General features: G+C 72.1%; 39 protein-coding genes (1 of these 39 running past the window's edge). 19 read left to right on the top strand and 20 right to left on the bottom strand.

Features of this window, described 5'->3' with window-relative positions:
• Positions 1 to 223: helix-turn-helix domain-containing protein (locus BM339_RS16115; protein ID WP_143118341.1), on the bottom strand; the 223-nt coding region annotated here is incomplete at its 3' end.
• 108 nt (positions 224 to 331) lie between these two features.
• Positions 332 to 1099 (bottom strand): hypothetical protein, encoded by a 768-nt coding sequence (locus BM339_RS16110; protein ID WP_021593313.1) that lies wholly within the window; start codon positions 1097 to 1099, stop codon positions 332 to 334.
• Positions 1100 to 1324: 225 nt separating this feature from the next.
• Here BM339_RS16110 and BM339_RS16105 point away from each other — a divergent pair, with 225 nt between their 5' ends.
• The gene (locus BM339_RS16105; RefSeq protein WP_021593314.1) at positions 1325 to 2113 is read left to right on the top strand and encodes an ABC transporter ATP-binding protein; all 789 of its coding nucleotides are present in this window, start codon (positions 1325 to 1327) and stop codon (positions 2111 to 2113) included.
• Positions 2114 to 2198: 85 nt separating this feature from the next.
• Entirely contained in the window at positions 2199 to 2969 is a 771-nt protein-coding gene (locus BM339_RS16100; RefSeq protein WP_021593315.1) for a sulfite exporter TauE/SafE family protein, read from the top strand.
• Here the strand turns inward: BM339_RS16100 and BM339_RS16095 are convergent.
• From BM339_RS16095 to BM339_RS16085, 3 genes are all read right to left on the bottom strand, one after another.
• The gene (locus tag BM339_RS16095) at positions 2966 to 3202 is read right to left on the bottom strand and encodes a hypothetical protein (protein WP_075021316.1); all 237 of its coding nucleotides are present in this window, start codon (positions 3200 to 3202) and stop codon (positions 2966 to 2968) included. The two genes, BM339_RS16100 and BM339_RS16095, sit on opposite strands and share 4 nt — an antisense overlap.
• A 339-nt stretch (positions 3203 to 3541) precedes the next feature.
• Positions 3542 to 4456, bottom strand: coding sequence for a Rieske (2Fe-2S) protein (locus BM339_RS16090; protein ID WP_075021315.1), 915 nt, complete (start codon positions 4454 to 4456; stop codon positions 3542 to 3544).
• A 105-nt stretch (positions 4457 to 4561) separates the two neighbouring features.
• A complete protein-coding gene (locus tag BM339_RS16085) occupies positions 4562 to 6781 on the bottom strand; it encodes a molybdopterin dinucleotide binding domain-containing protein (RefSeq protein ID WP_075021314.1) in 2220 nt (739 codons plus the stop codon).
• A 138-nt stretch (positions 6782 to 6919) separates the two neighbouring features.
• Between BM339_RS16085 and BM339_RS16080 the strand changes: the two genes are divergently transcribed.
• Together BM339_RS16080 and BM339_RS16075 are read left to right on the top strand one after the other, a co-directional pair.
• Complete coding sequence (locus tag BM339_RS16080) at positions 6920 to 7375, top strand: NfeD family protein (RefSeq protein ID WP_021593319.1); 456 nt, start codon at positions 6920 to 6922, stop codon at positions 7373 to 7375.
• Complete coding sequence (locus tag BM339_RS16075; RefSeq protein WP_021593320.1) at positions 7372 to 8397, top strand: SPFH domain-containing protein; 1026 nt, start codon at positions 7372 to 7374, stop codon at positions 8395 to 8397. The genes BM339_RS16080 and BM339_RS16075 overlap by 4 nt, the downstream gene beginning before the upstream one ends.
• A 1-nt stretch (position 8398) precedes the next feature.
• Here BM339_RS16075 and BM339_RS16070 read toward each other — a convergent pair whose 3' ends face one another.
• Positions 8399 to 9013: a Uma2 family endonuclease gene (locus tag BM339_RS16070; RefSeq protein WP_075021313.1), complete on the bottom strand. Its 615-nt coding sequence runs from the start codon at positions 9011 to 9013 to the stop codon at positions 8399 to 8401.
• A gap of 66 nt (positions 9014 to 9079) precedes the next feature.
• Entirely contained in the window at positions 9080 to 9700 is a 621-nt protein-coding gene (locus BM339_RS16065; RefSeq protein ID WP_021593322.1) for a hypothetical protein, read from the bottom strand.
• A 115-nt stretch (positions 9701 to 9815) separates the two neighbouring features.
• Between BM339_RS16065 and BM339_RS16060 the strand changes: the two genes are divergently transcribed.
• From BM339_RS16060 to BM339_RS16045, 4 genes are all read left to right on the top strand, one after another.
• Entirely contained in the window at positions 9816 to 10901 is a 1086-nt protein-coding gene (locus BM339_RS16060; protein WP_075021370.1) for a CapA family protein, read from the top strand.
• Between the two features lie 40 nt (positions 10902 to 10941).
• Positions 10942 to 11706 carry a MerR family transcriptional regulator gene (locus BM339_RS16055; protein WP_021593324.1) on the top strand — a complete coding sequence of 255 codons (765 nt, stop codon included), beginning with the start codon at positions 10942 to 10944 and terminating at the stop codon, positions 11704 to 11706.
• A complete protein-coding gene (locus BM339_RS16050; protein ID WP_075021312.1) occupies positions 11693 to 12223 on the top strand; it encodes a GyrI-like domain-containing protein in 531 nt (176 codons plus the stop codon). Before BM339_RS16055 ends, BM339_RS16050 begins: the two co-directional genes overlap by 14 nt.
• Positions 12224 to 12292: 69 nt before the next feature.
• Positions 12293 to 14074, top strand: a complete 1782-nt coding sequence (locus BM339_RS16045; protein WP_075021311.1) for an SDR family oxidoreductase — start codon at positions 12293 to 12295, stop codon at positions 14072 to 14074.
• Between the two features lie 21 nt (positions 14075 to 14095).
• Here BM339_RS16045 and BM339_RS47655 read toward each other — a convergent pair whose 3' ends face one another.
• Both BM339_RS47655 and BM339_RS16035 read right to left on the bottom strand, forming a co-directional pair.
• Complete coding sequence (locus BM339_RS47655) at positions 14096 to 15085, bottom strand: AraC family transcriptional regulator (protein WP_083597650.1); 990 nt, start codon at positions 15083 to 15085, stop codon at positions 14096 to 14098.
• Positions 15082 to 16185 carry an LLM class flavin-dependent oxidoreductase gene (locus tag BM339_RS16035; RefSeq protein ID WP_083597649.1) on the bottom strand — a complete coding sequence of 368 codons (1104 nt, stop codon included), beginning with the start codon at positions 16183 to 16185 and terminating at the stop codon, positions 15082 to 15084. The genes BM339_RS47655 and BM339_RS16035 overlap by 4 nt, the downstream gene beginning before the upstream one ends.
• 726 nt (positions 16186 to 16911) lie before the next feature.
• Between BM339_RS16035 and BM339_RS16025 the strand changes: the two genes are divergently transcribed.
• On the top strand, positions 16912 to 17679 hold the full coding sequence (locus tag BM339_RS16025; protein ID WP_021593331.1) for an endonuclease/exonuclease/phosphatase family protein: 768 nt from the start codon (positions 16912 to 16914) through the stop codon (positions 17677 to 17679).
• Between the two features lie 3 nt (positions 17680 to 17682).
• Entirely contained in the window at positions 17683 to 17976 is a 294-nt protein-coding gene (locus tag BM339_RS16020; protein ID WP_075021309.1) for a hypothetical protein, read from the top strand.
• Between the two features lie 69 nt (positions 17977 to 18045).
• Here the strand turns inward: BM339_RS16020 and BM339_RS16015 are convergent, their stop codons facing one another.
• The 4 genes from BM339_RS16015 to BM339_RS16000 form a co-directional block, all read right to left on the bottom strand.
• Positions 18046 to 19455 carry an NAD-dependent succinate-semialdehyde dehydrogenase gene (locus BM339_RS16015; protein ID WP_075021308.1) on the bottom strand — a complete coding sequence of 470 codons (1410 nt, stop codon included), beginning with the start codon at positions 19453 to 19455 and terminating at the stop codon, positions 18046 to 18048.
• Between the two features lie 85 nt (positions 19456 to 19540).
• On the bottom strand, positions 19541 to 20281 hold the full coding sequence (locus BM339_RS16010) for a transglutaminase-like domain-containing protein (RefSeq protein ID WP_081842323.1): 741 nt from the start codon (positions 20279 to 20281) through the stop codon (positions 19541 to 19543).
• A gap of 34 nt (positions 20282 to 20315) precedes the next feature.
• Positions 20316 to 21374, bottom strand: coding sequence for a TIGR03619 family F420-dependent LLM class oxidoreductase (locus BM339_RS16005; protein ID WP_075021307.1), 1059 nt, complete (start codon positions 21372 to 21374; stop codon positions 20316 to 20318).
• The gene (locus BM339_RS16000; protein WP_021593336.1) at positions 21371 to 22201 is read right to left on the bottom strand and encodes an Rv0792c family HTH-type transcriptional regulator; all 831 of its coding nucleotides are present in this window, start codon (positions 22199 to 22201) and stop codon (positions 21371 to 21373) included. Before BM339_RS16000 ends, BM339_RS16005 begins: the two co-directional genes overlap by 4 nt.
• A 170-nt stretch (positions 22202 to 22371) precedes the next feature.
• Here BM339_RS16000 and BM339_RS15995 point away from each other — a divergent pair, with 170 nt between their 5' ends.
• Entirely contained in the window at positions 22372 to 22683 is a 312-nt protein-coding gene (locus BM339_RS15995; protein WP_024934473.1) for a putative quinol monooxygenase, read from the top strand.
• Positions 22684 to 22701: 18 nt separating this feature from the next.
• Positions 22702 to 24063, top strand: coding sequence for an MFS transporter (locus BM339_RS15990; RefSeq protein WP_075021306.1), 1362 nt, complete (start codon positions 22702 to 22704; stop codon positions 24061 to 24063).
• A 79-nt stretch (positions 24064 to 24142) separates the two neighbouring features.
• Here the strand turns inward: BM339_RS15990 and BM339_RS15985 are convergent, their stop codons facing one another.
• Positions 24143 to 25291, bottom strand: coding sequence for an FAD-dependent monooxygenase (locus BM339_RS15985; RefSeq protein ID WP_075021305.1), 1149 nt, complete (start codon positions 25289 to 25291; stop codon positions 24143 to 24145).
• A 56-nt stretch (positions 25292 to 25347) separates the two neighbouring features.
• On the opposite strand from BM339_RS15985, the gene BM339_RS15980 reads away from it, so the two are divergent.
• Positions 25348 to 25929: a TetR/AcrR family transcriptional regulator gene (locus BM339_RS15980; protein WP_021593340.1), complete on the top strand. Its 582-nt coding sequence runs from the start codon at positions 25348 to 25350 to the stop codon at positions 25927 to 25929.
• A 121-nt stretch (positions 25930 to 26050) separates the two neighbouring features.
• On the opposite strand, the gene BM339_RS15975 is transcribed toward BM339_RS15980, so the two are convergent.
• Positions 26051 to 26494 carry a pyridoxamine 5'-phosphate oxidase family protein gene (locus BM339_RS15975; protein ID WP_075021304.1) on the bottom strand — a complete coding sequence of 148 codons (444 nt, stop codon included), beginning with the start codon at positions 26492 to 26494 and terminating at the stop codon, positions 26051 to 26053.
• A gap of 98 nt (positions 26495 to 26592) precedes the next feature.
• Positions 26593 to 27153: a hypothetical protein gene (locus BM339_RS15970; protein ID WP_075021303.1), complete on the bottom strand. Its 561-nt coding sequence runs from the start codon at positions 27151 to 27153 to the stop codon at positions 26593 to 26595.
• A 163-nt stretch (positions 27154 to 27316) separates the two neighbouring features.
• Here BM339_RS15970 and BM339_RS15965 point away from each other — a divergent pair, with 163 nt between their 5' ends.
• The 3 genes from BM339_RS15965 to BM339_RS15955 all read left to right on the top strand — a co-directional run bounded on the left by BM339_RS15965 (position 27317) and on the right by BM339_RS15955 (position 29624).
• Positions 27317 to 27901 (top strand): TetR/AcrR family transcriptional regulator, encoded by a 585-nt coding sequence (locus BM339_RS15965; RefSeq protein WP_021593343.1) that lies wholly within the window; start codon positions 27317 to 27319, stop codon positions 27899 to 27901.
• 371 nt (positions 27902 to 28272) lie between these two features.
• The gene (locus tag BM339_RS15960) at positions 28273 to 28977 is read left to right on the top strand and encodes a hypothetical protein (protein WP_075021302.1); all 705 of its coding nucleotides are present in this window, start codon (positions 28273 to 28275) and stop codon (positions 28975 to 28977) included.
• A gap of 2 nt (positions 28978 to 28979) precedes the next feature.
• Positions 28980 to 29624, top strand: a complete 645-nt coding sequence (locus BM339_RS15955) for a class F sortase (protein WP_075021301.1) — start codon at positions 28980 to 28982, stop codon at positions 29622 to 29624.
• Positions 29625 to 29675: 51 nt separating this feature from the next.
• Here the strand turns inward: BM339_RS15955 and BM339_RS15950 are convergent, their stop codons facing one another.
• Entirely contained in the window at positions 29676 to 30284 is a 609-nt protein-coding gene (locus BM339_RS15950; protein WP_075021300.1) for a LysE family translocator, read from the bottom strand.
• A 108-nt stretch (positions 30285 to 30392) separates the two neighbouring features.
• Between BM339_RS15950 and BM339_RS15945 the strand changes: the two genes are divergently transcribed.
• Complete coding sequence (locus BM339_RS15945) at positions 30393 to 30845, top strand: Lrp/AsnC family transcriptional regulator (protein ID WP_021593347.1); 453 nt, start codon at positions 30393 to 30395, stop codon at positions 30843 to 30845.
• Positions 30846 to 30893: 48 nt separating this feature from the next.
• On the opposite strand, the gene ccrA is transcribed toward BM339_RS15945, so the two are convergent.
• The gene (ccrA, locus tag BM339_RS15940; protein ID WP_075021299.1) at positions 30894 to 32228 is read right to left on the bottom strand and encodes a crotonyl-CoA carboxylase/reductase; all 1335 of its coding nucleotides are present in this window, start codon (positions 32226 to 32228) and stop codon (positions 30894 to 30896) included.
• Positions 32229 to 32266: 38 nt separating this feature from the next.
• Positions 32267 to 38764, bottom strand: a complete 6498-nt coding sequence (locus BM339_RS15935) for a type I polyketide synthase (protein WP_075021298.1) — start codon at positions 38762 to 38764, stop codon at positions 32267 to 32269.
• Between the two features lie 296 nt (positions 38765 to 39060).
• On the opposite strand from BM339_RS15935, the gene BM339_RS47650 reads away from it, so the two are divergent.
• Together BM339_RS47650 and BM339_RS15920 are read left to right on the top strand one after the other, a co-directional pair.
• Complete coding sequence (locus tag BM339_RS47650) at positions 39061 to 41103, top strand: MFS transporter (RefSeq protein WP_177287701.1); 2043 nt, start codon at positions 39061 to 39063, stop codon at positions 41101 to 41103.
• Between the two features lie 8 nt (positions 41104 to 41111).
• Positions 41112 to 42344 carry a glycosyltransferase gene (locus BM339_RS15920; RefSeq protein WP_075021297.1) on the top strand — a complete coding sequence of 411 codons (1233 nt, stop codon included), beginning with the start codon at positions 41112 to 41114 and terminating at the stop codon, positions 42342 to 42344.
• Between the two features lie 52 nt (positions 42345 to 42396).
• Here the strand turns inward: BM339_RS15920 and BM339_RS15915 are convergent, their stop codons facing one another.
• Positions 42397 to 43446, bottom strand: the final stretch of a protein-coding gene (locus BM339_RS15915; protein ID WP_075021296.1) for an MMPL family transporter. It continues 1635 nt past the right edge of the window; 1050 of the gene's 2685 nt are visible here — the last part of the coding sequence; its start codon lies off the right edge, out of view; its stop codon occupies positions 42397 to 42399.

The raw sequence follows: 43446 nt of genomic DNA, 5'->3' as shown, positions 1-43446 counted from the left end.
CGGTCTGGGCCGGGGTCTTGGACGGGGACGCGCGGGGGCCGCTGCGCCGATCGGCCAGCCCGTCCCATCCCTGCCGCCGGTACCGGCCCACCCAGCGGTGCGCGCATTGCCGCGACACTCCCAGCTCGGCCGCGACGTGGGCGACCGGGCGGCCACCGAACACGACACGGCGAACCAGCAGGCATCTGCCGTGGAAAGTCAGACGGGCGTTAGCGTGGCTCACTGAGACCTCCGGGTGCTGGTGAAGCGTGCAACTCCACTACGCCCGGAGGTCTTCTTGCTGATCAAACACCTACCGGTCAGGTGTCACCAAGATCATGGCCAAGTACAGCTAGCGCTCCGCTCCAGGTACCGGGTCGAACGCGCTGTTGCAGGCCGCCACCAGCGCGCGGCGGACGGCGCCGTCCAGGAGGCGCAGGGCCTCGCCGCGGCGGCTCATCTGGTCGGCGCTGAGGCCGCGGTCGTCCATCTGGCGGGCCAGGTCGACCACCAGCGACAGCCGCCCGGCGAGGGCCGCGACGCGGTGGGCGCGGGGCGGGTAGCCGGGGGCGAGCGGATGGTCGCCGCGGTCGGGATCGCGCAGGTCGACGAGCGCGTCGGCGATCTCGGGCGGGACGCCGGCGAAGTCGTCCACCGTCAGCAGCGCCTCGGTCGCGTCCCGCATCGCGAGGGTGAGCCGGTGGTCGGCCTCGGCGAGGGACGGGACGTCCGGCGGCACCGGCGACGCGTCGTGCGTCGTCCAGCGGACGCCGACGTACGACGAGCCGCGCCTGTCCTCGGACGGGACGAGCCCCATCGCCCGTCCGTCGAGCACGGCGACGACGGCCGCCCCCGCCTCGACCGCCGCGGCGTTGAGGCCCGGCGGGCCGGTCAGCCCGAGCGGGTCGCCCGGCTCGGGCAGTGCCAGCCGCAGCGCCGCCATCCCGCCGACGCGCAGGTCACCGAGCCCGCGGCGCAGCGTCACCTCGGCGGGCTCGCCGCCGACGATCTGCGGGCCGCCGCTCTTCTCGATCTCGTCGACCGCCTCGTCCAGGCCGACGCTGCCCGTCAGCCACGCATTGCCCCAGGCGACCAGAGCGATCGCGACGCCCCTGCTCATTCGTTCGTGCTCATTCCCTGTCCCGGACACTTCGCAATGGGCATGCGAACCACGATAAGCGCTCGGATCGCCGGTGCCACCGGACGTAACAGACCTCTCGCGGTGCGGGAGCGTTCCCGGACCGCCGATTCCGACCGAACCGGGTGGCCCACGCCCGTCCCGGATCGCATAGGTTCTTTCCTGAACCGGACCACGGGACCACCGGATTGGGGACGAAGGCACGCGATGGCAGGCGAGGTACTTCAGCTCCGCGGAGTCGGGGTCAGGCGCGGCGGGGCCCACCTGCTGCGCGACGTCACATGGACCGTCAACGAGGGCGACCGCTGGGTGATCGTCGGCCCGAACGGGGCCGGCAAGACGACACTGCTCCAGGTCGCCGCCGCGATGCTGCATCCCACCGACGGCGCCGTCGAGATCCTGGAGGAGGAGCTCGGCCGCACCGACGTGTTCGAGCTGCGCCCCCGCATCGGCATCGCCAGCTCGTCGGTCGCGGAGAAGGTCCCGACCAACGAGACGGTCATCGACCTGGTGCTGACCGCCTCGTACGCGATCCTCGGCCGCTGGCAGGAGGAGTACGACTCGACCGACGTGGGCCGGGCCGTCGCGCTGCTGGAGGCCCTCGGCTGCGCCGACCTGATCCGCCGCACGTTCAGCACCCTGTCGGAGGGCGAGCGCAAGCGCGTCCAGATCGCCCGCGCCCTGATGCCCGACCCCGAGCTGCTGCTCCTGGACGAGCCCGCCGCCGGTCTCGACCTCGGCGGCCGCGAGGACCTCGTCGCCCGCCTCGCCGCCCTCGCCGACGACCCGTCCGCGCCCACCATGGCGATGGTGACGCACCACGTGGAGGAGGTTCCGGAGGGCTTCACCCACGCGCTGCTGCTCCGGGGCGGGCAGATCGTCGCGCAGGGCAAGGTGGACGAGGTCTTCACCCAGGAGCACCTGTCGGACACCTTCGGGATCCCGCTCACGATCGAGCGGCAGAACGGCCGCTGGTACGCCCGCTCCGCCCGCTGACCGACCCCAGTGCCCAGGTGGTCACCGCGCGGTCCCTACGATGTGTGCGCCGTTCAGTAACACATGACGCAGGGATGGGACTTACTTGGATCTGCTGGACGCGGTCGCCGTCTTCGCGGCCGGAGTGGCCGCCGGAGGCATCAACACGGTCGTCGGGTCCGGCTCCCTGATCACCTTCCCGACCCTGGTCGCGCTCGGCTACCCGCCGGTGGTCGCGAACGTGTCGAACAACATCGGCCTCGTCCCGGGCGGCGTGACGGGCGCCATCGGCTACCGCAAGGAGCTGGAGGGCCAGCGCGGGCGGCTGCTGCGGCTCGCCACCGCGTCCTGCGCCGGCTCGGTGATCGGCGCCCTGCTCCTGCTCGGCCTGCCCGAGAAGGCGTTCAACGTCATCGTCATCGCGCTGATCGCGATCGCGCTGGTCCTGGTCGTCGTGCAGCCCCGCCTCCAGAAGTGGATGGTGCGCCGCCGGGAGGGCGAGCGCCGTCCGCACGGCGGCGCGACGCTGTGGGTCGGGGTCCTGTTCGCGGGCATGTACGGCGGCTACTTCGGCGCCGCGCAGGGCATCATCCTCATCGCGCTGCTCGGCATCATGCTGGACGACGACCTGCAGCGCCTCAACGCGGGCAAGAACGTCCTGTCGGCCGTCGTCAACGGCACCGCCGCGATCCTGTTCACGCTGACGTGGCTGTTCGGCGACACCGGGATCGACTGGTGGGTCGTCCTGCTCATCGCGGCCGGCTCCACCTGCGGGGGCATGATCGGCGCCTCCGTCGGCCGGCGCATCCCGCCCATGGCGCTCCGCGGCGTGATCGTCGTCGTCGGCCTGGTCGCCATCGTGAACCTGGTGCTCTAGCCCTCGTCCTCGCGGCCGTCCCCGGTGGGGTGCTCCACCAGGGCCAGGACCCGGCTGGCCATGAAGCGCGCCGTCCTGACGGCGGTGCCCGTGCGGGTGACCTCGCTGACCTCCACGACGCCGCGCCGGGTCGCGACCTCCACCCGGCGCCCCGCGCGGCTCGCCGTGATCTCGTACGTCCGCGTCCCGTCGCCCCCGGCGTCCACCACGATCTCGACCCAGTCGCCCTTCATCCCCGCGACCCCTCACCTAGTCGAACATATATTCGACTTATACCCCGAACCCCTCTCGCTGAATCCCCCAGAACCCCACAAAACACCAGGTCCCCCGCCCCCCGAAAACCCTCTCGAACGAGCCCCCGACCCCTCTTGGACGAGCACGATTCACACCCTCTTGGGGCTTGAAGCTCGGCTGAGGCCACGGGCAGGCGAGCGGAGCGCGCGTGCCCGTCGAGCCGGGCGACCGCAGCGACACGACACAAACCCGCACGGTCACGACAAGCCGCACGTGGCGTGAGGATCGACCGGCTCGTAACGGGGGTTCCAGGGGGTCGCCCCCCTGGGCCAACAGGGCTAAACCGGCTTCACCTGGAGGACGCCCTCTTCTGTCACGCGGGTCTCGAAGGTGGGTTGGCGGGCGGTGGCGGGGCCGTGGAGGACGGAGCCGTCGGCCACGCGGAAGGTGCTGCCGTGCCAGGGGCAGACGACGCAGGTGTCGGCGTTGTCGTCGGTGATGATTCGGCCCTGGTGGAGGGGGCCGGCGAGGTGGCTGCAGCGGTCGGCGAGGACGTGGACGTCGTCGCCGCGGCGCAGGACGAAGAGGCTGATGTAGCCGAGGCGGCGGGCGACGGGCCAGCCGTCGGGGAGTTCGTCGGCGGCGCACAGGTCGTGCCAGCCGAGCGGGACGAGGTGGGCGAGCTGGTCGGCGTGGCTGGCGCCCGCGGCCTGCCGGAAGGCGAGGTGGCCGCCGAGGTAGGTGCCGGCGAACAGAGCGCCGAGGCCGGCGAAGCCGAAGGCGCGTCCGGCGGCGTCCCGGCCCTGGTAGCGGGCGAGGAGGGACGCCGAGTACAGCATGCCGGCGGTGGCCGTCCCGGCGGCGTGGATCAGCCCGACGCGCTGCTGTTCGCGGTGCAGGGCGGACCAGTCGGCGATGCCGGTGAGGACGGTCGGGACGGCGCCGGCGAGGCCGGCGGCGACGAGGGCCTGGGAGGCGCGGCGCGTCCCGGGCATGAGGTCCAGCACGGCGGCGGACAGCCACATGCCGATGGGCACGTCGGTGAGCGGCGGGTGGGCGGGGTGCCCGAACGGGACGCCGTGCAGGGTGTCCTTCACGGGCCCGGGACGCAGCGTGCGCCGCACGGCCGTGGAGAGCACGCGGATGGTGCGGTCGAGGCCGCGGGCGTGTTCGAGGTTCTCGGTGACGTCGGCCAGGCGCGCGGACGCCGGTGGGCGGGACCCGCGCCGGAATATGTTGACCCGTCGGTTCATGTCCCTCCTCCGCGGCCCCGTGAGACGCCTGTTGCGACACTAGTCTTCGGTGTTCACCTGCGGCCAGTCATACCTACCTGTAGCCGGGAGGGGCTAAACAAGGGGTCAGCGCGCCGCCTCCAGGGTGACGGGGACGCCGTTGAACACGGCGTTGCCGGAGAGGGGGTCGATCTCCTGCTCGTCGGTGACGGCGTTGACGTTCACGCCGGCGTGGCGGGCGGCGACCTCGGTGCGGGTTCCGGGGCGGTCGTGGCCCCAGCCGTGCGGCAGGCTGACCACGCCCTGCATGATCGTCTCGGTGGGTTCGGCGACGGCGTCGACGGTGCCGGTGCGGGAGGTGACGCGGACCGTGTCGCCTGCGGTGACGCCGATCGCGTCCGCGTCGGCGGGGTTCAGCTGGAGGGTGCAGGTGTTGGAGCCGCGCACCAGTTCGGGGACGTTGTGCAGCCAGCTGTTGTTGGACCGGAGGTGGCGGCGTCCGATCAGCACCGTCCCGCCGGACGTGCCCGGGTCGCGCAGGGCGGAGTGGAGGCGGTCGACGTCGGCGGCGAACGTGGACGGGCACAGTTCGATGCGCCCTGACGTGGTGCAGATCACCTCGTCCAGCCGCGGCTTGAGGGGGCCGAGGTCGAGGCCGTGCGGGTGCTCGGTGCGCAGCCTGGAGAGGGTGAGGCCGCCGGGTTCGGCGCCGAAGCCGTCACCGTAGGGGCCGAGGCGCAGCATCATGTCGAGCCGCTGCTCGGTCAGGGTGCCGGAGTCGAGCATCTTGCGCAGCTCGTCCGGTTCGCGGCCGTGCACCGGGGAGCCGTCGAGCGTGACGGCCTTCCGCAGCGTCGCCGTGATGACCATCTCGTCCAGCGTGGCGGGGTCGCCGTCCGTGCCGGAGGCGATCAGGGCGAGCCGGGCGAGGACGGCGGCCTCGCCCGGGCGCCCGTCCGGCAGCGGCACGGCGGGCGGCGAGTAGCGGGCGTAGTCGCGGACGGCGAGGCCGGTCAGCGCGATGTCGTAGTGCGGCGTCTGCGCGGGGCGGGGCGGCGGCAGGATCACGCTCGCGTGCCGGGTCGTCTCGTTCAGGTACGGGTCGACGCTGACCATGAACTCCAGGCCGGCGAGGGCGCGGTCGAGCCGGGCGGCGTTCGGGGCCGACAGCGCCGGGTTGCCGCCGATCGTGATCAGCGCCCTGATCTGCCCCTCGCCGGGCGTCTCGATCTCGTCCGCGAGCGTCGCGACCGGCAGTTCCCCGTTGACCTCCGGCAGCCCGCGGACGCGGCTGCGCCAGCGTCCGGTCGTGAACGGCCTCTTGCGGCGGTACACGGGCGCGTGCGCGGGGCGCGGGAACATCGCGCCGCCCTCCCGGTCGAGGTTCCCGGTGAGGACGTTCAGGACGTCCACGAGCCAGCTGTTCAGCGTCCCGTACGCCTGGGTGCACGTCCCGATGCGGCCGTAGACGGCGGCGCGGTCGGCGGCGGCGAGGTCGCGGGCGGTGCGGCGGATCGTCCCGGCGGGGATGCCCGTGACGGGCGCGACGCGCTCGGGGGCGAAGTCGACGGCGAGGGCGCGCAGGTCGTCCAGGCCGTTGACGCGTCCCGCGAGGTGCTCGGCGGACGCGACGAGGTCCTCGGCGAACAGGGTGTGGACGAGCGCCATGAGGAAGAACGCGTCCGTCCCGGGCCGGATGAACAGGTGCTCGTCGGCGAGGGCGGCCGTCCTGGTCCGGCGCGGGTCGACGACCGTGACCTTGCCCCCGCGCGCCCGGATCGCCTTGAGCCGTCCGGGGAAGTCCGGCGCGGACGCCAGGCTGCCGTTCGATTCGAGCGGGTTGGCGCCCAGCATGAGCAGGTGGCCGGTGCGGTCCAGATCGGGCACCGGGATCGCCAGGGGGTCGCCGAACATGTGCCCGCACGACACGTGCTTCGGCATCTGGTCGGCCGTGCTCGCCGTGTAGAGGTTCCGGGTGCCGAGCGCCTTGACGATCGCGCCGCCGTACAGCGGCCCGGCGATCGAGTGGGCGGTCGGGTTGCCGATGTAGACGGCGACGGCGTCCCGCCCGTGCCGCGCGATGACGTCGGCCAGACCCCGCCGGACCTCCTCGAACGCCTCGTCCCATCCGGCCGCCCCGCCCCCGACGAGCGGTTCCGCGAGCCGGTCGGGGTCGCCGTCGAGGCTTCCGAGCGTGGCGCCCTTGGGGCAGATGAAGCCCCGGCTGAACGGGTCCTTCTCGTCGCCGCGGACGCGGGTCACCGTCCCCGCGTCGTCCAGGGTCAGTTCGAGCCCGCACAGGGCTTCGCAGAGCGGACAGGTGCGGAAGGCCGTGCGGTCGCCCATCGGGACACTCCTTGTGAACGGAACCGTCTTCCATCATGGCAATTCCGCCCAGGTGGCGCCATCGCCGGGCATGGCCGCGAGGGCGATTTCGGAGTTACTTTGAGATAGAGGACTTTCGGCAGCCACTAGGGAGCTGCTATGGAGCCGTGGGTCGCCTGGTTGCTGGTCGCCGCGCTGCTCGGGATCGCGGAACTGCTCACGCTCACGTTCGCGCTCGGCATCCTCGCCGTCGCCGCGCTGGCCGCCGGGCTGACCGGGGCGCTGGGCCTGCCCTTCGCCGTCCAGGCCGCCGTCTTCGCGATCGGCTCGATCGCCGGGATCGCCGTCGTGCGCCCCATCGCCAAGCGCCACGTCAGGCAGCCGCCGCCGCTGCGCTCCGGCACGGCCGCGCTGGTCGGCCGCGAGGCGTTCACCCTCACCGAGGTCAGCCGCCGCGGCGGGCGCGCCCGGATCGGCGGCGAGGAGTGGACGGCCCGCCCCTACGACCCGGACCTGGTCATCCCGGCCGGCGCCACCGCCGACGTCCTCGCCATCGAAGGGGCCACGGCCCTGCTCTACCCGGTCTCGTCCGGACGGGATGAGGAGCCACCATGACCGACATCGCCATCGCCGTCATCATCGTGCTGATCGCCGGGGTGGTGGTCCTGGCCACCGCGGTGATGCGGGCGGTATGGATCATCCCGCAGGCGCGGGCCCGCAACGTCGAGCGCCTCGGCCGCTACCACCGCACCCTCGAACCCGGCATCAGCTTCGTCGTCCCGTTCGTGGACCGCGTGAAGTCCCTCATCGACCTGCGCGAGCAGGTGGTGTCGTTCAAGAAGCAGCCCGTCATCACCGAGGACAACGTCGTCGTCCACATCGACACCGTGCTGTTCTTCCAGGTCACCGACCCGCGCGCCGCCGACTACGAGATCGTGAACTACATCAAGGCGATCGAGCAGCTCACCGCGACGACCCTGCGCAACGTCATCGGCACCCTCGACCTGGAGGCCACCCTGACGTCGCGCGACCGGATCAACACGGCGCTGCGCGGCGTGCTGGACGACGCGTCCGGCAAGTGGGGCATCCGCGTCACCCGCGTGGAGATCAAGGCGATCGAGCCGCCGCCGTCCATCAAGGACGCCATGGAGAAGCAGATGCGCGCCGAGCGGGAGAAGCGCGCCGCGATCCTGACCGCCGAGGGCGCCCGCGCGTCCAAGATCCTCACCGCGGAGGGCGAGAAGGCGTCCGCGATCCTGAAGGCGGAGGGCGGCAAGCGCGCCGCCATCCTGGAGGCCGAGGGCCAGTCCGCGGCGATCGAGCAGGTCTTTAGCGCCATCCACGCCGCCGACCCGGACCCGAAGCTCCTCGCCTACCAGTACCTCCAGACCCTCCCGAAGCTCGCCGAGGGCCAGGGCAGCACGTTCTGGGTCATCCCGAGCGAGGTCACCACGGCCCTCCAGGCGGTCAGCAAGGCCTTCGGCGGCTCCCTGGACGAAGCCAAGTCAGCCCTGGAGAACGCCGCCCGCAAACCCGAACAATCCGACCAGCAAGAACTCTCCGGCCCCGAAGGCCCCTTCGAACTGACCCCGGGCCTCAAACCCAACGGCAAGGAAGAAAACGCCGACCGCCCCTGACTCAGACGCTCTCCAACTCGGAGAACGACACGTTGAGCTTCATGCCCTCGGGCAACTCGGTCTCCAGCGATCCGCGGTGAACGGCCACCAACTGGTAGTTCCGCCCGCTCCAATCGAGCCGGTGCTCCTCAATGGCTCCGATCCGCCCATCGTCCATGACGACGATCAGGTAGGCGGGGATGCGCTGAAGGGCGTACTCGGCACGCTTGTCGGTGAAGTCACTGTCGTCGTCGGAGGACGTGATCTCCACGGCGGTGATGACGTCGTCCGACCAGAGCTTCGCGCCGCGATCGATGCAGTGCAGGACGCTGATATCGGGGCGCCGCACGGTGAACCGCTTCCTGTCCCGTCGCTGGCTTGCGTGGGGGTTGGAATACCGGTACCGCATGTCCAGGTCTTGGACCACGTTGATGCAGGGACTCGGCGGGCGGGCGGCCAGCAGTGCGAACGTCAGGTTGCGGGACACCACCTGGTGCTCCAGGCTCGGGGACTCGCAGAAGACAACGCTGCCGTTCACGACCTCGATCGACTTGCACACCTCTGACGGCAGGGCTTCGTACTCCTCCTCAGTGATGGAGAGGCTGGATGGGTCCGTCGCCCACACAGGGAGGGGCATGCTCAGGCTCCTGGAATTCGATCCTCTACCTGGCCAGAGCCTATCTACGGTACGCGTCTGGCGTGGTCAGGGGTTGAAGGGTGGGGCCGCTTTGAAGTCGGGGTGGAGTTCGATGGTGGCGGGCAGGGTGGCCAGGATGCGGCGGGCCCGGGAGAGGGGGTGCTGGGGGAAGTGGGGGTCCCAGCCCGGGTCGTCGGAGAGGTTGCGCGGTAGGCCGCCCTGGACTTCGGGGGTGTAGGGGTGCTGCGCCCACCAGCGCATCATCTCCTGCATGTCCCGGCCCTGGCCGTATTCGGTCATGAAGTGGTTGAAGGCCACGCTGTCGCGCATGCCGGTGACGCCCTGCTCCAGGCACTGGAGCTTCAGGACGAGGCTGCGGTCGGCGCGCGGGACGGTGAACGAGGCCAGGTAGGCGACGCCGGCCGGGCGGTCCGGGAGGGGGAGCTTGACGATCTGCCGGACGGCGGGGAGCCCGTCCAGCGTGATCACGTCGAGTTCGACCACGCCGCCGCCGGACTCGGCCGTCTTCGCGACGATGCGGGCGCGGAGGAGGTCGAGCCGCTCCAGCGGGGCGGGGAGGTCCGGCGGGAGGTCGAACCCGTAGAGGGCGAGGGTGTCGCCGTCGGCGTTGCGGAACGCCCCCGGCTGGAGCGGTTCCCAGCCGGTCTGGTCGAAGCGCAGGGTCATGGCGGTGCACAGTAGCGGTCATGGGCGTGGTACCTGGTGGGGCGGCCGGGGAGGACATGGCATGCTGGGCCGATCCGACCAGCAGGTCCATGGGGGGCCGGACGGAGGCGAGACGATGGTCAGACGGGGGAGGACGGCCGCGGTCGTGGCCGGAGTGGCGCTGGCCGCCGCGGCGTGCGGCGGCTCCGGCGGCTCGGACGCGAAGGGCGCGACGTCGTCGCCGTCGGCGTCGAAGTCTCCGGGCGGGACGCGGCCGACGCAGGCCGCCAAGCAGCCGATCCTGCTCGCGTTCGGCGGCGACACGCACTTCGAGGGGCAGTTGCGCGGCCGGCTGGGGAACCCGTCCACGGCGCTCGGCCCGGTCGCCAGGCAGCTGCGCGCGGCGGATCTCGCCATGGTCAACCTGGAGACGGCCATCACGACGGGCGGCACCAAGGCGCCCGGGAAGGAGTTCGCGTTCCGGGCGCCGCCGTCCGCGCTGAAGGCGCTGAAGGCCTCCGGGGTGGACGTGACGTCCATGGCCAACAACCACGGCATGGACTTCATGGAGGGCGGCCTGCGCGACTCCCTGGCCGCCATCAAGCGCTCCAGGTTCCCGGTTGTGGGGATCGGCAAGAACGCCGATGAGGCCTACAAGCCGTACCGCGTCACCGTGAAGGGCAACAAGCTCGCCATCGTCGGCGCCACGCAGGTGATGGACGACAACCTGATCCAGGCGTGGACGGCCACCGACGGCAAGGGCGGTCTCGCGTCGGCGAAGAACGTCCCTCGGATGGTCCAGGCGGTGAAGGAGGCGCGCCAGGGCTCGGACGTCGTGATCGTGCATCTGCACTGGGGCGCCGAGCTGGAGTCGTGCCCGCTGCCCCGGCAGAAGGAACTGGCCAAGGCGCTCGTCGACGCCGGAGCCGACATCATCGTCGGCGGTCACGCGCACATCCCGCTGGGCGGCGGCTACATGGAGGGCAAGTACGTCCACTACGGCTTGGGCAACTTCGTCTTCTACTCCGCCAACGGGCAGACGGCGAAGTCGGGTGTGCTGTTCCTGAAGGTGGAGAACGGCAAGGTCACCAAGGACAAGTGGAGCCCCGCGCAGATCTCCGGGGGCCTTCCCATCCCGATGAAGGGCGCCGCCGCCAAGTCCGAGCTGAAGCGGTGGAACGGCCTGCGTTCATGCACCGGTCTGAGCGCGCGTCCCTCCTGAGCTGGACTCTCCCAGTGTGGGAGACATCAGGGTGGGGCCTGTGAGCAACGATCTCCTGCCGATCGGACGGTTCGCGCGGCTGAGCCGGCTGAGCGTCAAGCAGCTCCGGCACTACGCCGAGCTGGGCCTGCTGGTCCCGGCCTGGACCGACCCGGCGTCCGGCTACCGCTACTACCGGCCCGACCAGGCACGGGACGCGCTGCTGGTCGGCCTGCTGCGGGCGATGGACGTCCCGCTGCCGGACGTCGCGCGCGTCCTGTCCGGGGACGGCGGCGCGCTGCGGCAGGCGCGGGACAGGATCGAGGCGGACGTCGCCCGGCGGCGGCGCGCCCTCCGGCTCCTGGACCGCGTGGTCGCGGAGGGGCTGCCGGAGACCGGCGTGTCGGTCGTCCGGGAGCCGGCGCTGCGGGTGTTCGCCGAGCGCGCGGCGGCGACGCCGGCGACGATCCCGGACGCGACGTCGGCGTGCGTGGCGCGGCTGCTGCCCCGCATGTCGCCGGACGGACTGCTCGTCGGCCTGTTCCCGCTGGACATGGCGGACGAGTTCGACGTGCGGGTGGCCGTCCGGGCCGCGGACGGCGACGAGGTCCTGCCGGGCGGCGCGTTCGCCGCGGCCGTCCATGTCGGCCCGTACGAGGAGATACCGCTCACGGTCCATGGCGTGCTCGCGTGGTTCGGCGACTACGGGCACACGCCCGCCGGGCCCGTCCGCGAGGTGTACCTCAACGACCCCGCGACCACGCCGCCCGAACACCTGGAGACCCGGGTGATGGTCCGAGTGGAGGATCCTGATGAGCTGGTATGAGGCGGCGGACGAGCCGGAGCTGGTGGAGCACGAGGCCGTGTCCGGCCTGGCCGTCACCGGCCGCGGCGAGCCGGGAGGCGCCGCGTACAACGAGAGCGTGGGCGCGCTGTACGCGGTGATGGGCGCGCTGGGCGCGCCGATGGTCCCGCTGGAAGGACGTTGGTGGGTGGAGGACGAGCGCTCGCCGTTCGAGGTGCCCCGCGAGGAGTGGCGGTGGCACCTGTTCCTCCGTCTCCCGGACGGAAGTGCGCAGGTGGAAAGGGCACGTGAGGAAGTGCGTCCGGGGCTGCCCGCGGCGGCGCGCGTCCAGTACGTGACCTACGCGGACGGGCGGTGCGTGCAGATGATGCACCACGGCGCGTATTCGGACGAGCCCGCGTCGCTCGCGCGGATGACCGCGTTGATGGAGGCCGAGGGTCTCGTGGTGAACGGGCTTCACCATGAGATCTACCTGTCCGACCCGCGGGAGACCGACCCGGAGAAGATGCGCACGATTCTCCGCCAGCCCGTCCGGTAGGCGTTGGACGGCCCGTGCCGGGGGCGTAGTTTCGCGGGAGACGGCTCCTACGGAACGGCGGGCGGGCTGATGCGGGACCAGCGGGTGAGGTCGGGCGAGATCGAGCTGGCCGTGCGGGTGCGCGGCGAGGACGACCGGCCGGCGGTCGTCCTCGTCCACGGGTACCCCGACACGGCCGCGATGTGGGACGAGGTGGCCGAGCGGCTCGCCGGGCGGTTCCGCGTCATCGCCTATGACGTCCGGGGCGCCGGCGCGTCGAGCGATCCGTCCGACCCGATGGATTACGGGCTGGACGGGCTCATGGGTGACCTGGAGGCCGTCCTGGACGGTGCGGGCGCCCGCGCGCCCGTCCACCTGGTGGGGCACGACTGGGGGTCGGTGCAGGGCTGGGAGGCCGTCATCGGGGACCGGCTGCGCGGCCGGATCGCCTCGTTCACGTCGATCTCCGGACCGGACCGGCGGCACATGGCCCGCTGGGCGCGGGAGGCCGTCCGGTCCGGTCCGCGCGGCGTCGCTGAGGTCCTCGGGCAGGCGCGGCGCAGCGTCTACATGCCGGTGCTGATGGCGCCGCGGGTGGGCGAGGCGGCGGCCCGGGTGCTCGCCGCGGGGTTCGGGCGCACGATGCGGCTGCGTGAGGGCGCCGACCCGCGGTCCGGGCACCCGGCGGAGACGCTGCGGGCCGACGCCCGCAACGGGCTCGGCCTGTACCGGGCCAACATGCGGCGCGGCTCGGTCCCCGCGGGCGATGGGCGGACGGACGTCCCCGTGCAGCTCATCGTCCCGGTCAAGGACCGCTACGGCTCGCAGTCGCTCCTGCTCTCCGCGCGGGGTGCCGTGCCACGCCTTTACGTGCGGCGCGCCCCGGCCGGGCACTGGGTGGCCCGTAGCCACCCTGACCTCATCGCCCGTTGGATCAGCGAGTTCGTAGAGCACATCGAGGGCGGGCCGGAGACACCTGGGCTGGCCCACGCGCGCGCGGCGGGACAGCCCGGTAAGGACTTCGGTGGCGATCTCGTCGTCATCACAGGTGCGGGCAGCGGTATCGGACGAGCCACGGCCCATGCCTTCGCCGCCGCAGGGGCACGGGTGGTCGTCGCAGATATCGACGAAGGCACAGCCAAGCACACGGTGGACGAGATAGAGGCGGCGGGCGGCGAAGCCCACGTCTACGGGGTGGACGTCGCCGACGCCGACGGGATGGAACGGTTCGCCGAGTACGTGCGTGACACGTTCGGCGTCCCGGACATCGTGGTGAACAACGTGGGCGTCGCCGTCGCGGGTTCCCTGCTCGACACGTCCGAGGAGGAGTGGGCGCGCATCCGTTCCATCAACCTGGACGGCATGTACCGCGGCTCCCGCCTGTTCGGCCGCCAGATGGTGGAGCGCGGCGAGTGGGGCCACATCGTGAACATCGCGTCGATGGCGGCGTTCATGCCCAGCCCGGACCTGCCCGCCTACAGCGCGACCAAGGCCGCCGTACTCCAGCTGACCGAATGCCTCCGCCTCGACCTCGACCGCTACGGGATCGGTGCCTCGGCCGTCTGCCCCGGCGCGATAGACACACCAATGATCGGCCGGACCCGCTTCGCCGGTCTGCCGCCCAGCGTGGACAGCGAACTTCGTGACCGCCTGGGACGGGCGATCGAACGCCGAGGGTTCCCGCCGGAGAAGGTCGCGCAGGCCGTCCTGCGGGCCGTCCGGCAGGACACGCCGGTGGCTCTCGTCACCGTGGAAGCACGCTTCGCCCGCGCGCTCTCTCGCGTGTCGCCCACCGCGAACAGGGCGCTCGCAGGGCTCGCACGCCGGGCGGGAGACCGCCTCCGCACGAACGTGGAACGCCTCCACGGCTGACCCGGCGGCTCCCGAGCGGACTCAGCGTCTCCTGAGCGTCTCGGTGGGGGTCTCGCCGAAGCGCTGCCGGTAGTGGGCGGCGAAACGGCTCATGTGGAGGTACCCGGCCGCCTCGGCCACGTCCGAGACGGTGCGCGGCCCCGGCAGCGCCATGGTGAGCGCGGCGCGCGCGTGGTCCAGCCTGACGCCGCGTAAGAGCTGCGTGGGCGTCGTCCCCCACTGGTCCTGGCAGATCACCTGGAGCTGCCGGACGCCGACGCCCACGGCCGCCGCGATGTCGCTGACGCCGATCGGCCGGTGATGGTGCGCCTCGACCCATTCGCGGATCACCCCGGCCAGATGGTGGGGGGCCTTGCCGGGCTCCTCGGCGAGGGTCGCGGTGCCGGTGTGCGGCAGGCCGAGGAGGATCGCCGTGAGCAGCGCGTCCTCCAGGCTGCGGGCCGCGAGCGGATGGAGCCCGCCCCGCTCGGTGGCGGTGTCGAGGATGGCGCACACGTACCGCCAGGTGCTCTGGATGATCGAGGGCTCGGCGATGGCCGGCCCGGCCTTGTCGAAGCGCAGCGGCGCGGTGTGGTCGCGCCCGAGATGGCCGGCGAGGTGGTCGGCGAGCCGCCCGGTGCTCGTGGCGATGACCAGGCAGCCCAGCGTCGCATGGGGCTTCATCCGCATCGACTCGTCGTGGGACAGCACCAGGTGGTCGCCGGCCGTCTCGCTCGTCTTCGTCGCCCGGTACTCGACGCCCATCGGCGCCTGCGGGGCGCACAGGGCGAAATGCCCCTCGGTCGGCGGGGTGTCGACGATGACCCCGCCGCCGCCGTACCGCACCCAGACCAGGTTGACCGCGCCCAGCCCGAGCGCGTTGACCTGCCCGTCCAGCGGGACCTGCGGCTCGATCGCCTGGAGGTCGTGGCCGACGGCGAACGGTTCGACCGTGTCGTGCAGGAGGTCGATGTCCGTGCTGACGATCCGCTGGTGGGCGGACAGGGGCGGCGAGATGTCGAGAGAAGTCATGGTCCTGGAGGCGAATCCGTTCGGCGGTCGATGGACAGGACACCCCGGGCGCGGAGCCGCGGCATGACCTCCGCGGCGAAGTACCCCAGTTCTTCAGCGTAATTGAGGAACGACAGAGCGATACCGTCGAACCCGGCGCGCGCGAACTCCGCGATCCCCTCGGCCACGTCGTCGGGGTCGCCGATCAGCGGGCAGCTGCCGTGCCCGGCCGCGAACCGGTCCCGGTAGATCTGCAGCATCTCCGGGGTGAACGACTGCGCGTGCAGCCCCTGGAGCCGCATGACCTCGTCGACGGCGGGCCAGTCGGCGTGCTCGTCCGCGTAGTACCGCAGGAAGTCCTCGGCCTCGGTCCTCGTCGGGCGGCACACGACGTGGCCGAGCGTGAAGACGCCGACCGTCCGGCCGTGGGACGCCGCCTCGGCGCGGATGGCCTTGACGATCTCGGCGCCGTCCTCGGGGCCGGCGACGACGGTGAAGGCGCGGTCGGCGTTGCGCGCGGCGAACGAACGCCCCTGCGTGGACGATCCCGCGTTGATGACGGGCAGGCTGTGCCCGTTGTACGGCTTGGGCCGGCCCACGACGTTCTTCAACTGGAAGAACTGCCCCTCGTGGTCGAACGGCTCCTCGGTCGACCAGATGCGCTTGACGACGTCCCACCACTCCTGGGCCAGGGCGTAGCGCGTGTCGTGGTCGTCGGGCAGCGTGAGGCCGAACATCTCGTATTCGGGAGCGTGCCAGCCCGCGACGATGTTCAGGCCGATCCTCCCCCTGCTGAGGTGGTCCGCCGTCGCGAGCTGCTTCGCCGCGACGACCGGATGGTGGAACGCGGTGTGGACGGTGCTGAACACGCGGATCCGCTCGGTCTGGGCGAGGAGGCCGGACGCCCACACGAGCGGGTCGAGGGCGCTGCGGTGGAAGTCGGTGTCGGGGCCCCAGTCCGTCCAGCGGGCGACCGGGAGCAGGAAGTCGATGCCCGACTCGTCCGCGATCCGGGCGAGCCGGAGATTGTTGTCCCAGGTCGCGTGCCACCTTTCCGGTGCGGTCGTGATCGCGAGTCCCGATTCGGTGTTGGGGGAGAACAAGCCAAGCTGGAATCCCATGCCGACCCCTTTTCGTCCGGCCGCGTTCGGCATTGCCCGCCCAGTATCGGAACTGCCTGGAGTGCGGGGCAATGGCCGGAACCAGCCGGGTCACACTGGTATGGCGCCGAGTGCGAACCGGTCGAAAGGCCCCGGCCCATCCGGGCGCCGCCCGTCCACCGTCGCGTACACGATCGCCCGCGCGTGGTCCCGCCGCTGCCCACGGGCTCGCGTCGCCAATTCCTGCACGGTCTCGGCGAGATGGGCGCCGCAGGAATCGAGGCCTCCCTCCTCGGGGACACCGGCCGCCTCCAGCCGCACGTGAAAGGACGACGTGCGGCCACAGCGGGGCATCGAGCAGAGTTGTTCGCCGTTGCTCGGAGGGCTGGGCATCAACCGGCTTTCGATGGCGGGCGCTTTCGACGGTGGGGTGAAGGCGTCAATGATGCACCACCCCCTCCCACTCTTCAACGTGAACGGGCTAGCCCGCCGCGCTCACGGGCTAGCCCTGCGACCGGCGCGCGAGTCCCGGTGAGAGATCCGGCTTCACATCTGCTCCATCCCACATAAACACCGGGGCTTTTCGGCGGCGGTGAGATCCCGCGGAAACCGCAGGAAGAAACTCCTTTTGAGAGTCACAGAGTGCCGCGCCGGAAGCCGTGCTCGGCTCGCGGTGGCACGTAGAGTGGCGGCCATGGTCATGAAGGACGACGTCCGGCGCGGCGCGCGGGCACCGCGGGGCGAGTCGTGAAGGCGCGCGTTCTCACTTTCAACACGCTGTTCCGCGGGCAGGCCCGGGCGCGCATCGGCGTGCTCGCCGGGCTGATCGAGCAAATGGACTACGACGTCGTCTGCTTGCAGGAGGTCATCTCGCCGCGGGTCCTGGCGGTGCTGCGCCGCGCCGTCCCTTCCTACCCGCACGCGGCCTCGTTCCGAATGCTTCCGCTCCCGCTCGTCCGCGGCGGCCTGGTGACCCTCTCCCGCCATCCGATCACGCGGCGGCACTTCCAGCCGTTCGCGCTCGCGCGTCCGGCCCGTCCCGAATGGCTGCTGGGCAAGGGCGCCCTGTTCACCCGTGTCCGGTTGCCCACCGGTCACCTGACGGTCGTGAACGCGCACCTGTCCGCGAACATGGACATGGACTGGTCGCCGGGCAACCGGTACGCCAAGGTGGAGCAGTCGGAGCTTCGGCGGCTGGCGTCCGCGATCAACAGGATCGACCGGGCGGAGCCTCTGGTGGCCATGGGCGACTTCAACGTCCCGCGCGACTCCCCCTACTTCCAGGAGTTCGTGTCCGCCACGGGACTGGAGGACGCCCTGGCGGGCGACACGGAACCGACCTACCGTCCCGACTACGCGGACATCGGCGCCATCGACCAGCTCCTCGTCCGGCCGGGGACGGACGCGACGACCCGCCTGGTCTTCAAGGAGGCGATCCAGCTCTCCACCGGTGCCTCGACCGTCCTCTCCGACCACTACGGCATAGAAGCAACCCTCACCACCGGCGACGTCTGAACCATGCAGGGGCGGGTCCGGGTGCTGCTGACTCCGATGGGCGATCGCATCAAGTACCGGGTGGTCGGCCGCGTTCACTGCACCCGGCCTGGCCAGGGGGAGCTGCCGAACAGCGGGACGTACGACCGCGACGACCTGGTGTGGCGGTCGGTGTTCGGGTCGGCTCGCGCGGTGGCACGGTTCCTGAAGGCCGGCAAGCGAACATCCAAGATCATCAGCTTGTACGATCTCGGTTACGAAGACTGCGACCGGCTCATGAGCGCGGAGCGACGATCACGCGGAACGACCGGGGCCTGAGGACGTCCGCAGCACAGGCACCGCCTTGCCGGCAGCCTTGTCGCCGCAGATCGTTCCCGGCCTGGTGGTTCATTCGCTGAGCGGGTGGTCTTGACCGTGCCGCGCTGGTCCGACCCACACGCTCTTGACGTTGGTGAACTGCCGGATCCCGAAGGCGCCCAGCTCACGCCCGTAGCCACTGCGCTTGACGCCGCCGAAGGGCAGACGCGGGTCGGACGCGACGATCCCGTTGACGAACACGGCGCCCGCGTCGATGCGGGGCACGATGTGGTTCGCGCGATCGAGGTCCGACGTCCACAGGGCCGCACCGAGACCGAACTCGGTGGCGTTGGCGATGTCGACCGCGTCGGATGCGTCCTTCGCCCGGATGACCGCGGCGACCGGACCGAAGGTCTCCTCGGCCGCGACGGCCATCTCAGGGGAGACGTTGTCGAGGACGGCGGGCCGGTAGTAGAAGCCCGGCCCCTCCGGCACCGTGCCGCCGGTGACGATCCTGGCGCCCGCCGAGACGCTGCGGCGCACCTGGTCGAGCACGTCCGCGCGGATGCTCGCCCTCGCCAGCGGACCGATCCGCACGTCGCGGTCGAAGGGGTCGCCGACGGTGAGCGCGGCGACTCCCGCGGCGAACGCCTCGGTGAACTCTTCGGCGACCGCGTCCTCGACGATGAAGCGCTTGCCCGAGATGCAGCTCTGCCCGGCGTTGAGCATCCGGGCCGTGACGGCGGCATCCGCGGCGGCGGGGACGTCGGCGTCCGCGAGGACGATGAACGGGTCGGAGCCGCCGAGCTCCAGCACCTGGGGCTTGAGGTGCGAAGCGGCCATGGCCGCGACCTGGGCGCCGACCTCGGTGGAGCCGGTGAGGGTCAGGGCGTGGATGCGGTCGTCGGCGATGAGGCCCGGCACGGCGTCCGGGCCGGCCAGCAGCGTGGTGAACAGCCCGGCCGGGCACCCGGCCCGCTCCCAGACCTCGGAGATCGCGAGGGCGCTCCGCGGAACGTTCGACGCGTGCTTCAGCACGGCGCCGTTGCCCGCGAGCAGCGCGGGCGGCGCGAACCGGAACACCTGCCACAGCGGGAAGTTCCACGGCATCACCGCGAGCACGAGACCCAGCGGGTCGTAGGCGATGTGACTGCGCGTGGCGGTGGTCTCGACGGACTCGTGGGCGAGCATCGCCGGACCGTGCTCGGCGTAGTACTCGCAGCACCAGGCGGACTTCTCGACCTCGGCTTCGGCCTCGGCGATGGGCTTGCCCATCTCCTCGGTGATCAGCGCGGCGAGCCGGTCCCGCTCGGCGCGCAAGATGGCGGCCGCGCGGTGGAGGTGCTCGGCGCGAACCTCGATCGGAGTGGACCGCCACTGAGCGGCCGCGGTCGAGGCCCGGGTGAGGGCCGTATCGATCTGGTCCGGGGTGTGCGGGTCGAAGCGGCCCAGGACTTCTTCGGTCGCGGGGTTGACAGAGCGGATCTGACGAACGGACATCGTGGTGTCCTTTTCGGGTCGGCGCGCGGGAGCGCGGCGGGTGTCACGGTGGCTCGACCTGCACGCCGCGCCACGGAGGGGAAGGTCAGGCGACGGCCTGACGGCCGACGAGCTCGGGGTCCGGCCCGCTCCACAGCACGTCGTCGGCGGCGACGCGGTCGTGCGCCTCTCGCGATTCGAGCGCGTCGAGCACCTCGCGGGCCACGCGCAGGTACCAGTCCGCGACCTCGGCGGGGTAGTCAGCGTAGCTGCCGTTCTCCCGCAGCACCGGTCCCTCGACGGTGGGGATGTCGGTCCGGCCGTCGAAGCCGATCGCGTACGGCTTGCCCAGCCTGGCCGCGGTGGGCGCGTCGATCGTGGCGTCGAGCTTGACCCACCGGCCGCCGACGAAGGCCTCGCCGAGCGAGTGCCACGGCAGCGGGCGACCGGCCGGCCCGCCCCACAGCACGCGCACCTCTGGGGACAGGAACTCCATCTCGGGGGCGTCCAGCGCCTGGAAGGCGACGCGTGCCGGAATTCCGGCGGCTCGGGCCAGCGCGACGAAGGAACTGGCCTTGCCCATGCAGAACGCGACGCCGTTCTCCAGGACGTCGCTGGCGGCCGTCCGCCCCTTCGCGAGATAGCGGAACGAGGCCAGGATGTCGTAGGGCAGGTCGCGGACGTGGTGGTAGATGCGGCCCAGACGGTCGACGTCGGTCGTGGCGCCCTCGGTGAGACGGCGGGCGGTCTCGACGACGATCGGGTGGTCGGAGTCGATGTAAGCAGTCGGGCGGAGGTACTCCTCACCGGCGGTCTCGGTCGTCCTGGAGGTCACATCGGAGGTCAACGTGCGGCTCGCTTTCAACGGGTGTCCGGGGAAGTTAGGCGGGCTGGGGAGCACGGGCGGTGTCGAGGTGCGGGAGGATCTGCTCGCCGACCACGTCCAGGTGGTCGGAGTCGGCCACGTCCGGGATCGTGAACAGGAAATGGTCGATCCCGGCGGCCTGGTACTCGTGGATCCGCTCGACGCAGGCGTCGGGGGAGCCGGTGATGAGGCCGCTCTCCGGGATCGACCTGAACCGCGCGCGCAGCCGTTGCCGGGCCTCGGGCGATTCGGTCGGTGCGAGCAGCGTCGTCACGGACAACTCGAAGGTCGACGGATCACGGTCGATCGACTCGCACTCGCGGTCGAGCAGCACCCGGCGCTCAGCGCACTTCCCGGCCGGCCACCACCGTACGTTGACGCCGTTCGCGTGCCGGACGGCGATGCGGCCGACCCGCTGTCCTTCGCCGCCGATCCACAGCGGCGGGTGCGGCTTCTGGACGGGCGGCGGGTCGCAGATCGCGCCGTCGATCGTGTAGAACTCGCCGCGGAACCGCGGGTTCGCCTCGGTCCAGACGCTTCTCATCACCTGCAGCGACTCGGCGAGCGCCGAGACGCGGTCGCCGGTGGACGGGAAGGGGATCCCGTAGGCCTCGAACTCCTGCTGGAACCAGCCCGCCCCCAGCCCCAGGTCCACGCGTCCGCCCGAGATCACGTCGAGGGTCGCGGCCATCTTGGCGAGGACGGCGGGATGGCGGTACGAGTTGCACAGCACGCTCGTGCCCAGGCGCAACGAGGTCGTGTCGCGCGACAGCGCTGACAGCGCCGTCCAGCACTCGAGCAGTGGGATCGACGACGGTCCCTGCGCCGCGGGCGTCGCGTCGCTCGCGTCGGCGGTGATCCCGGCGTCTCGGACGTAATCGTCGGGGCTCAGGGTCAGGAAGTGGTCGCACAGCCATACCGAGTCGAACCCGTGGGACTCAGCCGTCCGCGCGACGCGGGCCATGTCGGGGTAGGCGCCCACGGACAGGCCCCGGATGGTCAGGGCGAGGATCAACCCGACGTGCGGGCCGCCCCCGCGAGGGGGACCCGGTGTGCCGGGATCGGTGCCGGTCATTGACGCAACCTTTCTGTTCGCTCTGTCATGCCGACCGTCCCTTCGGAGATGACGCGGGGAAGCGTCACCGAGAAGCCGTAACGGTCCGGCCGGTAGTGGAAGACGACGACCTCCAGGGGGCGGTCGTCGTGGTCATAGCTGACGCGATCGAGCACGAGGACCGGTGCGCCCTCGTCGATGCCCAGCGCCGCCGCGACGTCGGCGGACGCGCCCGCGGCGTGGATCTCGTGCCGGGCCTCCGCGATGCGCGTGCCCAGCCGCCGCTCCCACATCGTGTACGTGGTCTCGGTGGCCGGCTCCGCCGACCGCAACGCCTCGGCGGCGTCCCGCACCCGGGTCGGGAGGTGGATCGTCACCAACGCCACGGGGTGCTCGCCGTCGCTGTAGCGGCGGCGGATGGTGAGCACCTCACGCTCCCCCAGAGTCCGCGCGACGTAGGCCGACGAGCGTTCGACCCCGAAGCTCATGACCTCGATCTGCGGTGTCACCCCCCGGTCGAGCAGGACCTCCGTGATCGTGCGGACTCCCGACGACAGCTCCTGGTCCAGCGGTGTGGACACGAAGGTGCCCAGCCCTTGCTTGCGCACGACCCAGCCTTGGGTCTCGAGCATGCCCACCGCCGCGCGGACGGTGATGCGGCTCAGCCCGGACTCCGCCATCAGCTCCTTCTCGGTGGGCAACCGCGCGCCAGGAGGCAGCTGCTGCTTGACGATCAGGGCCTTGATCTGTTCGGCCAGCTGAGCCGTGGCCGACGTGGGGCCGCGCTGGATTCGCAGGTCGGCCTCGGACAGGTCCAGGCGGGCCTCTGAGTCCTTTGGTGATGTCATAAGTCGTATTAAACCTGGCGGACGTGATCCGCCGTGTCCCGACATGCGCAGGGGACCAGGCGCCGGGTGGTCCGCCTGCGTCTCAACCTTGACGCCATGCATAAGACGTTTTATAACGTATTGTTCATGAGGGCGCAACAGGCGCCCCGCCCCGGCAAACTGGAGACGCCGTGTCCGACGAGAGCCCTGTGACCGTGATCGCCCGCTTCGACCCGGCGCCTGAGCACGCCGACCAGCTGCGGAAACTGCTCGAGGGGATGGTGGCGCCGACGCGCGCCGAAGCGGGCTGCCACTTCTACAACCTGTTCGCCGTCCAGGCGGACGACGCGCGGTTCGTGTTGCTGGAGTGCTACGAGGACTCCCGCGCGTTGGAAGCACACCGCGCCTCCGCGCACTACAAGAATTACCGGGCCCAGCTGCCGGACCTGCTCGCGACGCCGATCGACGTCACCGTTCTGACCCCGGTCGACGTGCGCGACTGACGGCTCAAGGAGGGCACCATGTCCGACCTGGATAGCGGCGTACCGCCGCTCGACACCCGCGATCGACCCGGGACCATGCGCACCATCGACAAGTCCAGCCGCCGCGCACTCGCCGCGTCGTGGCTCGGATGGACGTTCGACGGATTCGAGACCTACGCACTCGTGCTGGCGGGCTCGGCCGCCGTCACCAGCGTGGGGACCAGCGGCCAGCTCCAGCAGCTGCCCGCCTACGTCGGCGCACTGGTCGCCGCGACGCTCCTGGGCTGGGCGCTCGGCGGGATCGTCGCCGGGTTCGTCGCCGACTACATCGGCCGGCGGCGCACCCTGATGATCTCCATCCTCTGGTACGCGCTGTTCACCGGCCTGACGGCGTTCGTCCCCGACTACTGGTGGCTGCTGGCCTTGCGCTTCGTCACCGGCATGGGCCTGGGCGCCGAGTGGGGCAGCGCGACGGCTCTCATCGGCGAGCTGTGGCCCGACCGTTCCCGCGGACGGGCGGCCGCCGTGCTGCAGTCCGGATTCGGGGTCGGCGCCGTGCTCGCCGCTCTGACCTGGTTCCTCCTGCAGCCGGTGGGCACCGAGGCATGGCGGTACCTGTTCCTGGTCGGGGCACTGCCCGCGCTGGTCGTGCTGTACGTGCGCCGGGCCGTCCACGACCCCGAGATGTGGACGGAGATCCGCGACCGCAGGCGTGCGGCCAGGGCCGCCGCGGCACGCGGTGGGCAGGTCGGCGCAGAAGGCCGTGAGCTCCTGCGGTCACCGTTCACCTCGGTCTTCAGCCAGCCGCACCTTCGTCAGAGGGCCCTGCGGCTGCTCCTGATCACCGTGGTGTCGGTCGTCGGCCTCTACAGCGTGTCGGCCTGGATCCCGCAGTTCACCGGCCAGCTCGCAACGCAGGCGGGGCAGTCCGCCGGCACGTGGGCCCCGAAGGCCGGCCTGGTGTTCAACGCCGCGTCCGTGCCGGGGTACCTGCTGCTGGGCTACCTGGCGGACCGGTGGGGCCGCAAGCCCACCATGCTGCTGTACTACGCGGGATCGGCGTTGATCATCCCGATCTTCTTCTTCGCCGTCTCGACGCCCGGCGTCGCCCTCGTCGCCGCGGGCATCGCCGGATTCTTCATCCTGGGGCAGTTCGCGTGGATGCCGATCTACATGCCCGAACTCTTCCCCACGGCGGGACGGGCGACCGCGATCTCAACGGTGTTCAACTCCGCCCGGATCGCGGGCTCGCTCGTCACGCTCGCCACCGGGCTGCTCATCAGCCTGCTCGGTGGCATATCGACCGCGGCGACGACCGTCGGGGTCGCGTCGTACGTCATCGCGCTCTGCGTGATCTGGTTCGTGGGCCCGGAGACGAAGGGACGACCCCTCCCTCGCTGAGCACGAACTGCTGAGCGCGGACACCCGGCGTGGGGTCGTGAACCACATGTTCACGACCCCGCGCCGGGCTTCTACATCACTACGCCTGCCAGAGGGCGGCCAGCTGGCGGGTGGCGAGGCGGCTGGGGATCGCGCGGAGCGCGGCGTCCCTGAGCCAGGCGGTGGCACCGGTCTTCGAGGTCAGCCGGGACTGCCGGGACGACTGCCGCATGAGGCGGTTGGCGCGGGGACGGCGTTCGGCGTCGTAGCGGCGCAGGCGCTCGACGACCATCGACGGGCCGGCGCCGTCGAGGTGGCGGGTGATCGCGGCGGCGTCCTCGAAGGCCTGGCTGGCGCCCTGGCCGAGGTCGGGGGTCATGGCGTGCGCCGCGTCGCCGAGGAGGGCGATCCGGCCGACGGCGAAGGTGGGAAGCGGCCTGGCGAGGCGGGCGATCGCGTCGACGTAGATGTCGGCGGGCGGGGTGGCCTCGATCAGGGCCGGGACCGCCGGGTGCCAGTCGGCCATCAGGGACAGCATCTGCCGGCGCGCCTCCTCCGGGGCCGGCGGGGACTGGCGCAGCGCGGAGTCGGTGAACCAGTACAGGCCGCCGTCCCCCAGCGGGAACAGGCCGAACATCGACCCGGTGCGCCGGTCGATGAGGATGCCGGCCAGGAGTTCGGCGACGTCGAGGCCGGAGGGCGCGGGCAGTGTGCCGCGCAGGTCCAGCCGCCCGACCCGCCGCGGGCCGGGGTGGTCGGGGAAGAGCCGGCCGCGCAGCGTGCTGCCGATGCCGTCGGCCACGATCACCGCGTCCGCCTCGTCCAGGCGCTCGCCGTCGCTGATCACCGACACGCCGTTCTCGGTGGGTTCCAGCCGCTCGATCGCGGTCGCCGTGCGCACGGACTCGGGCGGCAGCGGGGCTCGCAGTGCCCGGTGCAGTTCGGCGCGCCCCACGACGGCGACGGTTCCGACCTCTTGCTGGGCCTGGCCCGCGTCGGTGACCAGCAGCGGCCGTCCCCGCCAGTCCCGCAGCCCGCCGGTGACGGCGGGCATCGCCCGCCTGCGGACGGCGTCGCCCAGCCCCAGCTCGTCCAGCGCGCGGACGCCGTTCGGCATGATCACGACGCCGGTGCCCGCCTCCCGAAGTTCGGCGCCGCGCTCGTACAGCAGCACCTCGTGTCCCGCCCGGCACAGGCCGACGGCTGCCGACACGCCGCCCAGACCCGCTCCCACCACGACCACTCGCACAGGTTCTCCTTACCACTACGATCGTTCTAGTACGGATACTGCCATACGATGTCGGGATGCCGCGGACCAACCCCGGCCGGCGCCGGGAGCTGACCGATGCCGCCATCGACCTGCTCGCGGCATCGGGCGTGCACGGCGTGACCCATCGCGCGGTCGAAAGGGCCGCGGGGCTGCCTTCGGGAACGGCCTCGAACTACTTCCCCAGCCGCGAGACGCTCCTGGTGGCCACCGCGGAACGCGTCGTCGAGCTGCACCACGCCGACATGGACGACGCCGCCCGCCGCCACGAGAGCGAGCGCGGCCCGGTCGGAATCGCCGACCTGCTGGCCGGGTCACTGCTCGCGGCGGCGACCACGCACCGCACCCGCTACCGCGCGATCTTCGAACTGCAGCTGGAGGCGACGCGGCGACCGGCCCTGGCCGCGGCCCTCGCGGGGCTGGAGGACGCGTCGGTGCGCTTCACCGCCGGGCATCACGCCGAGCTCGGCCTCGCCATCCCGGCCGAGAAGATCCCCGTTCTGATCACCCTGTACGGCGGCGCGCTGTTCGCCCTCGTCACCGCGCCGCCGGAGTACATCGGCGCGGAACTCGTCCGGAGCATCGCCCACGCGATCGTGCACGGCGCACTCCCCGCGTAGACCCACGAGGCCGCCCGCCCGTGTCCCCTTCTCGCCGACGCGACGCTGCGGGGAGCGGGCCCCGGCGGGCGTCAGGGGCTTACGGAAGACTGGTGGGTCGCCCTTCAGGCCGCCGGGATCGTCAGCCGGACTGCTTGGTGTAGTCGCGGGTGTACCAGCGTTCCGGACGCACCCGCGTCAGGACCATCGTGTCGGCGACGTCCTTCGTCGACTCCAGGTACTTGGCGCCGTCCTCGACGCCGAGGTAGCGCTCGGCCATCTCGCGGCGGTCCTCCAGACGGGCCGGATCCTCGAACCCGACGACCGGTCCCTCCACCGTGGCGTACCGGTAGAAGGGCGGCGCGGCGTCCTGGACCACCAGGCTCACCCGTCCGGCCGCCCGGATCAGGGCCATCTTGCGGCTGTCCCGGCCGGTGATGAAGGTGATCTCGCCGCCCGGCTCGTAGGCGTACCAGACGGGCAGCGCCAGCGGCGCCCGGCCCGCCTCGTCCGCGACGCTCAGAATGCCCACGTAGGTTTCGGCGAGGAATGCCTCCCGCTCGGCCGCGGTCATCGTCAGGGTCATCGTGGCTCCTCTCCGCCGAACTCCCAGCATGCCCCGCGGTCACCCATGCCGATGGGCCCGGCCGGTTCCGGCCGGGCCCATCGACGCGGGACGGGTGGTCATGCCCCGTGGCGGGCGGCGGTGGACAGGCGGAACGCGGAGATGAGGAAGAACACGCCCCCGAGGAAGGCGTAGCCGGCGAGGGCGCCCAGCGAGGGATCGTCGGCACCCGCCTGGAGGAGGAACGAGGCGCCGGCGAACGTGGAGATGGCGCCGCTGATGATCATCGCCCACTGCCCGCCCATGCCCCGGCGGACGGCGCCCGCGATGAGCTGGACGACCCCCGCGGTGATGGCCCAGGCTCCCCAGACCCGCAGGACGGCCGGGATACCGGACGTCGCGGCGGCGGCGAGGCCGGCGACCGTGAGCGAGCTGACCGCGATGTTCACGAACAGGGCCGAAGCCGTCCCGCCCCTCGCCCTGGTGGATCGCGCGTCGACGACCGCGGAGGCCACGTCGAACAGGGGGTAGATCAGCAGCAGTGCCACGCTCGCCGGGCCGAGCGTGTCCGCGGTGGTGAACAGCAGGGCGGCCCAGATCGCGGCGAACGCGAAGCGCAGGAAGTACAGCTTCCGCAGGGTGGCGGGATCGCTGGTGGCGGTGGCGGTGGCGGTGTCCATGGGGGTGCCCCTCGGCGGCGTGGTTCGGTGCAGCGGCTGGGTCATCGGGTCCTGAGCTCCGCATCTGGAGAGGGAGAACGTTCGGTCTCATTAAGAGAAGCAGGTCGCCGCGGTGCTGTCAAGACCGAACGTTCTCCCTCATCATGTTGCTACCCTGGGCGGCATGAGCCGGAGCCCAGAAGGCGGCAGGACGTCCGAAGCGCGAGCGCGGCTGCTCGGCACCGCGACGAGGATCTTCTATGCCGAGGGGATCCACTCCGTCGGCGTCGACCGGATCATCGCGGAGGCGCAGGTGACCCGCGCCACGCTGTACCGGCACTTCTCGGGCAAGGAAGACCTCGTCCTGGCCTATCTCGACCAGGCCGACAAGGGAATCCGGGCGCAGATCGGCGCGGCTCAGGCGAGCGGCGGTACGGCGGCCGACAAAGTCCGAGCCGTCGGCACCTCCATCACCGAAGGCATCCGGTCTCCCGGTTTCCGGGGGTGCGCCTTCCTCAACGCGGCGGCCGAATATCCCGATCCCGCCCACCCGATCCACCAGACCGTCCTGGCGCACCGGCAGTGGTTCCTGAACACCGTCACGGATCTGCTGGCACAGGTCGGCGACGCACCCGCCGACCTGGCCGGCCGGCATCTCGTCATGCTCCGGGACGGCGCCATGGCGGCCGGCTGCCTCTTCGACCCGAAACTGGTCTCCGAGACCTTCCTCCATGGCGTCGAGGGCATTCTCCAGGCACGCCTTGGCTGAGCGTCCCGGAATTCCGTTGCTAAGATCAACGCCGCGTTCACCCAGAGCCGTTCGAGCCATTGATCTCCGCCGGATATCGACATGCCTGTTCAGACGGCATATTGATCAGGAGGTCGCGTAGCCGTCGCAGCGGTTTACACGAGCTCGACAGATGTCCGGACTCGGTCAGACAACCAATCTTTCCCCAGTTACGGGGTTGTGTCGCAATGGCTCGCCGTTAAGCTTCGGGCCCATCATTCTCTTGCGTCTCACCGGGAACCGGACCACGAGCGCACTCGCATGCCAGCCGCCGGCCCGCGGCATCCCCGCCATCGCTGAAGTGCGGTCCTCGCCCGGAGGGCACGGGAGTCCCCGATCAGAGGAGAAAGGCAATGCGCGCAACTCGGCTGGCCGCGGCGGCGATCGCCGCGGGTTCCCTGGTGCTCGGGATGGCGGGCCCCGCACTCGCGACCGCGCCGCCCAAGGATGGGCAGTTCTGCAAGAAGGAAGATCTCGGCAAGACCGCCAAGGCCGCGGACGGCACGCTGCTGAAGTGCATGAAGAAGGCGGGGGACAAGCAGCCGCACTGGTACCAGATCAGCGGCGAGCCGACGGAGTCGCCGAGCCCGTCGCCGACGAAGCCGACGTTCAAGTTCGGCTACGACAAGGTGAAGTTGTCGAGCCGCCGAGTCGCGCCCGGTCTGTCCACGACCTTCACGGTGACCTGCCCGAGCACGGTGACGATCACCGGCAACGGCTACACCAGGAACCCGCTGCCGGTGAAGAAGGCCGGCAAGGCCACCTGGACCGCCACCGGCACGTTCCGGAGCAAGCTGCCCGACCCGACGACGGCGACGGTGGTCTGCAAGGGCTTCGGCTCGGTCCGGTTCAGCACCAGCCCGGAGAAGGGCGGCAACAACATGGAGCCGAAGACGCCCAAGATCCCCACCGGGCCGATCAACACCGGTGACGGCAGCATGTACGCGGGCTCGGACGGCTCCGCCGCCCCGGTGCTCGCCGCGATGTGGGGCGCGCTCATGGCCGCCGGGCTCGGCGCCGTCGCGCTGCGCCGCAGGACGGTGCGGGAGCGGTCGTAACGTTGTCCGCCTCATCGGCATCGGCGGCCGGTCGCCGCGTCCTGACCGCGGCGGCCGGCGCGCTGCTCACCGGACTGCTGTTCAGCGGCTGTGGAGGCGGCGGCACGTCCGCCTCCTCGGACACGCCGGAGCCCGTGGCGAGCGGGACGCCCGGCGGGACGACGGCCGCGTCGAACACCTCGCCCCTGTCCCATTCGCCGCCGACCAAGATCGCCATTCCGAGGATCGGGGTGTCGGCGCCGGTCGGCCAGATCGGGCTGCTGCCCAGCGGGCGGATCGAGGAGCCGCCGCTGAGCAGGCCCAACCTGGCCGGCTGGTACAAGGAGGGCGTCACGCCGGGCGAGGTCGGCCCATCGGTCCTCCTCGGCCATGTCGACGCCCACAAGAAGCCGGCCGTCTTCTACCGGCTGAAGGAGCTGAAGCCCGGCGACGAGATCCGGATCAGCCGCAAGGACGGGACCACCGCGACGTTCGCCGTGGAGCGTGCGCAGCGCGTGGACAAGGACGCCTTCCCGCACGAGAAGGTCTTCGGAGAGACGCTGGACCACGCGTCCCTCCGCCTCGTGACGTGCGGGGGCGCCTTCGACCCGAAGGCGGGCCACTACACCGACAACCTGATCGTCTACGCCAAGCTGACCGGCTCCTGACCCGTACGCGGACCGCCCGCCCGCGCATCCGCGGACGGGCGGGCGGTCCGTTCAGTGCAGGACGTGGTCAACGAGAAGCCAGGCGCCGAGGGCGGTCATGGCGGCTCCCGAGAGGCGGCCGGTGAGGCGGGCGGCGCCCGGGCGGGCGTCCAGGACGGTGCGGGTGAGCGTGCCCAGGCAGAAGTAGAAGACCCCGCACGTGGCCATGAAGGCCAGGCCGAGGACGCCGATCTGCGCGGCGACGGGCCACCCGTCCCCGGGGTCGGTGAACTGGGGCAGCAGCGCGAGGAAGATCAGCAGCCCCTTCGGGTTCAGGCCGCTGACGCCGACGCCGCGCAGGAAGGTGGTCCAGCCGGTGCCCGGCTCGTCCCGGACGGAGGGCTCGGCGGGGCGGGCGAACGTCGCCACGCCGTGCCACATGAGGTAGAGGCCGCCGGCGAGGGTGAGGCCGCCCAGCATGGCCGGGGAGCCGGCGACGAGGGCGCCGACCCCGGCCGCGACCACGACGGTGACGGCGGCGTACCCGGCGACCAGGCCGCCCACCGCGGGGAGGACGGGGCCGCGGAGGCCGGCGCCGATGGTGAAGGCCCAGTCCGCGCCCGGGACGGCGATGAGCAGGAGCGCGACCGCCCAGAAGGCGAGTACCGAGCCGACGGCCATGGCGATTCTCCCTCGATGGCGACCATTACGGGGAGAGTACGTTCGATCCGGCCGAAGATGGTTCCAACTTTCCCTCGATCATCCGGGTTCTGTGGAAGCATCTTCTGCATGGACGCGATCGACCGGAAGATCCTTGCCGTCCTCCAGGAGGACGGCCGCCTGACGGTCACCGAACTGGCGGCGCGGGTGGGGCTCAGCGTCTCGCCGTGCCACCGGCGGCTGCGCGAGCTGGAACGCAGCGGGACCATCAAGGGCTACCGGGCGATCGTGGACGCCGCCGCGCTCGGCCTGACGTTCCAGGCGCTCGTGTTCGTCACCATGCGGCAGGAGGACCGCGACACCCTGCTCGGCTTCGAGGCGGCGGTCGCGCGGGTGCCCGAGGTCGTCCAGGCGCAGCGGCTCTTCGGCGACCCGGACTACCTGCTGCGCATCGTCACCGCCGATCTGACCGCCTACCAGGAGCTGGAGGACGACGTCCTGTCCGCCCTGCCCGGCGTGCAGCGGCTGAACTCCACGCTCGTGATGAAGCACGTCGTCAACGAGAGGCCGCTGCCGACATGAGGCGGGGACGGACCCGGCGGCGCCGGGCCCGTCCTCGAAGCGGAGACCTCAGCGGCGGAAGAGGTTCAGGCTCTCCTCGCCGATCTTCTCGCGGAAGGCGGGGTCGTCCACGCCCTGGCCCTCGGCGGTGGCGCCGCAGAGGACGGCGACCTTGCCGATGTGCTGGTTCGTCTGGACGGCGCGGGTCGCGTCGCCCGCCCCCTCCAGCGGGAACACCGCCGACAGCGTCGGGTGGATCATGCCGAGGCCGATCAGCCGGTTGACCTCGACGGCCTCGTGGTAGTTGAAGCCGTGCGAGCCGATGATGCTCTTCAGCCGCATCCACAGGAACCGGTTGTCGTACTCGTGCTTGTAGCCGGTCGACGAGCCGCAGGTGACGACCTTGCCGCCGCGCTTGGCGACGTAGACCGACGCGCCGAACGTCTCGCGGCCGAGGTACTCGAACACGATGCCGGGGTCCTCGCCGACGAGCCGGCGGATCGCCTCGCCCAGCATCCGCCCGGCCTTCGGGTGGCGCAGGCCCTGCTCGCCGAGCTCCAGGTCGTTGCGGTTGACGACGTGCTCGCAGCCCTGGGAGCGGACGATCTCCGCCTTCTCGTCCGAGGAGACGACGCCGACGGGGATGCCGCCGCCGTTCTTGACGAGCTGCGTCGCGAACGAGCCGAGCCCGCCGGTCGCGCCCCAGATCAGCACGACGTCGCCCTGCTTCATGCGGGCGCCGTGCGAGCCGACGAGCATCCGGTAGGCGGTCGCCGCGCACAGGGTGGTGGAGCCGGCCTCCTCCCACGTCAGGTGGGCGGGCTTGCGGATCAGCTGGTTCGCCTTGACGACGCAGAACTCGCCGAGCGACCCGAAGTTGGTCTCGAAGCCCCAGGCGAGCTGCGTCTCCGACATCATGCCGTCGTCGTAGGAGCCGTGGTCCTCCTCGTCCACGTAGGACGGGGACAGCACGACCTTGTCGCCGACCTTCCAGCTCTTCACTCCGCTGCCGGTGCGGACGACGACGCCCGAGCCGTCCGAGCCGAGGATGTGGTACGGCAGGTCGTGCCGGGCGCCGTACCAGCCCTGGCGGCCGAACTTCTCCAAGAACGCGAACGTCGGGACCGGCTCGAAGATCGCCGACCAGACGGTGTTGAAGTTGATCGCCGCCGACATCACCGCGACGACGCACTCGTCGGGCGCGAGCTCGGGCATCTCGACCTCGCCGACGTGCATGGAGTGGCGCACGTCCTTGTCCGCCTGGCCCTCGAAGATGCCGACCTCGTCCTTGCGGGTGAACGCGGCGCGGAATCGGGTCGGCAGGTCGATCTCCTGCAGCTCCTGGCCGCTCGCGCCGGAGCGTGCGGCGTCGAGCAGGTCGTTGGACGAGCCGGGGTGGGCCATGGGTGTCCTCCGTGGAACGGGGTTTCGGGGGGCGGCCCTCAGCGGGCCGTGTCGAGCGCGGGGACGGCGTCGCGCTCCCGCCGTCCCGCCAGCCGTGCCTCCAGGTGCGCGGCGAGAACGTCCACACCCGGCGGATCGAGCAGGTTGAGGTGGTGCGCCCCGGGGATCGTGACGATCTCCAGGTCGGAGCAGAGCCCGCCGAAACCGTTGGTCCCGTCGAGCACATAGCGGGCATCCCGGACGGCCCAGGGGGTTTCCTCGGGCGCGTGGTAGAGGACGACGTGCCCGTCGTAGGGCTCGGGCCGGTACGCCTCCAGGGAACGGGTGTCCTGGTGGGACGTGAGCTGGTGGGTGAGGGCCGCCGGGGGGATGTAGTCCACGAGCGGCGCCGCACGTTCCATCACCAGCGCGAACTGCGATTCCTCGTCCAGCCCGGACAGCTCCTCGTAGGTGAGGGTGACGTCCAGGCCGTACGTCTCGTTGATGTAGTCGGCGAACGCCGAGAACCGGCGGGCGAGGGTGTCGGACTCGTCGTCCACCCGCAGCGGCAGGCCCGCGTCGAACAGCGCGACGAGCTCGACCTCGCGGCCGGCCGCCGTCAGCTGCCGGGCGGTCTCGTAGGCCAGCACGCCGCCGAACGACCAGCCGCCGAGCCGGAACGCGCCCTCGGGCTGCGCCTCCACCAGGTGCCGGACGTAGCGGGCGGCGCGCTCCTCGACGGGCGGCGCGTCCTCGAACCGTTCCAGCCCGTACACCGGCTGGTCGTCGCCGAGCAGGTCGACGAGCTGCCGGTAGCAGGCGGTGGTGCCGCCCGCCGGATGCGCGATGAAGAGCGGCTGGCGGTCACCACGGGGGTGAAGCGGCCGGACGGTCTGCCGCGCCGCCTCCTCGTCCGCCGCGCGGATGTACTCGGCGACGTTCTCCGCCGTCGGCACCGCGAACAGCTCGCCGCGGGTGACGTCCCCGCCGAGCTCCTTCGCGACGAGCGCGACGATCCGGTCGGCCTGGTGGTCCTGGCCGCCGAGGTCGCGGAAGAAGTCCGCGGTGACGCCGACGCGGTCGAGGCCGAGAACGTCCTCGAAGATCCGGACGGCGAGGCGCTCGGCGGCGTCGCGCGGCATGACGTATCCGGACTCGGCGTTCGAGACCGCCGCGGGAGCGGGGGCCGGGGCGCCGGACAGGCCGAGCTCGCCCGCCGCCCACTCCTCGAACACGTTCACGCTGGCGCCCTGGAGCAGGACCGACGCCGGGACGGTCAGCCCGAGGTCGTGCTCGACGCCGCTCTTGATCCGGACCGCGACGAGGGAGTCCAGGCCGAGGTCGGTGAGCGGGACGGCCGGGTCGAGGCGCTGCGGATCGAAGCCGAGGACGGCCGCGATCCGGTGCCTGACCCGCGCGGCGATCATCGCGCGGGCGGTGCCGGGGTCGAGGTCCCGCAGCGCCTCCACACCGGGCCAGTCGCCCTGGTCGCCGCCCTGCTCGTCGGCCGCCGCGGTGAGCGCGGCGAAGTACGGCATGGTCCGGATCTCCGGGAACAGCCCGACCGCGGTGGCCGGGTCGAAGCGCAGCACGCCGGTGGCCGGGAGGTCGTGGACGAGCAGCGTCTCCAGCGCCTCGGCGCCCTCGTCCGGGCTGATCGGGTCGATGACGGTGACCGACGCGCCGGCCGCCCCGCCGATCCGCGACCAGGTGCCCCAGTTGACGGTGGTCGCGAGCCGCCCGTTGGCGCGCCGGTAGGCCGCCAGCGCGTCGAGCGCGGCGTTCGCGGCGGCGTAGGCGGCCTGGCCGGGCGAGCCGAGCAGCGCGGCGGCCGAGGAGTGCGCGACGAACCAGTCGAGGTCGAGGTCCCAGGTGGCCTCGCTGAGGCGGCGGCCGCCCTCGACCTTCGCCGTCCACACCCTGTGGAGATCGTCCGGGCCGAGGTCGGCGATCAGCCGGTCGTCGATCGCGCCGGCGCCGTGCAGCACGCCGCACAGCCGGGTGCCGCCCTCCCGCGCCACCCGGACGAGACGCTCGGCGATGCCGGGCCGGGCGATGTCGCCGAGCACGACGCCGACGTCCACGCCGCTCTCGCGGAGACGGGCGATCACCTTCTCGGCGCCGGCGCCGGGGCCGGAACGCCCGGACAGCACGATGCGTCCCGCTCCGCGCTCGGCCAGCAGCCGGGCGGTGACGAGGCCGATGCCGCCGTAGCCGCCGGTGATCACGTAGGCGCCGCCGCGCCGGACGATGCGCTTCCTCCGCGCCGGCGTCTCCGGCAGGACGGCCTGCGCGAGACGGGCGACGCGGCGCGTGCCGGCGCGCCAGGCGACCTCGCGCGCCTCGTCGCCGGCGAGGAGTTCCGCGACGAGATCCGCCGGCCGGTCGACGTCCACGTGCGTGGCGCGCTGGACGGTCCGCTCGAAGGCCAGCACGCGCGTGAGCGCGCTGACGAAGCCATGGCCGGGCAGCCCTTCCCCCGTGAGGGGCAGGGCGCCGCGGGTCGCGACATAGAGGCGGGGCCCGTCGGGGAGGGAACGGCTGACGCCGGCGACGGCGAGGACCAGGTCCTCGTCGACGAGATCGGCCGGGGGGACGAGCACGACGCCCTCGACCGGTTCGTCCGCGGCCGGATGGTCGTCCGGCGGTCGGTTCGTCACCCGATGCCGGACGACCCTCTTCCCGCGGTCTTCGAGCCCGGCCGCCGTGGCCGTGGCCAGGGCGTCGTCATCCTCGCCTAGCAGCAGCCACGTCGCACCGCCCGCGGCCTCGTCGGGGGTGTCCTGGTCGCCGGGCAGGGGCGCCTCATCCCAGACGAGCTCGATCAGCTTGTCGGCGACCGGGACCGGGACGTCATGCCGTTCGACCTGGCGAAGAGTGATGCCGGTCGCCTCGGCAAGGACCTGGCCGTCCGCGGCCAGGAGGGTGACGGAGCCCGTCACTCCCTCGTCGTCGCGCGTCACCTTCGCCTGGACGTGCCCGCCGCGATGCGTCGGCCCGTACACGCGAAGGCTTCCGATGGTGTCGGCCAGCCAGACGCCACCGCCGCCGGAGTCCGCCTCGTCCGAGAGCACGGAAAGGCAGCGGTCGAACACCTCCGGGTGCAGGCGGTAGTGGCGGCTGCCGCGCTCGGCCGCCGCGACCTCGGTGGCGGCGCCGGCCCCGGCCGCGGCGGGGCCGCGGTGGTCCTCGCCGACGTCCGCGCTGGCCAGCCGGGCCCAGCCGCCCGCCGGGGTCAGCGCGTGGATCTCCACCCGCTGGTCCGCCTCGGCGAACGTCGTCGTCACCGTCGTGTGGCCGGCCAGGGCGAGCGGCCGCTCGATCCACAGGCTGTTGACGCGGACGTCCTCGGTGCCGAGCGCGGTCGCGCCCGCCGCGAGCGCCATCTCCGCGAACGCCGCGACCGGCAGCGCGGCCAGCCCGTGGACCCGCAGCCCGTCCAGCCACGGCTGCGCGGCCACGCCGACGTCCGCGCGCCAGGCGTGCCGGTCCTCGCCGGGGATCTCCACATGGGCGCCGAGCAGCGGATGCTCGCCGTGCCCGCCCGCCGGGCGCGCCGGCAGGTCGACCCAGTGCCGCTCGTGCCGCCACGGGGACCGCGGGACGTCGACGATCCGTCCGTCCGCGGGCCCGGCGACGGTGTGTCCGTGCGCGGCCAGGGTGGCGAGCTGCGCGTGGAAGGTCAGCGTGTCGTCGGTCCTCTGGCCCTTGCGCGCCCGCTTGAGCGTGTGGGTGACGAGCGCGCCCGTCCCGTCGAGGGTCTCGCCGACGGCGTGCGCCAGGATCGGGTGCGCGTTGATCTCGACGAACGTCCGGTACCCGTCCTCCGCGGCGGCGGCCACGGCGTCGGTGAGCCGCACCGCGTTCCGCAGGTTCGCGGCCCAGTGGTCGACGCCGAGCGCCGCGTCGGACCCGAGGTAGGCGCGGGGGTCGTCGAGGGCGGTGGTGTAGAACCTGATGTCGTCGGCGAAGGGCGCGCCGCGTTCGGCGCCGACCTCCGCGAGCTGTTCCCGCAGGTCGGGCAGCAGCGGGTCGACCTGGGGGGAGTGCCCGGCGCCCTCGGCCTGGACCATCCGCGCGAGCCGCCCCTCGGCCTCCGCCCGCCCGGCGATCTCGGCGACCTGGCCGGCGTCGCCGGTGACGACGGTCTGCTTCGGCGAGGAGTGGACGGCCGCGTACACCTCGGGCAGCCCGTCCGCGAGGCGCGCCACCTCGCCGGCGGACGCGCCGAGCACCGCCATCGCGCCGCCGCCGACGAGCCGCGTCAGCAGGCGGGACCGGCGGCAGATGACGCGGACGCCGTCCTCCAGGGTGAGCGCGCCGGCGACCACGGCCGCCGCGACCTCGCCCATCGAATGGCCGACCACCGCGCCGGGCGTGACGCCGTACGCCTGCCACATGCGGGCGAGGCCGATCTGGATCGCGAACAGCACCGGCATCGTGTCGGCGGGGCCGCCGGAGGGGCCGCCCTCTTCGAGCAGCTCCCACAGGCCTGGGCCGCCCTCCTCGGCGAAGAGGCCGTCCAGGTCGTCGATGGCCTCGGCGAACGCGGGCTCCTCCTCCAGGAGCCGCTGCGCCATGCCCGGCCGCTGCGCCCCGTACCCGGAGAAGACCCACACGGGACGGCCCGGAGCGCCGAGCGCCGTGCCGGTCACCACACCCGGATGGGGACGCCCCTCGGCGAGAGCGGTCAGGCCGTCGACGAGGTCCGCGCGGCCCCGGGCGGCGACGGCGGCGCGGGCCCGTCCGCGGCCACCGCGCCGGTGCAGGGTGCGGGCGACGTCCGCGAGCTTCACGTCCTGGTCCCGCACCCACTCGGCGAGCAGGGCCGCATGGTCGCGGACACGGTCGTCGCCGGTGTCGGACAGCGGGAACGTCCGCACGACGGCCGGCTGAACGGTCGCCTCCTGCTCGGGCGCCTCTTCCAGAAGGACGTGCGCGTTCGTCCCGCCGAAGCCGAACCCGGACACACCGGCCCGTGCGGCGCGGCCCCGCTCGGGCCACGGCGTCTCCTCCGCGACGACCGCGAGGCGCAACTCGTCGAACGGAATGTGCGGATTCGGTTCCTTGTAGTGCGCGCTCGGCGGTATGACCTTGTGATGCAGTGCGAGGACGGTCTTGATCAGCCCGGCCATGCCCGCGGCGGACTCCATGTGCCCGAGATTGGACTTCGCGGACCCCAGCAGCAGCGGTCTCCCGGGATCGCGGCCCGCGCCGAGCACCTCGCCGACCGCCTTCGCCTCGATCGGGTCGCCCAGGAACGTCCCCGTCCCGTGGGCCTCGACGTAGTCGACCTCGCGCGGGTCGACGCCCGCGGTCGCGTACACGTCCCGCAGCAGGGCGCGCTGCGCGTCGGAGTTGGGGGCGACGAGGCCGTTGGAGCGCCCGTCGGAGTTGACGCCGGACCCCCGGATGACCGCCAGGATCCGGTCGCCGTCGCGCGTCGCGTCCGAGAGGCGCTTCAGCACGACGGCGCCGCAGCCCTCCGCGCGCACCATGCCGTCGGCGGACGCGTCGAACGCCTTGCAGCGCCCGTCGGCCGCCGTCCCGCCGGCGAGGTCGAAGGTCATCGTCACGGTCGGCGACAGGAGCAGGTTCACCCCGCCGGCGAGCGCCGCGTCGGCCTCGCCGCGGCGCAGCGCCTGGACGGCGAGATGGGTGGAGACCAGCGACGACGAGCACGCGGTGTCGACGATCATGCTGGGGCCGCGCAGGTCGAGCAGGTACGACAGCCGGTTCGCGATGATGCCGAGCGACGCGCCCGTCGCCGTGAACGGCTCCAGGGACGCCAGGTCGGACGCGGTGAACGCGGCGTACTCCGGCGCCGACACCCCGACGAACACGCCGGTGCGGCTGCCGCGCAGCGACGCCGGGCCGATGCCCGCGTGCTCGAACGCCTCCCACGCCACTTCGAGGACGAGCCGCTGCTGCGGGTCCATCACCGCGGCCTCCCGCGGCGTGATGCCGAAGAACTGCGCGTCGAACCCGGCGACGTCGTCGAGGAAGCCGCCGAGCCGCGTCGTCCTTTCGAGCAGGTCGCCGACCTCGGGGGAGCCGTCGTCGAACGGGTCCCAGCGCCCGTCCGGCACCTCGCGGATCGCGTCGCCGCGCCCGGTCAGGAAGCGCCAGTAGTCGGCGGGGCCGGTCAGGTCGCGGTCCCCGCCGGGGAAGCGGAGGCCGACCCCGACGACGGCGATCGGCTCGTCCGGCTCGTCGTACGCGGCTCGCGTCGCGGGCGGCTCCGCCTCGTCCCGCCGCACGGTCGCGGTCCCGCCCGTCAGCGCCACCGAGAGCTTGTTGATCGTCGGGTGCTCCCACACGAGCGTGGCCGGCAGGGCGCGGCCGAGCATCTGCTCCAGCTCGCCGGCGATCGCGACGGCGTCCCGGGAGGCCAGCCCGAACTCCTCAAGGGGCCGGTCCGGGTCGATCTCGGCGGCGGTGGCCCCGGAGCGGCGCGCGATCTGCTCGATCAGGTGCCGGCGGACCGAATCCTCGCTGATCCGAGTCTCGTCCCGCGTGGGGTGTGGCGCGGCTCCGGAACGATCATTGCTCTGCATGCGCTGGGTTCCCCCCATGAAACCGGGATCGTTCATCGAAGCGGAGGGACCAACTTTGTCTTACGCCCGCGCGCTCACGATGCGCACCCAGACCACTTTTCTCGGACACGTCTTGTCACGGTGATGACAAGACTCGGCAGTAACCAATGTGGCCTGATGGGATAGTTGTGGAGCCTCGGCCCGGAGTCAGGGCTGTGTAACGAGATGCGAACCAATAGTAACAATAGCGACGACTCTATTTAGGGGGAAGCGGCGGATTTCCGCGGACGGTGCGGAAGTTGCCGCCGCACGGAAGGGTGACCCGGGGACGGTACCGGTGGGCGCTGGCGGTGGTGGCCGTCAGCGCGTTCATGACCACCATGGACAACACGGTGGTCTTCACCGCGCTGCCCACGATCATGGACGACCTCGGCATGTCGTCCTCGGCGAAGGACTGGGTCGCCGCCGGGTACATCCTGATGTTCTCCTGCCTGATGATCACCGGCGGGCGGCTCAGCGACGTCTTCGGCTGCCGGCTCACCTTCACCACGGGAATGGTCGTGTTCACCGGGGCGTCGGCGGTCTGCGGGCTCGCGCAGAGCTCCGACGTGCTCATCCTCGCCCGCATCGTGCAGGGCGCCGGCGCCGCGCTCGTGCTGCCCGCCACGCAGGTGATGGTCACCGTCGGCCGCAACGACAGGCAGCGCTCGATCGGCAACATCGTGTTCATCGGCGCCGCGTCCACCGCGACCGCGTTCGGCCCCGCGATCGGCGGGTTCATCGTCCAGCACTGGCACTGGGGCTGGATCTTCCTCATCAACATCGTCCCCGGCGTGCTGGTGATCCTGCTCGGGCTGTTCGTCCTCACCCCGCACGGCGAGAACCGGCACGCCCGCATCGACCTGCCGGGCGTGCTGATCTCCGCGACGCTGCTGTTCGCGCTCATCTACGGGCTGGAGTCCGGCAACAAGCACGGCTGGGCCGACCCGTCGGTGCTCAGCGTCTTCGTCCTCGGCGCGGTCGCCCTCGGCTGCTTCGTCCTGGTGGAGAGCTGGGCCCCCGACCCCATGATCGACCTGCGGTTCTTCCGGAACCGGGTCTTCACCGGCGGGCTGGTGTCGCAGATGCTCTACGGCATCGGCTTCAACGGCATGATGTTCTACTCGCAGCCGTTCCTGCAGCGCTTCCTCGGCTTCTCGCCGACCGAGGCCGGGCTGGTCATGCTGCCCCCCGCCATCACGATCATGCTGCTCACCCCGGTGGCCTTCCTGGTGGCCGCCCGGATCGGCCCGCGCCCCACGATCGGCGCCGGGATGGGCCTGATGGGCGTCGGCATGTTCCTGTTCTCCGCCCTCCGGACCGGCGACGGCTACGCCGACCTGATGCCCGGCGTCCTGCTCATCGGCGTCGGCGCCGCCATGGGCATGCCGCTGGTGATGTACGTCCTCAAGGCCGTCCCGGAGCAGCGCGCCGGGGTGGCGAGCGGGGTCATCAACGTCATCCGCGAGGCGTCCGGCGCGTTCGGCATCGCGATCGTCGGGCTGCTCGTGCACGCCGTCCCGGACGAGGGCGCGAGCGCCGCCGACCTGGAGGCGTTCCGGCACGGCACCGCCTCCGGCCTCATCCTCGGCGCCGCCGTGGTCCTCATCGGCGGCCTGATCAGCGGGGTCACCCTGCCGAGCCGGCGCGGCTGGCTGGGCCCCAAACACGGCAAGACGGCCCCCCTCGTCACCGCCCCGCCCCCTCGCGCGGCGCCCGATCCGGCCGCGACGCCCCGCGACCCCGTCCCGGTCCTCACCGCGCCCGAGCCCGTGCCCGACCCGCTGCCCGGCCCCGTGCCCGAGCCCCGGCCGGAGCCCCGGCCCGAGCCCGTGCCCGACCCTGTGCCCGCGCCGGTCGCCCTGACCGCGTCCGCCCCTCCTGCCGAGCCCGTCCCCCTCGCTCTCACCTGGGAGAACGAGCCCATGCCGGACGACCCCGCCCCCGCTCCCACCCCGGGCCCGCACTGGTGGACCGACGCCGAACCCAAGCCCGCCGACGACACCTTCACCTGGACCGACGACTCCCCGGCGGCCCCGTGGCCACCCCCGCCACCGTCCCCACCCTCGCCGGGCGCGGCCAAGGACACCGTCGAGCCGGACGTCCCGGATGCGGGCCGGGTTGTGGAGGAGGAGCCCGGCGAGCGGGTCTGGCGGGTCGTCGCGCGGCCGGGCGCCGCCGAGGCGGAGACCGGCGGCGGTGAGGTGAGGCTGGACGCGGACGGACGGCCCACGCCGCCCGAGGGCTGGTACGAGCCGTACGTGCCCGACGACGAGCCCGTCGAGGAGCCGCAGAACGCTCCGCGCGACGACGCCTGGTAGGAGACAGCGTGAGCCGAATCGTGATCTTCGCGGCCGGGTCGCGGGGGGACATCCAGCCCTGCGCGGCGCTCGGGAGGGCGCTGCGGGCCCGGGGGGACGACGTGCGGCTGGTGGCGAGCGCGCGGTACGCGCCGATGGCCGCCGCGGCGGGCCTGGACCTCGCGCCGCTGACGGCCGATCCGGCGGAGATCCTGGAATCGGACGCGGGCCAGGAGTTGCTGGCCGGAGGGCGCAACCCGGTGAAGTTCCTCGGCGGGTTCCGGCGCATCCTCGGGCCGATGGCGGAGCGATTGCTGGCCGAGTGTTCGGACGCCTGTAAGGACGCGGATCTGATCCTCGGCCCGACACTGGGTTTCCTCCCGCGGCACATTGGTGAACATCTCGGCATTCCATGGGCGCTGATTCATTTCCAGCCGAGCGAGCCGACCGGCGCGTTTCCGCATCCTTTCGTTCCGCAAGCGCGCGTATTCGGTCCGTGGTCGAATCGGCTCAGTTTCCTCGCGGTCGATCAGATCGCCTGGCAGTTGTCGCGTCCGTTCATCAATCCGTGGCGCGAGGAGGCGCTGGGGTTGCCGCGGCTGCCGCTGCGAGGCCGGCGGACCGAGGGCGGGACGGTCCTGGCGTGCTTCAGCCCGGTCGTCGTCCCGAGACCCGAGGACTGGGCGCCGAACGTGAACCTCACCGGCTACTGGTTCCTGGACGAACCCGCGTGGGAGCCTCCCGCGGATCTGGCGGAGTTCCTGGCCGCGGGGCCGCCGCCGGTGTACGTCGGGTTCGGGAGCATGGTGCCGAAGGACGCGGAGATGACCGGGCTGGTGGTGCGGACGGCCCTCGAACTCGCCGGGGTGCGGGGCGTCGTGCAGGGCGACCCGGCGAGTTCGGACGAGCGGGTCTTCGCCGTCCGGGACGTCCCGCACTCGTGGCTGTTCCCGCGGATGGCGGCCGTGGTGCACCACGGCGGCGCCGGGACGACCGCGGCGGGGCTGAGGGCGGGGGTGCCGACCGTGGTGTGCCCGTTCTTCGGCGACCAGCCCTACTGGGGTGAGCGCGTGGCGGCCCTGGGGGCGGGGCCCGCCCCGCTGCCGTTCCGCGCGATGACGGTGCCGCGGCTCGCCGCGAGGATCCGGCGCGCCACCGGCGACCCGGGGATGGCGGACCGGGCGGGCGAGCTGGGCCGGCGCATCCGGGACGAGGACGGCGTCGGCCGGGCGGCGCGGATCATCGACTCGCTCCTGCGCTGAGGCCGCTCGTTCGCGAGGTCGGCTCGTGCGCGGGGTCGCTCCCTCGCCGGGCTCAGGCGGAGTCGTCGGGCTCCTCGCCCCAGCGCCAGCCGGAGCCGTCCGGGTTGGGGACGATCAACCGCCTGGTGCGCGGCGGGTGCGCGGGCCTCGGCTGCGGCGGGCCGTCCGCCCACGGGGTCCACGGGCCTTCGCCGTTCCCGTCGGGTTCCGCCCCTGAAGGCGTCCGGAAGACGATCTGCGGCGGCTCGCTCGGCTGCGGTGCGGGGCGGAACGCGTCGCGCGCGTCCACCTGCGGGCGCTCGGGCGCCGCCGGTGCGGGAGGGGCAGGCTCGGGAGCCGGGGCCGGGGCCTTCCCGGGCGGAGTCGCCTTCTCCCACTGGATCGCGTACGGGAAGGGCTGCTCGTCCGGGAGAGGGGGCGGGACGGCGGTGGCGCCGGCGGGTGCGAACGCGGTGCGCTCCCGCAGGTCCATGCGGGCGTGGAGGCCGGAGAGGAACCCGGGCAGCCACCAGTTCGCCGAGCCCATGAAGCGCATCGTGGCCGGGACGAGCAGCGACCGGACGAGGGCGGCGTCCACCACGACGGCGACGAACATGCCGACGCCGATCAGCTTCACGACCGTGATGCCGGCCATGCTGAACGCGCCGATGACCAGCAGGAACAGCAGTGCCGCGCTGGTGATGATGCCGCCGGTGTGCTGCATGCCCGACGCGACGGCGAGGCGGTTGTCGTGGGTGAGGTCCCACTCCTCCCGGATGCGGCTGAGCAGGAACACCTCGTAGTCCATGGACAGCCCGAACACGACCGCGAGGATGAGGATCATGCTGGTGGCCTCGACGCCGCCCGTGGGGGTGAAGTCCAGCAGCCCGGCCAGGTGGCCGTACTGGAAGCCCCACACGATCGCGCCGAACGAGGCGCCGATCGACAGCACGTTCATGACGATCGCCTTCAGCGGCAGGACGATCGACCCGAAGAACATGAACAGCAGGAAGAACGTGGCGATCCCCACGACGACCGCCATCTTGGGCAGGGACTCCATCAGGCTCGACATCAGGTCCATCTGCGCGGCCGTGCTGCCGCCGACGTCGATGTGCATCGGGTA

Source organism: Actinomadura madurae (assembly GCF_900115095.1).
GTDB lineage: Bacteria > Actinomycetota > Actinomycetes > Streptosporangiales > Streptosporangiaceae > Spirillospora > Spirillospora madurae.
Note: the sequence above shows the minus strand (reverse complement) of the source record. Positions and strands in the feature narration are given on the sequence as shown.

Bases quoted from the DNA above. Each gene is read 5' to 3' on its own strand.
- BM339_RS16110 (WP_021593313.1), bottom strand. From the start codon at position 1,099: ATGAGCAGGGGCGTCGCGATCGCTCTGGTCGCCTGGGGCAATGCGTGG.
- BM339_RS16105 (WP_021593314.1), top strand. From the start codon at position 1,325: ATGGCAGGCGAGGTACTTCAGCTCCGCGGAGTCGGGGTCAGGCGCGGC.
- BM339_RS16095 (WP_075021316.1), bottom strand. From the start codon at position 3,202: ATGAAGGGCGACTGGGTCGAGATCGTGGTGGACGCCGGGGGCGACGGG.
- BM339_RS16090 (WP_075021315.1), bottom strand. From the start codon at position 4,456: ATGAACCGACGGGTCAACATATTCCGGCGCGGGTCCCGCCCACCGGCG.
- BM339_RS16085 (WP_075021314.1), bottom strand. From the start codon at position 6,781: ATGGGCGACCGCACGGCCTTCCGCACCTGTCCGCTCTGCGAAGCCCTG.
- BM339_RS16080 (WP_021593319.1), top strand. From the start codon at position 6,920: ATGGAGCCGTGGGTCGCCTGGTTGCTGGTCGCCGCGCTGCTCGGGATC.
- BM339_RS16075 (WP_021593320.1), top strand. From the start codon at position 7,372: ATGACCGACATCGCCATCGCCGTCATCATCGTGCTGATCGCCGGGGTG.
- BM339_RS16070 (WP_075021313.1), bottom strand. From the start codon at position 9,013: ATGCCCCTCCCTGTGTGGGCGACGGACCCATCCAGCCTCTCCATCACT.
- BM339_RS16065 (WP_021593322.1), bottom strand. From the start codon at position 9,700: ATGACCCTGCGCTTCGACCAGACCGGCTGGGAACCGCTCCAGCCGGGG.
- BM339_RS16060 (WP_075021370.1), top strand. From the start codon at position 9,816: ATGGTCAGACGGGGGAGGACGGCCGCGGTCGTGGCCGGAGTGGCGCTG.
- BM339_RS16050 (WP_075021312.1), top strand. From the start codon at position 11,693: ATGAGCTGGTATGAGGCGGCGGACGAGCCGGAGCTGGTGGAGCACGAG.
- BM339_RS16045 (WP_075021311.1), top strand. From the start codon at position 12,293: ATGCGGGACCAGCGGGTGAGGTCGGGCGAGATCGAGCTGGCCGTGCGG.
- BM339_RS47655 (WP_083597650.1), bottom strand. From the start codon at position 15,085: ATGACTTCTCTCGACATCTCGCCGCCCCTGTCCGCCCACCAGCGGATC.
- BM339_RS16035 (WP_083597649.1), bottom strand. From the start codon at position 16,185: ATGGGATTCCAGCTTGGCTTGTTCTCCCCCAACACCGAATCGGGACTC.
- BM339_RS16020 (WP_075021309.1), top strand. From the start codon at position 17,683: ATGCAGGGGCGGGTCCGGGTGCTGCTGACTCCGATGGGCGATCGCATC.
- BM339_RS16015 (WP_075021308.1), bottom strand. From the start codon at position 19,455: ATGTCCGTTCGTCAGATCCGCTCTGTCAACCCCGCGACCGAAGAAGTC.
- BM339_RS16005 (WP_075021307.1), bottom strand. From the start codon at position 21,374: ATGACCGGCACCGATCCCGGCACACCGGGTCCCCCTCGCGGGGGCGGC.
- BM339_RS16000 (WP_021593336.1), bottom strand. From the start codon at position 22,201: ATGACATCACCAAAGGACTCAGAGGCCCGCCTGGACCTGTCCGAGGCC.
- BM339_RS15990 (WP_075021306.1), top strand. From the start codon at position 22,702: ATGTCCGACCTGGATAGCGGCGTACCGCCGCTCGACACCCGCGATCGA.
- BM339_RS15980 (WP_021593340.1), top strand. From the start codon at position 25,348: ATGCCGCGGACCAACCCCGGCCGGCGCCGGGAGCTGACCGATGCCGCC.
- BM339_RS15975 (WP_075021304.1), bottom strand. From the start codon at position 26,494: ATGACCCTGACGATGACCGCGGCCGAGCGGGAGGCATTCCTCGCCGAA.
- BM339_RS15970 (WP_075021303.1), bottom strand. From the start codon at position 27,153: ATGGACACCGCCACCGCCACCGCCACCAGCGATCCCGCCACCCTGCGG.
- BM339_RS15965 (WP_021593343.1), top strand. From the start codon at position 27,317: ATGAGCCGGAGCCCAGAAGGCGGCAGGACGTCCGAAGCGCGAGCGCGG.
- BM339_RS15960 (WP_075021302.1), top strand. From the start codon at position 28,273: ATGCGCGCAACTCGGCTGGCCGCGGCGGCGATCGCCGCGGGTTCCCTG.
- BM339_RS15950 (WP_075021300.1), bottom strand. From the start codon at position 30,284: ATGGCCGTCGGCTCGGTACTCGCCTTCTGGGCGGTCGCGCTCCTGCTC.
- BM339_RS15945 (WP_021593347.1), top strand. From the start codon at position 30,393: ATGGACGCGATCGACCGGAAGATCCTTGCCGTCCTCCAGGAGGACGGC.
- ccrA (WP_075021299.1), bottom strand. From the start codon at position 32,228: ATGGCCCACCCCGGCTCGTCCAACGACCTGCTCGACGCCGCACGCTCC.
- BM339_RS15935 (WP_075021298.1), bottom strand. From the start codon at position 38,764: ATGCAGAGCAATGATCGTTCCGGAGCCGCGCCACACCCCACGCGGGAC.